This is a genomic window from Kutzneria buriramensis (assembly GCF_003387475.1).
In the GTDB taxonomy this organism is placed as follows: Bacteria; Actinomycetota; Actinomycetes; order Mycobacteriales; family Pseudonocardiaceae; genus Kutzneria; species Kutzneria buriramensis.
The window spans coordinates 281,602-339,272 of the sequence record NZ_QUNO01000013.1 but is presented as its reverse complement, the minus strand read 5'-3'; the positions used below and the strand labels follow the sequence as shown (position 1 = coordinate 339,272).

The window sequence follows — 57,671 nt, the reverse complement described above, 5'->3', positions numbered from 1 at the left end:
GTCTTCCAGATCGGGTCGATCACCAAGGTGTGGACCACCACCCTGGCGATGCAGCTCGTCGACGAGGGCCTGATCGAACTGGACGCGCCGATCGCCGATGTGCTGCCGGAGCTGCGGCTGTCCGACCCCGATGTCGCCAAGCACGTGACGCTGCGGCACCTGCTCACCCACACCAGCGGCATCGACGGCGACGTGCTCACCGACACCGGCCGCGGCGACGACTGCGTGGCGCGGTACGTCGAGCAGCTCGACCAGGCCGCGCAGAACCACCCGCTGGGCGTCACCTTTTCGTACTGCAACGCCGGATTCGTGCTGGTCGGGCGCGTGATCGAGAAGCTCACCGGCAAGACCTGGGACGACGCCCTCCGGGAGCGCCTGATCGAGCCGCTGGGGTTGACGCACACCGTCACCCTGCCCGAGGAGGCCCTGATGCTGCGCCCCGCCGTCGGCCACCAGACCGTCGAGGAGGAGACCCGGCCCGCACTGGCCTGGGGGCTGACGCGCTCGCTCGGCCCGGCCGGGTTGATCGTCTCCACCACCGCCGATGTGCTGGCTTTCGCGCGCATGCACCTGGCCGGCGGCGGTGGCCTGCTCAGCGAGGCGTCCGTCAAGGCGATGACCGAGCACGAGGTTGATGTGCCCAACAAGTACGGGCTGGCCGATTCGTGGGGTCTCGGCTGGATGCGCTTCGAGTGGGACGGCGGGCAGGTCATCGGCCACGACGGCAACACCATCGGGCAGTCCTCGTTCCTGCGGATCGTGCCCGAGCCGGGGCTGGCCGTCACGCTGTTGGCGAACGGTGGCAACGCCCGTGACCTGTACGTCGAGCTGTTCACCGAGATCTTCGCCGAACTCGCCGACATCGCCGTGCCGCAGCCCCTCGAACCGCCCGTTGCGCCGCCGGACGTGGACGCCACGCGCCACTTCGGCACGTATGAACGGGCCAGCGAGCGGTTGGAGGTCTTCCAGGGGGAGAGCGGTGTTCGGCTCCGCACCACCGTGACCGGGCCGCTCGCCGCGCTCTATCCCGAGCCGGTGACCGAGCTCGATCTGCTGCCCGTTCGCGAGAACGTGTTCGTGTGCCGGGAACCCGGGCACATCGGCTGGGCCTCCGTGGTGTTCTACACGCTGCCGAGCGGCGAGCCGTACCTGCACAGCCACGGGCGAGCGACGCCCAAGGTCGGGCCCTAGCCGGCGGTGCGACGGCGGCGGGCGCGTTGACGGCAGGTGGGACCGCAGTAGCGGGCGGGACGGCCGGTGGGGTGAACGTGGAGGCGGGTGCCGCACTCGACGCAGTGGGCGGTTTCGTGACGGCGGGTCGAGACGGAGTCACGAAAAACGGGGGATTCCGTGACGCGAAGGCTGTCGAGCAGGAGGCGGACGAGGCGGGTGGCGCGGGAGCGGTTCCGGTGGGCGGCGACGAGGGTGGCGGCGCCGACGGTCAGGGCGCAGAGGTCGTCGACCTGGACGTCGGAGCGGATGGCGCCGGCACGCTGGGCGTTGCCCAGCAGGCGGTCCAGGGCGTCGCGGAAGCGGACGACCGAGCCGGCGAGGTGGGTGCGGGGCCAGCCGCGGTCGGCGGTGAGCACGTCGCACAACGGCTGGCGGCCGGCGGACTTCTCGATCACCTCCAGCAACAGGCCGTAGACGGCGTCGCCGGGGGCGGCGTGAGCGGCCCAGCGATCGGCGGCGGCGGCCAGGCTCTCCACGTGCTCGGCGAGGACGGCCTCGACGAGGATCTCCTTGCTGGGAAAGTGCCGATGAACGGTGCCGGCGCCGACGCCGGCGCGCTGGGCGATGCGGCTCAGCGTCACGTCGGGACCGTCCTCGGCGAACAACCGGGCGGCGGTGCGCAGCACGATCTCCCGGTTGCGGCGGGAATCGGCGCGCTCGGCGGTGGCGGTCATGTCACGAAATCCTTGTCGGTGCCGGGGAAACGGGTCGAGCATTCCGTTTCAGTATCCACCGACACGGGAGCGGACACCATGACAACGCTGATCCTCGGCGCGACCGGCAGGCAGGGCGGGGCCACGGCACGACGGCTGCTGGCCGACCAGCGCCCGGTGCGAGCGGTGGTACGCGACACCACGACCGACCAGGCGCGAGCGCTCGCGGCGGCCGGCGTGGAGCTCAGGCAGGGAGACCTCGACGACCCGGGGAGCCTGACGGCGGCGTTCGACGGCGCGACGGCGGTGTTCGCGATTCCGCCGGTGGCCTTCGGACCGAACGGGCTCGACGGGGAACGGGAAGCGGCCCGCGGGCGGGCGGTGATCGACGCGGCGGTCGCGGCGGGCATCGAGCAGGTGGTGTTCAGCACGGTCGCCTCGACGTCGACGACGGCGCAGAGCGCGGTCGGGAAGGCGGAGATCGAGCGGTACCTGCACGAGCGCGTCGCCCGCCCCACCGTGCTGCGGCCGGTCCGGTTCATGACGAACTACCTGGTCGGGGGCATGGCCGGCTTCGAAGGCATCGTCGACGGCGTGCACCGGCACGTGTTCGCGCCGGACGAGCCGATGCAGATCATCGCCCTCGAGGACATCGCGGACTTCGCGGCGATGGCCCTCGCGGACCCGGACCGCTTCGCCGGGCGAACGCTGGAACTGGCCGGCGACCAGCCCACGCCGGTCGAGGCCGCGGCCATGATCACCGAGGCCACCGGCGTGCCTGTCCGCTACCGCCAGCTCAGCGACGACGAGGCGGCGGCGGCCAGCCCGGTTGTCCTGGAGTACAAGAAGCGCGCGCAGGACGGTCACCGCTGGCACGCCGACATCGAGGCGCTGCGCGTGATCCACCCAGGCCTGCGAACCCTCGGCGACTGGCTCGCCGAATCCGGCGCGGCGGCCATCCGCGCCGCCCAAAATGGCGAGCACTGACGGCGCGGACGATGCCAGGATGCTCGGCGTGACTGATCGTGCGCTGAGTTTCGGGGCAGTGGCTGAGGCATACGAACGGTTCCGGCCCGATTATCCCGCCGAACTCGTCGACACGGTGCTGACGTACGCGGGCCGGCCGATTCGAACGGCGCTCGAAATCGGTGCTGGAACGGGGAAAGCGACGCGGCTGTTCGCGGAACGGGGCATTGCGGTCACCGCGACCGAGCCCGACGGGGCCATGCTCGACGAACTGCGCAAGCACGTGCCGGCAGACGTCAAGACCGTGCGGGCCGCCTTTGAGGACCTGCGGCCGGACGAGCGCTACGGGCTGGTCTACGCGGCGGCGGCGCTGCACTGGACGAAGCCGGACGGCCGGTGGTCGCGCATGGCCGCGCTGCTGGAACCGGGTGGCGTGTTTGCCTCCTGCGGCGGACCCGTCCGGCTGGCGGACCCGGTGGTGGAGGAAGCTGCACGCGCGGCTCGGGCGCAGTTCCTGGCGAACGACGAGGTTCCGTCGCCGGACGGGACACCGGCGGGAAATCCGATGCAGTGGCCGGGCACGGAGCTCGAACGGTCGGAATGGTTCACCGACGTCCGGCAGACCGTGATCGAACGGCGCTTAACGCTGAGCGCCGACGACTATGTCGGCCATCTCTCCACCATCTCGGCCTACCTCGAATTGCCGGCGCCGCAGCGGGAACAGGTTTACGACCGAATCCTGCACGTCCTGCCCGAGGCGGTGAACATCGTCGCCGATCTCACGGTTCATCTGGCGCGTCGAACGGCAGCGGCCGATCCGCTGGCCTGACTGTGAGGGCGACTCACGGGGGCGCGTGTGGAGCTGTGTCTGTCGGGCCCGGTGACCGGCCGGTCCGGACACGTTCGAGCGCCTATTCGCCGAGGGACGAGCTCTCACTTGGGGCCAGGTCCTTGCGATGGCGCGGTGACCGCCACAACAGCACCAGCGCCGCGACCTTCACGAGGACGGCGACGGCCATCACCACCTGCTGCACGACGCCGCCGACGGGCGTGGTGGCGACGAAGGCGTCCACGATCGTCGTGACGACGAGCAGCACCGTGGCCAGGATTCGACGGCGCAGGGCGAAGGCGAGCCACAGGAACAGCACAGTGATCACGAGGTGCACGACGCTGACGGACACCGTGGCGTAGGTGACGGTGGCGTCGACACCGTCGTGGCGGGCCTGGGCGGCGAAGGCGGGCGAAGTCGTCACCCACTCGACGATGGTGGCGCGGCTGAACAGGTACACCGCCAGGAACGCGAGCAGGGCGAGGAAGTCGAGGGCCGCGGCGGCGATGAACAGCCGCCGGGTCCACACAATGGTTGCTGGCATGGCGAATCCCCCCTGGGAAGTGGTCAGCGGCGGCGGGCTTGCCGCCACCGGGGTCCGGCCTCGGACGGCGCGGCGTTGCGCTGGGCCCAGGCCTGATTGAGACGGGCGATCAACGTCCGGGCGGTGGCGATGTCCTCGTCCGACCAGTCGGCGGTGACGGCGGTGAACGCGGCGACGCCGGCCTGGACGGTGGCGTCGACCTCGGCCTCGCCGTCCGAGGTCGACCGGACGAGGAAGGTCCGGGCGTCGAACTGGTCGGGCTCGACGGCGACCCGGCCGGCCCGCTCCAGCGCGGCGAGGTGCCGGCTGGTGGCGGACGCCGTCAGGTCGAGCGCGGCGGCGATCTCGTTGGGGCGCAAGGGACCGTGCTCGGCGACCAGGCCCAGGACCCGGGCCCGGGTGAGGTCGACGCGCCGGGAGATGTTCCGGTGGCCCTGGTCGATGAGCTCCATGACCACCCTTGCCAGTTCGGCTCTCTCGTTTCGTTGCGCCATGAAACGAACCTAGCACGAAAAACGGGGAGGACGGCGTGACCACCGTCCTCCCCGCCGTGACTACTCGACTAGCTCAGCGTCACCGCGGTGTCGTCGATCACGAACGACGTCTGCAGCGAGCTGTCCTCGGTGCCGGTGAAGTTCAGCGCGAGGGTCGAGCCGGCGAACGACGACACGTCGATCGACTTCTGCACGTAGCCACTGGCCTTGTTGAGGTTGGAGTAGGTGGCCAGCGTGGTGCTGCCGCCGGTGACGGTCAGCTTGTCGAACTGCGTGGTGGTGGTCGTCTCGGCGGTGTCGATGTGCAGCCAGAACGTCAGCGTGGCGTGGCACCCGGCCGGGATGGCCACCGACTGCGCCAGCGAGTCGGTGTGGGTGGTGCCGTAGCCGTCCAGCCAGGCGTTCCAGGTGCCGCCGTGGGTGGGCTGCTGCGAGCCGTTCTGCCCGATCACGCCCGAGGTGGCGGTCCACACCGTGTTGCCGGACTCGAAGCCGGGGTTGCCGAGCTTCTGGCCGCTGCACCCGCCGGTGGTGCCGACGGTCCACGAGAACGACGCCGACCCGCTGTGGCTGGCGCTGTCGGTCGCGGTCACGGTGACGCTGCTGTTGCCGGCGGTCGTCGCGGTGCCGGAGATGACGCCGGTGGAGGCGTTGATCGACAGGCCGGCCGGCAGGCCGGTCGCGGACCAGGTGTACGGGGCGGTGCCACCGCTGGCGGTCAGCGGCAGGTTGACTGCCGCGCCGGTCGTGGTGGACTGGTTGCCCGGGTTGGACACGGTGACGGTGCCGGTGGCCGAGCAGGTCGGGTCGCCGGACTGCGCCGGCACGCTGACGGCGTCCCAGCCGGCCTTGATGGTGTTGAACGCGGTGCAGTCACCGGGGAACAGGTTCTTCGCCGCGGTCAGCGTCCAGGTCCGGTACTTCAGGTACGAGCTGCCGGACGTCTTGAGCAGCATGGCGTTGTAGAAGATCTTCAACGCGGTCTGCACGCCCAGGCCCGAGATGGTGGTGTTGTTGCAGGTCGGGCTGGTGGGCTGGCCGTTGGTCGGGTTGGTGCCCTCGGCGACCAGGTAGAACCAGTGGTTGCCGGGGCCGGCGGCGGCGTGCACCTCGGTGGTGGGGATGGAGCTGTCGTAGCAGTTCTTGTCGCCCAGCGCGGAGGGGTTGTACATGTTGCGGATCGGGCCCTGGCCGACCAGGTTGACCTGGTTGCCGACCAGGAAGTCCGGCTTCGCGTACGGCGCGGCCTCGTTGGTGAACCACTCGGTGGAAGCGCCGAAGACGTCGGCCACGAACTCCTGCGTGCCGTTGCCGGAGATGCCGCCCGGGGTGTGGTCGTCGATGCCGTGGCCGTGCTCGTGGGCGATCACGTCAATCGCGCCGATCCACTGGCCGGCCGTGTTCTCACCGATCTGGACCTGGCTGCCGTCGTAGAAGGCGTTCTGGTCCTGGAGGCCGACGCGGATCGGCCAGCCGCCGCCGTTGCCGTCGAAGCTGTTACGGCCCAGCCACTGCGAGAGCATCTTGTTCTCGGACTGGACGCTGTACAGGGAGTCGACGCAGCCGGTCTCCCGGTTCGTCTCGTCGCCGTTGCCCCACGAGTCCGTGGACTTGGTGAAGGTGGTGTTGTTCGCGGCGTCCTGGCAGCTGAGGTTGGAGATGTTCGGGTCCGTCATGGAGAAGGTGCTGCCCGAGTGGGTGGTGTCGATGTGCAGCGGCTCGGGGCCGTTCCACACGCCGGTGCCGTCGCCGAAGAGGACGTGCTCCTGGGTGTGCAGCACCTTGCCGGTCGTCGCGTCGACGATGACGTCGAGCTTGCTCGGGCCCTCGGCGTTCTTGCCGACGACCGTGCTCTTCCAGGCCAGCGTGGGCGTGCCGAGCGCGTAGGTGACCAACTGCGCGGCGCTGACGCTGTCCACCGTGGGCACCTGCGTGCGCGCGACGGCCTCGGCCTGCGCGGCGGAGAGCTTCGGGGTGGTGCTGGGGAGGTTGATGGTGGCGGTCTGCGCGACCGAGGTGCTCAGCACCTGGCCGGTCCCGTTGGTGGCCACCACGAAGTCGCCGCCGACGACCGGCAGGCCCTTGTAGGTCCGGTCGTACGGCACGTACTTCAGGCCGCTGGTGGAGGAGACCACGGCATGCTGCACGAACGCGTCGTCGGCGCTGGCGTGCAGGGCGGCGGGCCGGGAGGCGACGAGGCTCTGCGCGGCGTTGACGGCCATCGCCTCGGCGGTCAGCGGGTTCTGGGCGGTGTTCGGAGAGGGCTGTGCCTGGGCGGCCGCGGCCGTGGTGACGGCTGCGGCCAGCACACCGGCTGTGAGCAGCACCAGCGGGCGTCTCAAGATCATTAGCGGTGTTCTCCTCCGGGCAGGGCGAACTCGGCCCGGGTGGCGGGCCGTGTTCGGATGTGGAAGGTGCTCAACCGCGACCAGAATCGGGTTTGGGACGATCCGTGAACAACCGACGAAGGTAGTGTTCTTGACGGCATTCGAGCGTATGCCCTCAATACGACAGTCACGCCGGAAACGCCTGCTCGGCGGTTGCCGGCGGCCCCGTTGTCGGGTCCGGACAATGGGTTGGCGACGGCCTTTCGGCCGACGCCAACCCAAAGGTGGGATCCTCCCACCTTCTCGATTCAGCTGCCGGTGGCGATGTCGGCCGCCGGGCCGCCGACTCCCTGCCAGCCGGCGCCGGTCCACTGGAACACGCCGCCGGGGTTGAGCCCGTACACGGCGCCGTCGCCGACCGCGAACTTCGTGCCCGGCCCGCCGATACGGGTCCATGCCGCGCCGTCGTACCGAAAGACGTCGCCGCTCTGCGGATTGGTGGCGAGCAGGCCGTTGTTGCCGGCCGCGATCGCGCCGGCCGGGCCGCCGATCTGGCGCCAGCCGCTGTCGTCCCACTGGGACACACCGGCCGCGGTCAGCTCGTAGATGCCGCGGTCGCTCACCGCGAAAGTCGTTGCGGGGCCACCGATCCGCTCCCAGCTGTTCGGCGTGTTGGCGTACAGGTAGACATCACCGGACTGCGGGTTGGTGGCGAGCAGCTTGTGCGAGCCGGCGTACAGCGTGCCGGCGGGGCCGCCGACCTGGGTCCAGTTCGTGCCGCCCGTCCAGTGGTAGACACCCTGGCCGTCCGGGCTGAGGCCGTAGACGCCGTCGTCGTTGACGGCGAACGTCCGGCCGGGGCCGCCGATCCGCGACCAGTTCATCGGGGAACCGTTGTAGTGGTAGAGATCCCCGGTCTGCGGATTGGTCGCGAACAGTCCGGCGCCGCCGGCGTAGAACGAACCGGCCGGCCCGCCGATCTTGGTCCAGGTCTTGCCGTCGTACGCCATGACGGCGCTGCGGTCCGGCGTCATGGCGTACAGGGTCCGCTGCCACGGGCTCGGATGGTCCTGCCAGTTCAGCGGGGCCAGATAGACGCCGCCCTGCCCCCAGCCGGCGGTGCTGACCCACCACTGGCCGCCGTCCTGGACGACCTCCGCGGCGTGCGAGGCGATGTGCCCGGCCTGGTCGCCGATCTGGAAGTGGAACGGATCCTTGCTGCGGAAGACATCCGTGCCGGTGTAGGAGCCGCGCGGGCCGGTGAACAGGTACCACCAGCCGTCGCGCTGCACCACGAACGGCGACTCGGTCATCGCGCCGCCGCCGGCCAGCGCGACCGTCCGGGCGCTCCAGTGCACGAGGTCGGTCGACGTCCGGTAGGCCACCACGGGATCGCCGCCGGACGGGGAAGCGTTGGCGCAGTAGTACATCACCCACTGGTCGCCGATGCGGGTGACCATCGGGTCGCGGGCCTCCAGGCCGTCCCGGAACAGCGGGCCGCCCGGCGACCGGGTCCAGTGCACCAGGTCCGTGGACGTCGCCAGGTTCAGCTCGACGTCGGCCGGATTGGCGCCGCCGCCCGCGTAGAACATGTAGTACGTGGCGCCGACATGGATCACGTGCGGCGCCCACAGATGGGTCTCGCCGTAGCCGGGATCGACGGTGAGAGCCATCGGCTGCTTCGTCCACGGCCCGTGCGGCGACGGCGCGGTGGCGTGCGCGAACTGGATCTCGTGATCGGGATCGGCCGGCTCGGGATGGGTGATGCCGAACAGGTGCCAGGTGCCGTCGTCGGCCCGGACGAAGGTGTGGTCGTTGACGTACCACTGCTGCGACTCGCCGACGCTCGGGTCGTAGATCCGCTGGAACTGTCCGGCGGCGGTCCATGCCACGGGGTCGTCGGCGGCGCTGGCGGCGACCGGCGCGGCCGCCAGCAGCACGGCGACCAGCGGCAAGAGGGCGCGTTTCATCGAAGGCTCCTCGGGAAGTGCCGGCCCCGGTCGCGCCCGGGGCCGGCATCGGTGTCAGGACGCGGCCAGCACGGAGGCCGGTCCGCCGACGAAGTCCCAGGTCGAGCCGCTGCGGAACCGGTAGACGGCGTTCTTGCTCGGCGCCAGGCCGTAGACCGAGCCGGAGCTGCTGATCTCGAAGTCCGCGCCGGGGCCGCCGATGTGGTACCAGAGCTGCCCGGCGCCGCTGTAGGAGAAGACGTCGCCGCTCTTGGGGTCGGTGGCCAGCAGCGCGGAGCTGCCGCCGGAGTACAGCCAGCCGGCCGGTCCGCCGACCTGGGCCCAGGTCTGGCCGCCGGCCCACTTGTTGACGGCGTTGCCGCTGGGCGTCAGGCCGTACAGGCCGTCGTCGGTGACGGCGAAGTCCTTGCCCGGGCCGCCGACCATGTCCCAGTCGTTGCGGGTGTCCCAGCTGTACCGGTAGATGTTGCCGGTCTGCGGGTTGGTGGCGAACAGCCCGGCGCCGCCGCCGTAGAGCCAGGCCGCCGGGCCGCCGACCTTGTTCCAGGTGGTGCCGCCGGCCCAGGAGTAGACGCCGCTGCCGTCCGGCGCCAGGCCGTAGATCGCGACCCCGCCGAGCACGGGGTCCAGCGCGATGGCGAAGGTCCGTCCCGGGCCGCCGATCCGCTCCCAGTTCTGGCCGCTGCCGGTGTAGCGGTAGACGTCGCCGCTCTGCGGGTTGGTGGCCAGCACGATGCCGTAGCCGGCGTAGAGGTGCGACGCGGGGCCGCCGATCTTGTTCCAGCCGGCGCCGCTGCCGGTGTACTCGTAGACGCCGCTGAAGTCGGGTGACAGGGCATAGGCGGTCGAACTCACCTGCGCGACCGCCTCGGCCCTGGCCGGAGCCGCGGACGCCGCCGCCGGGAGCGCCGTCGTGGCCAGCGCGACGAGCGCGACCGACAGGCCGACCAGTGTTCTCCTCATGTTTCCCCCTTGCTCGATCTGACGGGAACCATGCTGTGCGGTCGACCATTCACGGACATTGCACGGACCTTGAACGACTGGTGGCCGGGCCGTCGCGACCGAAGGTAACGAAGCGGTAACGCATGGTGGGTGGGTCAACCCGGCAGGGGCGTGCACGTCTTTCGAGATGTGGGGATTCCGTTCCGGACAAATGCAGTGGGGGATTGCGTCATGAATTCCGTTCGCAAAAACGCCCGGGTGGCCGGCCTCGGTCTGGCCGCGTTTCTGGTCGCCGTCGCCGGAGCCGCGTGCGATTCGTCGCCGGCGACCGGCAGTTCCGCCCCGACGAGCACGACCAGCGCGCCCACGACCACCACGACGGCCGCGACGACGACCAGCACCACCGGCACGGCGGCCACGACGACCTCGGCTACCAGCCCGGCTGCGCAGCCGGTGCTCGGCCGCGTCGCGAGGCCCGGCGAGAAGGGCTACGGCGCCGCCCGTCCGGGGCAAATCGACAATGGCGGCGACGGGACGGGCGTCGTGGACAATGTGACGTGGCAGTCGTGGGGCGGCGCCACCGCCATGGGCACCGGCACAGCTTTCTACTCGCCGCCCGGTGGCGATCTGGCTCACGGCTTCGAGGCGCCGGCCACCGTCCAGGCATTCGACCTGGGAATGTGCGACGGCAAGCCGGCCTATCGGTCGCTGGAATGGTTCTTCCCGGGCCAGGGTGGGAAATTCGATCCGAAGAATGTTCTGAACGCCTGCCCGTAACGACGGGCGTGACTCCGGCGACGAACAGCGCATGACCGAACGCGGCGGGACCGGAACGTGACGGGTCCTCGGCGGGCCGAGGTGCTGGCGGCGCTGTCGCTGGCCATCGATCTCGGGCTGGGCCAGCCGATGGAGCACATGCTGCGCTCGGCCCTGATCGCCACGCGCCTCGCCGACCGGCTCGGCCTGGACGACACGCAGCGCGGCACGGCGTTCTACGCGAACCTGGTGGCCTGGATCGGCTGCCACGCGGACTCGCACGAGCTGTCCCGGTGGTTCGGCGACGACATCGCCTACCGCGCCGACTCGTACCAGGTGAACTGGCAGGGCCTGCCGTTCCTGCGGCTGCTCGCCACGCACGTCGGCCAGGACCAGGGGCCGGTCGGCCGGGGCCTGACGGCGGCGGCGTTCTTCGTCCACATCAAGGGCCGCCTGTCCGACCTGATCCACTCGCACTGCGCCTCCGCGGCCCGGCTGGCCGACCGGCTGGGCCTGGGCGATCCCGTCCGCGACGCGCTGGTGTTCTCGTTCGAGCGCTTCGACGGCACCGGACTGCCCAGCGGCCGCAGCGGCGACGAGATCCCGATCGAGATGCGGGTCGTGCACCTCGCCGAGGTCGCGGAGGTGTTCCTGCGCCAGGACGGCCCGGACGGCGCCGTGTCGATGGTGAAGGCCCGCAGCGGCAGCCAGTTCGACCCGGCGGTGGTGGAGGCGTTCGAGTCCACAGACCTCGAGGGCCTGCTCGACGACGACGTGTGGACGGCCGCGCTGGACCAGGCCCCGGACAACGGCGGCACGCTGAGCGAGCCGGAGCTGGACGAGCTGCTGCTGGCGATCGGGGATTTCGCCGACCTCAAGTGCCCGTTCACGATCGGGCACTCGCGGGGCGTCGCCGAGCTGACGGCGGAGGCGGCGCGCGGCTGCGGGCTGCCGGCAACCGACGTACGGCTGGTTCGGCGAGCGGCGCTCGTGCACGACCTGGGCCGCATGGGCGTGCCCAACACGTTGTGGGAGAAGCCGGGGCCGTTGACGGAGGCCGAGTGGGAGCGGGTGCGGCTGCACCCGTACCTCACCGGCCGGATCCTGCGCCGCGTCCCGGGCCTGGAGCAGGTCGCCACCATCGCCGCCGCCCATCACGAACGCCTGGACGGCTCGGGCTACCCGCTCGGCGCGGCCGGCGCCGCGCTGGCCCCGCTGTCCCGGCTGCTCGCCGCCGCCGACACGTATCACGCGCTCACCGAGGTACGGCCGCACCGGGGCCCGCACGACCCCGACGAGGCCGCCGTGATCCTGCGCTGCCAGGCCCGCGAGTCCAGATTGGACGCTCAGGCCGTGGAGGCGGTGTTGCGGGCGGCCGGGCACCCGGTCCGGCAGCGCAAGGCCTTCCCCGCCGGCCTGACCGGCCGCGAGGTCGAGGTGCTGCGGCTGGTCGCCGCCGGCCGGGCCAACCGGGAGATCGCCGGGCTGCTGTCCATCAGCGAGAAGACCGTGCGCAACCACGTGGAGCACATCTACGCCAAGATCGCCGTCTCGAACCGCACCGGGGCCGGCCTGTTCGCCCTGGAGCACGGCCTGACCGGGGCGTTCCCGGGCTGAAGTGATGCAGGGAAGGGGCTTCGGCCACCAGGCATCCAGCGACGTGGCTTGGACGCATGAGCCGAAAAGGGCAGGTCAGTGTCGCGCGTGGCAGGGCGAATTTTGCCCCCGATGCCAAGTCCGGGAGTGAATCGTGATGGTGGCCGAGCTGTGCCGGTCAGCTGTCCCTTTTTTCGGTTGCCGCCAGATCGTTGGTGACCGTTCTGGTGACTTTCAATTGCAGGTACAAACAATTGTGTGGCCACGTGGCGTCAAGGTCGACACTTTGCCACACTTTGCCTCTTGTCTCGACCGGGTGGCGCGAGTATCACCACGAATGTGGCCGGTGTGCGGCAATACGGGCGCACGGTGGATGGCAAGGCTCTTCCGGTTCTACCGTGAGAGATTGTCTGACAATGAGACTCGGTGTTCACTCTGCGCCACGCTGCCGTGAAGGCTGAGGCCACTCGTCCTACGACAGGTACACAAAAGAAGGCCAAAATGGGGAAGAGCTGGAGAGATTTCACCGCGGTCGTTGTGGCCGTGCTGGCAGTGTTGCTCTCGACAACCGCGACGTCGATCCCGGCGGCGGCCGACCGGGCCGTGCCGGGCAAGGCGCATGTCGTTGATGCGTGGGGGGCTATTGTCAGCAGGTGGAGCAGCAAGTGCATGGACATGTGGGGGGTCAACTCGCTGGCCCAGCAGTGGGACTGCAACAGCTCGCCGGCGCAACTGTTCACGAAACTTCAGGTGAGCGGCGACGACGATTTCCTCTTGCAGAATCAGGGTAACGGTGATTGCCTTCTGACCGGGTTGGAGAACGGTGCGCTGATTGAGCACTCGAGCTGCAACTATGGGGACTCCAGGCAGCATTGGAAGACTTTCGACCCGGGCGCCAACTCGACCGGGGCAAAATGGTTGATAAACCTCGACAGCAACAGGTGTGTGGAAGTTCCGGGATGGGCCACCCAGAAGGGTGTGCTGTTGGCGCAGTCGGACTGCGTTCTGGGCTGGAAGCAGTACTGGTTCGGTCTCTAGCGTCATGGTAAGGATTCGGCCCTCTGGCGGACTCGCCAGAGGGCCGAATCGTGGTCGTGACGAGGCCTACCGGTCGACATCCGTGCGGTCGACGCGGGGAAAGCCCCCTTCCCCGTGTCGAAGATGGGGCGAGCGCCCCATGCGACGGGACCCGCCGGCAGGCGACGCTTGCCGGTGTCGGAAACCTGCGAGAGGAGCTCATGATGCGAGCAGCGATCAACTCTCCCGGCCTTCCGGCGGGGCACCGTCTTTCAGCAGGACTCACGGTCCGGGAACACGGAGTGCTCACCCACTGGTCGGCTACCACCAGGAGTGTGCCTGATGGCCACTCCCAGAACTGATGAGGAACCGCCGCCATGACCACCACACAGGGCGAACTGTTCGCGCGGGCCATCGCCGCGCAGGACGCCACGGCGCTGCGCGCCGTGCTGGCCGACTCCGTCGAGTTCTCGGCGGTCACCCCGGGACGCCACTGGACGTCCACCGACGCCGACGAGGTCGTCGACAAGATCATCCTCGGCCCCTGGTTCGGGACCCACCAGGGCGAGATCGAGCTGACGTCGCTGAGCACCGGACAGGTCGGCGACTGCCAGGAGGTCGGATACCGGTTCCGCGTGCGTGGCGCCGGCACCGACCGCCTGGTCGAGCAGCAGGCCTACTACACCGAGCGGGACGGCCGGATCGACACCATCCGCATCGCCTGCTCGGGGTACCAGGGCTAGCGGGTGTCCCGTGAATCAGGACCGCGACAGCCGCGCCGACGCGCCCCCTGACGGCACCGCGAAAACGTCCGAATACGCCCGGTATGAGGCCGTTCTCGCAGCGCCGCCAGGAACCACCTCGATCCCGACTCTCATCGACCACGATCCACGGGACACCCCTAGAGCGGCAGTTCGGCCCGGGTGCGGCTGGTCCACTCCCGCACCCGCCGCCGAACCGGATGGTGCTGTCGGGCGGCGAGTTGCTGGCCTCGTTCCACCAGGAGCGGGGCCCGCACCGGCACGTCGACGCATTCGCTGTACGCCGCCAGCCCGGGATCCTTGGGCCGCTCGAAGGGGAACAGCGCGATCACCTGACCCACCGGGCGCGGCGCGTCCAGCAGCAGGTGGCAGGTCGGCGTGATGCGGGCGTTGAGCTCGACCAGCCAGGCCGTGTCGGCCTCGTCCAGCACGAAGTCGAGGCCGTAGAAGCCGCTCAGCCCGAACCGCCGCACGATCTGCCGCGCCGCGTCGGCCATGCCGGGATGGTCGACCACCCGCACGACGGCCGACGGCCCCCGCGCCTCGGACGCGAGCACGATCTCCAGGCAGGTCGAGGCGAGCACCTCTCCCTTGTGGCAGAACACGGTCGTGATGGCGTCCCGCCCGAGCCGGAACTCCTGCACGTTCACAGTGGGCCGCCGGCGCAACGCGAACGCCGCGAACGACTGGAGCTCCCGGTTCACCAGCGCCCGCTTGACCGCCACGAGCGGCGTCGGCGGGCTGGACAGGGCGCGCCAGATCGGTTCCAGCGCGGAACGCTCGCCCACCGGCGCGACGCCCCGGCCGCCCGAGCTGCCGTCGGTCTTGAGCATCGCCGGCAGCCCGTGCTTGTCCACCCACTCCCGCACCGCGTTCAGATCCTTGACGACCTGGGTCGCCGGCGCGGAAACCCCGGCGGCGTCGGCCATCATGGCGATGCCCGTGCGGGACGCCATGGTCGGCCAGTCCTCGACCCGTCCGAGCGACCGCGTGAGGATCTCGCCCAGCTCCGGGTCCCGCCCGTTCAGCCGGGAATGCAGGCGCTGCAACAGAACCAGCGACCGCTCGTCGTCGCACATGACCAGATCCGGCTTGCTGGCGCGGATCGCGGCCTCGATCGACCGCAGCGGCCGGGACTTGTGCAGCGGGTAGTCGCCGGCGAGCCCGTCGACCAGTTCGAGCGGATGCCCGGACAGCCGGCACACCGAGACGCTGAAGCCGGCCTCGACCATCGCGTCCGACAGCCGGGCGGCCGAGAACCACCGCATGGTCGAGACGATCAGCACGCGCTCGTAGCCGGGCTCGGGACGAAGTCCGCCCCGCAGGCCCCGACGCGTGCTCAGGTCGCGGGCGATGCCGTCGGCGACGGCGGCCGCCGCGTTCGGATCGCTCACGATCGTGAGGTGATCGCCGACCACCCGGCGAACGGTCTCCTGACGGGCCAGCCCGCGCCAGATCTGTGCGGTGTCGCAACCGAAATGCTTGGTGTCGGTCGCGGCGACGACCGTCACCGCGCCCTCGTAGTACTGCGGCTTGTACTGCGCGATCGCCCGATACGCGCGGCGGCCCGCATCGGTGTCGCCGGAGGAGACCGCCTGCGCCTCGCCCGACGCCTTGCGCCGGGCGAACCTCTTCAGCAGCCGCTCCGCCCGCCGGCTGAACTCCGCAATCGCTTGCCGCGGCGGCAACTTCGCGATTCTGGTGAGCTGGTTGGCCATCCGGTGGCGCAGCGCGCCCAGCCACACCCGGCGGTCCCAGAACCGCTCGTCGAAGATCGCCTCGACCAGGAACACGTGCCCCGGCGTGGTCCGCTGCCGCGCCATCTCCCACGCGAGCAGGCCGCCGAACGAGTAGCCGGCGAGATGGTAGTCCTCGTCGGCCACCACCTCGTCCAGCGCGGCGACCAGCAGCTCCGCCATGCGCTCGACGGTCTCGACCGGCTCACCGTCCCCGTCGAGCAGCATCGGCGCCGCCCAGTACAGGGTTTCCGTGCCGGCGTACGCGGCGACGACCCCGGCGAGCTCGTCGGGATCGCCGTCCAACCCGGGAACCAGGACGAGGGTGCCGTTCGAGCCGTCCCGGAGACGCTCGATGCGGACCCCACCGGAGACGTGGACGGTCAACGGACCAGCCACCGCCTACGGCGCGGCCGCGCCTGCCGCACCGACACCTGGGCGCCGCTCTGCTGCGCCAACCGGTAGGTGACCCGCGGGGCCACGTACTCCGCGCCGACCATGAAGCGCATCAGCGGGCCGAACGTGTTCACCGCGGCCGGGCCGACGAAGTACAGGCCGGGCACCGAGCTCTCGAACCACCGCGACAGCACGGGCATCCGCGCGTGGCTGCGCACGGACCGCCGCAGGTCGTCGCTGAGGAACTCCAGCCGCGCCAGGTCCGGGTAGTAGCCGGTGGCCGCCAGCACGTGATCGGTCGTCAGCGTCTGGGTCCGGCCGTCCGAGCCGCGCAGGCTCAGCTCGACCTTGCCGTCGACCTCGGCCGCGCCGGTGATCGTCTGCCCCAGCTCGGTGGTGACGCCGGCGTCGAAGCGGGCCTTCATGTGGAACGGCGACTTCGGCCCGAGGTGGGTGCGGATCAGGTTGAGCCGCGCGTTTCCGGGCAGGAACCGGAACAGCGACGGCATCGCCTCGCACAGCCAGTTCCGCAGGCCGGGGCCGACGCCCGAGGACGGGTGGCGCAGGCGGTCCCAGAGCAGGCGCGCCCCGGGCTTGCCGCCGAACTTGACCTCGGGGGCGCGCGCGACGACCGACACCGTGGCGCCGGCCTCGCTCAGCAGCACCGCCACGTCGACCGCGGACGCGCCGGCGCCGAGCACGGTGACGTGCTTGCCGGCGAACCGGCTCAGGCCGTGGTGGTCGTACGCGTGGCTGACTCGGCTCTTCGGGAGGTGCGCGAGCTCCTTGGGCGTCACCGAGAAGTGCGTGATGCCCACCGCGCAGACGACGCGGTCGGCCTGCACCTCCCGGCCGTCGGCGAGCTCCAGCCGAAAACCTTTGCCGGACCGTTCGAGGCGGGTGACGAGGACCTCCTCCAGCCCCGGCACGAACCGGCGCTGGAAGTCGTCCGCGTAGTCGCTGAACACCTTCAGTGGCACCGGGATGTCCGTGTCGTGGTAGGGAATGCCGCGCTCGTGGCAGTAGTCCGCGAGCGTGCCGACCGCCTTGGGCGCGTACACGTTCGACGCGAAGCCGTCGGACTTGAGCAGCATGCCCTCGGGCATGTGGTCACGCCATGTGTCCAACGGGACACCGAACACGCGCGTGTTCACACCGTAGTCGTGCAAGTACGCCGCGATCGACAGCCCGTACGGCCCGGCGCCGATGACAGCAACGGATGCCACCACCTAGCAACCCCCTGATCCTGCACGCGGGGGAGTCGCCATGATCCACTCGGGCGAACCCGGCAGCCTCATGGTCGACCTCCACAATGGATGAGATGTGCGCCGTACGTCGCGGCGCTAGGGGTGGTCGTTACGCGCCGTTTGGTTACAGCTTGGCCTGCCACCCCATCGGGTGCCCCAAAGGGAACTTGTTGCTATGTGGGAAGTTGACGACCGGTCAAGCTCGTGATCGGCGGAGCGTGGCCGCGCCGCCACGGCGGGTGGCGGCGCGGGCTCCGTCCTCCATAGTGGACGATTCGCTCCCAGTCACCGGCTCTTGATCGTGGTGACCTGGCTCGCGCCACGCGTTCCCGTCAAGTCCACCTTGGTCAGAACGCGCCCCTCGTAGCTGACGGTGACGGTGCCGCCGGCCTGGGTCGGATCGCTGACGGCGACGGTCAGGTAGACGCCGCGTCGGCGGATCAGGACGGAGCAAGGGGCGTCCACGGACAGCGGGCTGGCGCTGCGGCGGCGAAGAAGTTGGCGGCGAGGGTGTTGGTGATCGGGTCCTGGATCGCCTGCGCGGTCGCGGTGTTGGCGATGATCTTCGGCGGCAGGCGGAGTTGCGGCCGGTCGCTGCCCGGCATCAGCCCATAACTGTACGTGGCGTCAACCGGATCCACGCCGTGGTCGAACCACAACGTGAGGTAGTCGCGGGTGATCGGCGTGCTGCTGCTGGAGGTGTTGATGTCGTGCCACGCCCCGGTGCGGCCGATCCGCGTGGCGTTGACGGTCGCGCCGCCGGGGAAGAGGTAGCCTGCCGTGCCGTCGATGACCGCGGTGCGGGCGCGGCTGATCTGCCGCGTCCAGCCGTCGGTGCGCGACTGCCGCTGGCCGTCGACGAAGAGCGTCTCGGTGGTGATCCGCCGGTTGTCGATGATCGTTTCCACGGCCACGCCGTCGGCGCACGTGATGCCGGCCCCTAGGCAGACGACGATGTCGTCCAGGCAGAACCAGGACTTCTTGGCCACCAGCGTGCTGCCGAGGCCGCGGACGTCCTGGCCGACCGCCGCGAAGGTGCCGTCGGTGGCGCCGCCGGCGAACGTCGAGGCGGGCTTGGGCGCGCCCCACGCGCCGCCGAAACCGTCGGCGAGCCTCTTGGTCGACACGGTGGTGCCGGGCAGCCGGTACGGGTCGACGGTCGGCCAGAAGGCGTCGGAATACTGGTCGTTGCCGACTTCTTCGCCCCACCAGTAGAGCATGCCGGCTCCTGTGTGCCAGCCGCGCAGGTTCTCGCCGTTGCCGTTCTCGTAGTACGTGGTGCGCGCCGAGCACATGCTGATCGCCGCGGTCCACAGTGGACGCCGATGGACCGAGCGGTCCATCGCGAAGATCCGGTGGCCGACCGGCTCCGGCGCGCCGGCGACCGAGGCGTCCGCGAGCAGCGCCTGGGCGCGGGCCAGTTCCGGCACGCCCACGCCGGGATCCTGGAGGTACGGCAAGAACTTCTCCCGTTGCAGCCAGCCCTTCACCATCGACCGCCAGGTCGCCGTCTGCCGCGCCGAGCCGATGCCCGACTCGGCCAGCCGGAGGATGTCGGAGACCAGCAGGTGCCCGCGGGTGTGATCGCTCTGCGGTGTCGGGTTCGAGCCCTGGAGACCGCGGCTGATCGCGCGGCCGGACACGCCGTCCATGGCCAGGCCGTTGACGATGAACGGCGCGAACGCGTGCTGCACGGAGTCGAGCACCGTGCCGCGCTGCGGATCCGTCACCGCCCAGCTGGAGCCGGCGAACAGGGTGAACAGCCGGCTGAAGTCGCCGAGCATCACCTCGCCGTAGGAATTGGTGTATGGCACCCAGGTGTGCTGGATGAACGAGCCGTCGGCGTACAGGCCGTCGCCGGTCATGACGTACGGGAAGATCGGCGACAGCGCGCCGGACGCGGTGGCGATCTTCGCCGAGGACCGGCCGAGCACCCCGCGCAGCGCGATCACCCGGCACAGGTCCGCGCGGTTGGCGCCGGTGCTGGTGCCGGCATAGACGGCGACCGCCGAGTCCGGCACGAAGTGGTCGACGGCGGCGCAGTAGGTGGCCACCTGGGCGGCGGAGAGCAGCGGGAACGCCAGCACGCAGGCGTCGAGCAGGGACTGCGGCGAGCCGATCTGCCAGTCCCACCAGTTGTCGTACGTGGCGGTCGTCGCCGTGTACGCGGTGGCGGCGAGCTGGTCGAGACCGGCGGTGATCTTCGCGCCGAGCCGGGCGTCGCCGGTGACGCCGGTGGCGGGCTGGGCGTAGGCCAGGGCCATCGCCGCCAGCCGCTTGTAGCTCTGGGTGATGTTGTTGGAGGCCTTGCCCAGCGGTAGGTCGGGCCACAGGGCGGCGGTCATGGTGTTGGCGTAGCCGGTGGCCTGGTTGCCCAACGCCGCGAGCGCGCCGGCGTAGGGCTGGGCGGTGGCGTCGAAGCCGGTGCCGGTGAGCAGGTTCCGCCAGCGGATGCGCAGGGTGTCGAACTCGTCGTCGGCGGCGTGGGCCGGGCTCGGCGTCACGACGGCGGCCGCGGTCGCCGCGGCCGCGCCGAGGAGGAGTCGTCTGGACAGCAGTGGACCGGTGACTTCCATCGGTGTCTCCCGACTGTCAGGGGCCAATACGGTAAGCGGTTTCACTTGCGAGCGTCAACGGTCACCCTCTTGCTGTGTGGAAGCCGTTTCGGGGCTACGCGCTGCGGGCCAGGTCCTCGGCCCGCACGGCCCCGTCCAGCGGGAATCCGGCCAGCCAGCGGCCGATCTCGGCGACCGCGAACTCGCCGAGCCGCCGGGTCTCCGTGCCCAGCGCCCCGGCCACGTGCGGGGTGACGAACACGTTCGGCAGCCGCAGCAGCGGGTGCCCGGGCGGCAGCGGCTCCGGATCCGTCACGTCGAGGACGGCGTCGATCCGCCCGCAGTGGCGGACCAGCGCCTCGGTGTCGACGAGGCCGCCGCGGGCGGTGTTGACCAGGACGGCCCCGTCCCGCAGCAGCCCGAGGCGCCGGTCGTCGAGCAGCCGGCGGGTCTGCTCCAGCAGCGGCGCGTGCAGCGTGACGACGTCGCTGGCGGCCAGGAGCTCGTCCAGTTCCACCAGGTCGGCGCCCAGTTCTCGGGCGGCCGACGGCGTCAGGTAGGGGTCGCTGACCAGCAGTCGGAAGCCGTGGTCGCGCAGCTGAGCCAGCACCAGCCGGCCGATGCGCGACGCGCCGACCACGCCCACCGTCCGGCCGGCGTTGCCGGTGCCGAGCCCCGGCGGCGCGTGCCGGAACGCGCCGACGCGGAAGTCGGCGGCCAGCCGGAACGCGCGCTTGCCGGCGAGCAGGATCGCCGCGACGGTGTACTGCGCCACCGGCACGGCGTTGATCGCCGCCGCCGAGCTGACCGCCACCCCGCGCTCCCACACCTCCGGCGCGATCCGCGCCTCCTTCACGCTGCCACCGGTGTGCACGACCAGCCGCAGCCGCGGCGCGAGCGCCACCGCCGTGGCGTCCAGCGCCGGGCCGCCCCAGCCGGTGACGACCACCTCCGCGGCCGCCAGCGCCGCGCCCGGGCCGAAGTCGTCGACCGTCCGCGCGTCGACCAACCCCGCCAGCTTCGCCCGGACCTCGGGCGGAAAGACCTGGTCACGGACGTGTGGGCCGACGGCGAGCACCGCGGGAGGACGTCGTTCGGACAAGATCTCCACCCCTCGTCGAGAGCATGAAATCGGATTCATCGTAACTTTCGCAGCTCAAAGAGCAACCGTTGACGCAGATATGGAAACCGATTACCTTCTCGCCAACCTGTGGGATCCAGACGTCCTGTCCATCCCGGCGACTCAGATGTTCGCCAACGGCACCACCGTCACCGTCGCCGACGGCTGGGGCGGCTATGCCGGCTACAACTCGGTGTCGAGGGCACGCACTTCAGCCCCGGCCTGCCCGACGCCACCCGCGAGGCGTACCAGGCCGAGCAGGACACGGTGCCCATCGGCGTCGACACCCCCGCCGCGCCCTACCTGGCCGGCTCCGCCACGTACAGCACCAAGTGGGCCCAGCTCGACTCTCAGATCAACGACGCCATCAGCGGCATCGTCACCGGCCGTCAACCGCTTTCCTCCTGGGACGGGGCCGTCAAGCAGTTCGGCGCACAGGGCGGTGACCAGATCGCGAAGGAGCTCGCCGCCCAGCACGCGAGCCGGTGACATCCCGTGGGCTGCCAACGGAAGCCCACGGGATGTCGCGGTCAGCCGGCGGTGCGGACGGCGTACAGCGCGAACCCCTCGTCGCGGGTCATCGGAACCACGGCCATGGCCGTCAGACCGCGGGCGAGCTCCTCCATGCGTAGCCGGGACGCCTGGGCCATGGCGGCGCGCAGGCCGGCGTGCTCCTGGTCGAGCCAGTCGCGCGGGTCGAACAGCAGGGCGTCGACGTGCTTCTTGGCCAGTCGCCAGGCGGGGCGGGTGCGCGAGGTGTACGGAGTGCGGCCGCCGTCGCGCCAGTGCGCCTCGACGGCGAGCGTGAGCCAGCCGGACAGCGCCCGCTCGGTGGCGGAATCGCGCTGCTGCGGGCTTTCCTCGGCCAGCGCGTGCTCCCGCGCGTGCAGCCGGACGAGGTCGCGGAACCGGTAGCGCGTGCCGGCGACCTCGAGCAGCTTGGCCTCGACGAGCTGCTCGATGAGCTCGTCGGCCTCGTCGAGACCGACGTCGAGCAGCGCGGCCCCGACCCAAGCGGCGAAGTCCTGGCTGGTGACCAGCCCGAGCCGCCGGTAGAGCCGCTGTGCCTGCGGTGGCAGCGCCTGGTAGCTGGCCTCCATGCCGGCCCGCGGCCCCTGCCCGTCGCCGTCGAGCTCGTCGAGCCGACGTGAGCCGTCCTCCAGCCGCGTGACCAGCCGCCGCACGCTCCAGTGCGGCCGGGCGGCCAGCCGGGTGGCGGCGATCTGCAACGCCAGCGGCAGCCGGTCGCAGAGCTCGGCGAGCCGGGCGACGCCGGTCGGGTCGTCGGAGACCCGGTCGGTGCCCACGACGGTGTTCAGCATCGCGGCCGCCTCGTCCTTGTCGAACACTCCGAGCCGCACGGCCGCCGCGCCGTGACCGCCGACGAGTTCGCCGAGCGGGTTGCGGCTGGTGACGACCACCCGGCACCGGTCGCTGCCCGGCAGCAGCGGCTTGACCTGGGCGAAGCTGCGGGCGTTGTCCAGCACGATGAGGACCCGCCGGCCGTCGATCAGGCTCCGGTAGAGCGTGGCCCGCTCGGTCGGATCGGCCGGGATCTGCTCGTTCTGCACGCCCAGGGCCCGCAGCAGCGACCCCAGCACGGCGCCGCTGTCGGCCGGCCCGCTGTCGTCGTAACCGCGCAGGTCGACGTGCAGCTGGCCGTCGCAGAACTGGTCGGCGACGCGATGCGCCCAGTGCAGGGCGAGCCCCGTCTTGCCGACGCCGGCCGGTCCGGTCACCACGGCCGCCGTCGGGTGCTCGGTGAGCAACGCGTCCAGGGCGGACAGCTCGGCGGCGCGCCCGGTGAACGCGGGCGGGGCCGGCGGCAGCTGCGCGGGGGCCACCATGGCGGTAGTGGTCACCGCCGGCCGGATCGGGGACAGCGTGGGGTCGTCACGGAGGATCGCGGCGTGCAGGTCACGCAGCTCGGGACCCGGTTCGATGCCGATCTCCTCGATGGAGGACTGCCGGCCGCCACGGAAGGTCTCCAGCGCCTCGGCCCGCCGGCCGGCCCGGTACTGGGCCAACATGAGCTGTGCACGGGCCTGCTCCCGCAACGGGTGCTCACGTACGACGGCGGCCAGCTCGCTGATCAGGACCCGGTGCTGGCCCAGCTCCAGCCGCAGCGCGGTCTGCGCCTCGTAGGCGGCGAGCCGCTGCTCCTCGAGGCGGGCGGCTTCCGTCTCCACCAGGTAGCCGGCGACACCGGCCAGCGCGGGCCCGCGCCACAGTTCCAGCGCGGCGGCGTGGATGTCCGCGGCCTCGGCCAGGTTTCCCTGCTCGGCGGCGAGGTGCGCGGCGGCGACACGCTCGTCGAATTCGGTGTGGTCGATGCGATGTCCCTGCGACACCAGCATGTAGCCCGGGCTCATGGTCACGATCACGTCGTCCGCGCAGCCCGCCGCCTTGAACGTCTTGCGCAGCGCGGCGACGCAGATCGCCACCTGGGTCCGCCCGGTCGCCGGCGGCGAGCCGTTCCACACCGCCTCGACCAGGCCGTCGACCGACACGACCCGGTCCGGCGACAGCAGCAGCATGGCGAGCACGGTCCGCTGGCGCGGGCCGTTCACCGCCACCCGGCCGCCGTCGACATGCACTTCGAGCGTCCCGAGCAGACGAAAGTCCAGTTGAACGCTCATCGAACCCCCCAGTCCCCAGTTCTCACGGGTTTCTCGCAGCGCCTCTCTTGCTACCCGGTGAAATGTGCCGCCTCCCCTTGCCGAACCCACCCCGGTCGGCCCCCCTGAGGCTTGTCACTCCGACACTATCCAGGCCGTCCGCGCGTTGGCAACCGGAGGCCGAAATAGTCACGTAACGTGCGGCGGTCACGGCCTCGACCTGCTGATATACCCCCGATGCGACGTAGGTCGCACCGTGTGGCCGGTGCTCGGCGTGTCGAATAACGAGGCAATAAGCGGGGAATAATCGGATGAGATTTCGGTAACGCCGAGGCCAAGATGAATTCTTGTATTGTGAAGTGTGTGTACGGCGCCGACGACGCGACCGGCGCAAATGCGCCATCGCGAACGTAGTTCGGGTCAGCCGTGACGGAAGGCGTCGGCGAGCCACCAGGAGCCGCCGTCGTCGGCGATCTTGGCGTCGATCACCAGCGGCGCCTCCCGCGGCCCGGCCAGCCACGAGCGGACCGCGGCCAGGTCCTCGACGGACCGCACGGTGACGCCGGCGCAGCCGAAGCCGCGGCCGATGGCGGCGATGTCGCCGTCGGGGAAGCGCACGGTGGTCATGTCGGCGTCGCCGAAGTGGTGGACCTCGGCCCCGTAGGCGGCGTCGTTGTAGACGATCACCACCAGCGGCAGGCCGAGCCGCACGGCGGTGTCCAGTTCGGACAGTCCCATGTGGAATCCGCCGTCCCCGGTGCCGAGCACGGGCAGCCGGTCGGGGCGGGCCAGCGCGGCCCCGATGGCGGTGCCGAGGCCGAGCCCGACGCACTGGAACGCCTGCGTGAAGCAGAAGCCGTTCTCGTCGGGCACGGACAGGTAGGCGCTGGGGTAGCCCATGAAGTTGCCGGAGTCGATCGAGACGATCCGCTCCGTCGGCAGCAGGGCGTCGAGCTCCCGGCTCAGCGTGCGGGCGTCGATCCGGCCGTCGCCGGACCGGTCGTCGTGCTCGACGTCGCTCCACCGCACCTCGGCGAGCCGCTCCTGTACCGCCGACGTGCGGTAACCGCTGTTGCGAACCCCCGCGGCCAGCACGTCCACCGCCGTGCTGGCGACGTCGCCGACCACGCCGAGAGCGACGGGCCGGTGCGCGCCGAGGGCGGCCTGCTCGACGTCGACCTGCACGAGCGTGGCGTCCGAACCGAGCAGCCGGCCGTGCCGGGTGGTCCACATGTTCAGCGCGCAGCCCCAGCCGACCACCAGGTCGGCATCGGCGATCAGCTCGGCCGCCAGCGGCGACGCGAAGCCGCCGGAAATGCCCAGCGACCAGGGCTCGCCGGTGAACAGCCCGTGCGCGACGGCGGAGGTCGCCAACAGCGCGCCGCAGGCGTCGGCCAGCTCCACCAGGGCCGACCGGCAGCCGCGAGCGCCACGTCCGGCGATGAACACCGGCCGCGCCGCCGAGGCGAGCAGCCGGGCGAACTCCGCGACGTCGGCCGCCGACGGACGCACCGTCGCCGGCCCCGGGATCGACGGCACTGGCGTCGGCGACGCGGCCTGGGCCTGCACGTCCAGCGGCAGGTTGAGCAGCACCGGCCGACGCTCCTGGACCGCCTTCCGGTACGCGCGGACGGTGTCGGTGACGGCGCTCGCCGCGGTGTGCGTCCGCTCCGACAGCGCGCCGACGGCCACCCCCAGCGCGTCCTGGTCGATCCGGAAGTTAGACAGCACCGCCGACCCCGGCGTATCCGCCGTCACCACGATCATCGGCGTCCGGCTCTTGGCCGCCTCGGTGATGCCGGTGATCGCGTTGGTCAGGCCGCACCCCTGGTGCAGGCTCAGGACCGCGACCTGCCCGCTCATCCGCGCGTACGCGTCGGCCATGGTCGCCGCGCCGCCCTCGTGCCGCGCCGCCACGAACCGCACGCCGCCGGCCCGCAGCGCGTTGGTGACCTCGAAGTTGCCGCTGCCGACCACGCCGAAGGCCGCGCCCACGCCCAGTTCGGCGAGGGTGCGGCCGACCGCCTCGGCGACGTTCACCGCTCGACCAGCGCCAGCACCCGCGCCGGGCTGCCGGAGCCGCCGACGATCGGCAGCGGGCACACCACCAACAGCGTGCCCGTCGGCGGCAGCGACGCGAGGTTCTGGAGCTGCGTCAGGCCGTGCTTGCCGGCGCCCAGCAGCAACTCGTGGCACGGGAACATCGGCTCCAGGCCGGGCGCCTGCCCGGCGTCGGTGCCGACGGTCTCCACGCCCAGCCCGGTGATCGGCGTCTCCTCGGCCAGCCAGCGCGCGCAGTCCGGCGACACGCCCGGCGTGTGCGAGCCGGCGTCGTCGGCGTTGAGGAACTCGGCCTGGTCGCCGCTGTGCACGTCCCAGCCCGTCCGGTACAGCAGCCAGCCGCCCTCGGGCAGCGGTCCGTTCGACGCCTCCCACGCGCGCACGTCGTCGATCCCCAGCAGGAAGTCCGGGTTCTCGGCGACGCGGTCGCTGGCGTCCAGCACGACCGCCGGCGCGATCAGGGTCCGCAGCGGGACCTGCGACACGTCGTGCCCGTCCTTGCCGGAGACCCAGTGCACGGGCACGTCCAGGTGGGTGCCGGTGTGCTCGCCGGTGTGGATGTCGTTCCAGTACCAGCGCGGGCCGCGCTCGTCGTAGCGGCTGATCTCCTCCAGCCGGAACGGGATCGTGTTCCCGAACGGCTCGGGGAGCTGGAGGATCGGCGTCCGGGAACTCAACGGCGCGGTGAGGTCCACGACCTCGATGCCGCCGGTGCCGATCGCCGCGCTGAGCTGTGCCAACAAGGACATGCCCGCCTCCTGTGGGATCAAGGACCGTGACCGACCCTAGTCCCTTCGCGGATGTTCACGCCCCGTCTCTGGACGGCGGTGATCCCGCTCCGGTCGACTGTTTCGACCGGACGACCAATCTGGAGGCGACGAATGGGCGAGATCACCCGGCGGACGTTCCTGGCGACCACAGGAGCGGCCGCGGCCCTGACGGGAATCGGCGCGACGGCCGGACGCGCGGCCGCCGCGACCGGCACGATCGCCGACGTCAAACACATCGTGATCCTGATGCAGGAGAACCGGAGCTTCGACCACTACTTCGGCACGCTTCGCGGCGTCCGGGGATTCGCCGACCGGGCCACCATCCAGCTGAGCGGCGGCAACTCCGTCTTCAACCAGCCCAACGGAAGCGGCCGACAGTACCCCTTCGCGCTCAGGGGCTCGTCCGGCAACGCCGAGACGCTCGCCCAGTGCCAGGGCGACATCTCGCACTCCTGGTCCGACCAGCACGCGGCCTGGAACCAGGGCAGGATGGACAGCTGGATGGCGGCCAAGAACAAGATCGGCTGCCTGGGCTACCTGGACCGCACCGACCTGCCGTTCCACTACGCGCTGGCCGACGCGTACACGATCTGCGACGCCTACCACTGCTCCGGGCTGACCGCCACCGGTCCGAACCGCACGTTCTTCTTCAGCGGCATGATCGACGCGGCCGGCCAGTACGGCTCGCCCGCCAACGACGGCGGCGACGAGTCCAACCTGACCTGGCAGACCTACGCGGAAACCCTCCAGAACGCCGGCATCAGCTGGCGGGTCTACCAGAACGCGAAGGACAACTACGGCGACAATGCGCTGGCCTACTTCAAGCAGTTCGCCAACGCCCCCGCGGGCTCCCCGCTGCACGACCGGGGCATGGCGAGTGTGCCGGCCAAGACCGGTAGCACCCCGGACGACATCATCGCCGCGATCAAGGGCGACGTCGTCGCCGGCACGCTGCCGCAGGTGTCATGGGTGGTGACCGACCAGATCACCTCCGAGCACCCGATCGGCCCGCCCGTCAACGGTGAACGCTTCGTCAGCGGCCTGCTCCAGGCGCTGGCCGCCGACCCGGCCACGCTCGACAGCACGGTGGTGTTCCTCAACTACGACGAGAACGACGGCTTCTTCGACCACGTGCCGCCGCCCTCGCCGGCCGCCGGCACCGCCGGCGAGTTCGTCAGCGGCACGCCCGTCGGGCTCGGCTTCCGGGTGCCGATGATCGTGGTGTCGCCGTGGACGCGGGGCGGCTGGGTCGATTCCGAGGTCTTCGACCACACGTCCGTGATCCGGTTCATGGAGACCTGGTCGAACGCCATCGGCACGCCGGCGAACTGCCAGTACATCAGCGCCTGGCGGCGGTCGGTGTGCGGCGACCTCACCTCGGCGTTCGACTTCGCCAACCCGGTGCACGGCCTGCCGACGCTGCCCACGCCCGGCGCGGTGATCTCCGGCGGCACCTGTGCGCTGCTGCCCAATCCGTCGCCGAAGACGAATGCCCTGCCGCCGCAGGAAACCGGCACCAGGCCGGCGCGGGCGCTGCCGTACCAGACCGACGCCTCCATCTCGTCCTGGTACTACAGCGGCGGCACCATCCAGCTCAACATCACCATGACCAACACCGGGTCGAAGGCCGCTCACTTCGCCGCCTACGCCAACGCCTTCCGCAGCGGCGGCCCTTGGCAGTACACCGTCACCAGTTCCACCACCGACTTCTTCAACTGCGGGACCGGTTACGGGTCCGGCAAGTACGACTTCACCGTCGTCGGACCCAACCGGTTCCTGCGGCGGTTCCAGGGCGACGCCACCAACGCCGCCAAGAACGTCGAGGCCCGCTCGCGGATCGCGGTCACGTCCAGCACCGGCAAACTGGCGCTGTGGCTGGACTTCGTCAACGGCTCGACGTCCTCGGTCACCTACACCGTGACGTCCACCAACTACCGCACCGACGGCCCGTGGACGTACACCGTCGCCGCCGGGCAGACCGTCAGCGACTACTTCAACGCCGTCGCCTACAACAACGGCTGGTACGACTTCACCGTCACGGTGTCCGCCGACCCCGGCTGGTCGCGCCGGTTCACCGGACACCTCGAAACCGGTTCCGCCAGTATTTCCGGCTGATCCCCGAATGCAGGGAAGGACGCCTTACCCGCGTTGAACGAGGGTAAGGCGTCCTTCCCTGCATGAAGGGGGTGTCAGCCCACGACCTTCCAGTGGTTGTACTGCGTGACCATCTGGTAGCTGCGGCTCGAGCAGTCGTAGGAGGCGTTGCCCGAGTCGAAGCGGGTGTCGGAGTTGCCCGGCGCGGCCGCCTGCCAGGTGCCGCCCAGGTCGACCTGGATGCCGTTGGCCTCGAAGGTCTTGCCGGCCATGTCCGCGCACGCGTAGCTCTGGCCGTTGCTCTGGAGGTCGGAATACAGCTCGTTCACGTCCCAGCCGGTGGTGCCGGCCTGCGAGGTGCCCGAGGACGTGTAGAGGGTGTCGTAGGCCTTGGTGGAGTAGTTGTACAGGTACGCCACCCAGGTGTTGCCGCCGGTCTTGAGGATCTCGGTGGTGTAGGAGCCGGCCCCGTTCTCGTAGCGGCTCACGAAGGACGAGTTGATCGCCACCGACGCCTCGAAGTTGATGTGGTTGCACCAGTCCCACGCCTCGACGGCCTGCGTCGTGTTGGTGTAGACGGTGGTCACCTCGATGCAGGACCCGCCGGCCGAGTACAGCGTCGGCGTGTAGATGGTGGTGCCGCCGTTGGTCGGGTGCACGTCCGTGTGGGCGCTCTGGGTGGCGAACGCGCCCTGGTCGTTGCCCTTGTCGATGAACGCGGTGCCCGCCGCCGGGTGAATGGTGGTCGCGGCGACGTGTCCGGCCAGCGGACGCCCGAGCAGGGCGGCGTGCGCGTCGAGGAAAGATGCGGTCTGTCCGGCGGTGTGTTGCCTCACGGCCGCACCGCGTTCGACGCCGACCACGTCGGTGTGGTGGCCATTTGAGGCCGTCATCGGCGTGGCGACGGCGGCGTCCGCGGGGGAGGCCATCAGGACAACTGCGGCGCAGGCACAGAAAGCGGCGCCGGCGCGCCGAAGAATGCTTGGCATGGTTGATATCCGTTCGTGCAGGGTTACGAACAGGAGGATTCCGGCAGGTCCTCGACGCTACCGGCCGCGAGCCGTTGTCCACCGGCCAGAAAATCAACAGTGAACGAGTCACACCGGTCCGCACGGGGTAGCCCCAGGACTGGAGGTGGCTCCGGTGGGACTCAACGTCGCGCGGCAACTCGTCGCCGCGCACCTGGTCGAGGGCGAGATGAGGCCTGGCGCGGAGATCGCGCTGAGGATCGATCAGACCCTCACCCAGGACGCGACGGGCACGCTGGTGATGCAGGAGTTGGAGGCCCTGGGCGTACGCCGGACGCAGGCAGAGGTGAGCGTCCAGTACGTCGACCACAACCTGTTGCAGGCCGACGAGCGCAACGCCGAGGACCACGAGTTCCTGCGCAGCGCCTGCCGGCGTTACGGGATCTGGTTCTCCAAGCCCGGCAACGGTGTGTCGCACCCGACGCACATGCAGCGGTTCGGCGTGCCCGGCCAGACGCTCGTCGGCTCCGATTCACATACGTGCGCGGCGGGTTCGTTGGGGATGCTCGCGATCGGCGTCGGCGGGCTCGAGGTCGCGCTGGCGATCGCGGGGGAGCCGCTGCGGCTGCGCATGCCGGAGATCTGGGGCGTGCGCCTGACCGGTTCACCGCGGCCGGGAGTGTCGGCCAAGGACGTGATCCTGGAGATGCTGCGCCGCCACGGCGTGAAGGGCGGTCTGCACCGGATCATCGAGTACCACGGGCCCGGGCTGGCCTCGCTGACGGCGATGGACCGGCACGTGATCGCGAACATGGGGGCCGAACTCGGGGCCACGACGACCGTGTTTCCCGCCGACGATGCCGTGCGCGAGTTCCTCGCGGCCGAGGACCGCTCGGCGGACTTCCACGAGCTGACCGCCGACGGCCCGTATGACGTGACCGACGAGATCGACCTGGACGCCGTCGAGCCGTTGATCGCGAAGCCGTCCTCGCCGGGCAATGTGGTGCCGGTGCGGGAGGTTGCCGGCGAGCCGGTGAGCCAGGTGGTCATCGGATCCTCGGCCAACCCCGGCTTTCGCGACTACGCCGTGGCCGCCGCGATCGTTCGGGGCCGTCAGACCAGCGACGCCGTGAGCTTCGACGTCAATCCGAGCTCCCGCCAGATCTTCGCCGACCTGACCAGGGCCGGCGTCACGTTCGACCTGATCGCCGCGGGCGCGCGCGTGCACCAGGCGGGATGCCTGGGGTGCATCGGCATGGGGCAGGCGCCCGCGACCGGCCGGAACTCGTTGCGCACCATGCCGCGGAACTTCCCCGGCCGGTCGGGGACCCGGGAGGACTCCGTCTGGCTGTGCTCGCCCGAGACCGCCGCCGCCTCGGCGCTGACCGGCAAGATCACCGATCCCATGTCGGTTGCTGACGGGCTGGACGTCGTTGCCGCGCCGGCGACGTCGTCGGTCAACACCGACATGCTCGTCCCGCCGCTGCCGGAAGAGCTGGCCCGTCAGGAGAAACTCGTCAAGGGCGGCAACATCGCCTCGCTGCCCGACTTCGATCCGTTGCCGGACAAAGTGTCCGGGCCGGTGCTGCTCAAGGTCGGCGACGACATCTCCACCGACGAGATCTCGCCGGCCGGGGCGCGGGCGCTGCCGTACCGGTCGAACATCCCCAAGCTGGCCGAATTCACCTTCACCCAGGTGGATCCGCAGTATCCGGAGCGTGCGGACAAGTCGCACTTCGTTGTCGCCGGCGGGAACTACGGGCAGGGCTCGTCGCGTGAACACGCCGCCATCACGCCCCGCTTCCTCGGCCTGCGAGCGGTGCTGGCCAAGTCGTTCGCCCGGATCCATTGGCAGAACCTGGCCAACTTCGGCATCGTCGCACTGGAATTCGCCGACGAGGGCGACCACGACCGTATCGAACAGGGCGACGAGCTCGCCGTGACCGACTTCCGCGGCCAGCTTGCCGGTGGCGCCGAGATCATCGTGCGCAACGTCACGCGGGACCAGGACTACCGCTGCACGCACCGGCTTTCCGAGCGTCAGGTCGAGGCCGTGCTGGCCGGCGGCGTGATTCCCCAGCTCGCGAACAGGACAGGAGACGGATCATGAGTGTGCCAACCGTGCCCGAGAGGCCGATCCCGGCCGATCCGGAGAGCCCCGGCGTGCCCGACCCGAGCGTGCCCGATCCGAACATGCCCGACCCGCACGTGCCGGGGCCGATCGAGCCGCGGCCCGTGGTGCCGCCGATGCCCAGTCCGGAGCCCGATTCCGAGCCGGGTCCGGACCGCCGCTGAGCGAAGGGAGTGGTGAGATGTCGACGACCCTGGAGAAGCTCTGTGCCCATGGCCAGAGTCCGTGGGTCGACTACCTGTCGCGCCGGTTCGTTCGCGACGGTGACCTACAGGCCTTGGTGGACAAGGGAGTCCGTGGCCTGACGTCGAACCCGACCATCTTCCGGAACGCCATCGCGGAGGGCGACGCATACGACGCCCAGCTGCGGGATCTGGTGCGGGACGACCCCGATCCCAAGAACGTGTTCCTTACCCTGGCCGGCGAGGACGTGCGGGCCGCGTGCGACATTCTGCGCCCGGTGTTCGACGGTGGCCTGCACGGCTGGGTGTCGCTGGAGGTCGATCCGCGGCTGGCCCACGACACCGAGGCCACCATCGCCGAGGCCGTGCGGCTGCATGCCCTGGTCGACCGGCCCAATCTGATGGTCAAGATCCCCGGCACCACCGAGGGCATGCCGGCGATCGAGGAGACCATCGCCGCGGGCATTCCCGTCAACGTGACCCTGCTGTTCTCGCTGGCCCGACACCGCGAGGCCGCCACCGCCTACCTTCGCGGCCTGAGCCGCTTGGTCGCCGCCGGCGGCGATCCGCACACCGTTGGCTCCGTCGCCTCGTTCTTCGTGTCCCGGGTGGACACCGAGGCCGACCGCCGGCTGTCCGACAGCGTCAATTCCTCTGGGGACGATCTCCTCGGCACAGTCGGCGTCGCCAACGCGCGTCTGGCGTACCAGACGTATCTAGAGATGTTCAGCGGTCCCGAGTGGGACGAGCTCGCCGCCGCCGGCGCCACCCCCCAGTGGTGCCTGTGGGCGTCGACGTCGATGAAGGATCCCGATCGCCGCGATGTGTTCTATGTCGAGCAGCTCATCGGCCCCGAGACCGTCGACACCATGCCCCGCGAGACCGCCGAGGCGTTCCTGGACCACGGTTCCGTCGCCGACACCCTCGCCGGCGCCTTGCACGCCCGTGAGACCCTGGAGCGTTTCGCCGCCGCCAGCGTCGACTACGACGACGTCACCGCCACCCTGGAGCGCGAGGGCGTCGAGAAGTTCCGCGCCTCGTTCCAGGAGCTGCTGGACGTCATCGTCCACAAACGCGACGAGCTGCTCCCGGCCTGAGCCTGGTTGATCTTCCGCCGTGCGGGGTAACCGGGTTCGCATGACCACCAGCGAGCAGCCCGTCCAGCACTTCGAGGGCTTCCTCGAGCGTCGCCGGGACCCGACGCCTCCCACCACGCCGATTCCGGCCGTCAGCGAGCCCGAGCCCCCGCCGGAGACCGAGTCCGTGCTCGGCGACATGCCCAACACCCGCCCCGGCCCGTCAGCCGATGCCTAGCCGCCGATCTGTGATCGCTCCGTCATCCCGGTCTGAGCTCGGCGGGCGGCGTGAACACCGGCTGCCGGTCGACGATCTCCACGGTCCACCGGCTGTGGTGGATTCGTTTTGCGGCCTGGCGGAAGTGGTGGAGCGGAAGGTGGGTGTTGTCGAGCAGTTCCGCTCCGACCTTGTCGCGGTCCAAGATCGATGCCTGGGCGAGGGTTTGGTCCAGGACGGTGAGTCGGTCGGCGTCGAGTTCGCCGGCGCGGGCCGCGTCACGAACCGCTTCTGTGCTGAAGAGTTGCGCGTGAGCCACGATCTGCAACGCGTCCTTCTCGGTGGCCCGCACCTGGGTTTGCACCTGCGCTACAAGGGAGGCCCGGTCCTCTTTCGACCGCCCGGTACGACTCCAGAGTTCGGCGACCATTTCCACCAGTCGGACATAGGCGGAGTGGCGGGTCTTCTGGGCCTCGTCACAGGCCTGCCACAGCGACATGTCGTCCATCCGCCATGCGGCGGTGGCATCCCAGGTCGCTTTCATGGCTCCATTCTGTCGCTCTGACCAGCCACTTTTCGCTCCTGGGGCAAGGAATACGCGATGGAGTGACCGATTACCGGGCGGGCGTGGCAAGTACCGGGCGGGCGTGGCAAGCGCTTTCTGGCTAAGCCGGGAGTGGGGCCGGGTAGGTGGGGGCGGAGCCTTCGCGACTGCGGCAACCCCCACCTCCGCTCGCTACCCGACCGGCGCGTGCCGTTCCGCCAGCAACTCCCGCGCCTCCGCGGCGATCGCCTTGGCGTCGATCCCCGCAGCCTCCAACAACTCCTCGGGCGTCCCCGATCCCGGCATCTCCCGCACAGCCAATTTCCTTACGGTCACGGGACTGAACGCGGCCAGTGCCTCCAGCACCGCATCCCCCAAGCCACCCTCAGGCCAGTGGTCCTCCACCGTCACCACGGAGTGCGTCTCGGCGGCAGCCGTCAACAACGTCATCGCGTCGACCGGCTTGATCGAATAGCAATCGATCACCCGAGCCCGAATCCCCACCGCGGCAAGCAACTCCGCCGCCTTGTACGCCTCGTCCACGGTCACCCCACACGCGACCAGCGTGACGTGATCGTCCTCGCTGGACCGCAGCACGCGGCTACCGCCGACGAACACCTTCTCGTCGGGCCGGGTCCGCACCTGCGTCTTGCCCCGCAGGGTGCGCAGATACGAGATGCCCGGACGATCGGCCATCTCCGCGACCAGCTGCGCGGTCTGGTTGGCGTCGGACGGATGCAGCACGGTGCTCCCGTGCACGGCCCGGAAGGCGGCGAGATCCTCGAGGGCCATCTGCGACGGCCCGTCGGGCCCGATGGACACGCCGGCGTGCGAGCCGGACAACCGCAGGTCGGCGCGGGAAATGGCCGCCATGCGAATGAAGTCGTACGCACGCGAGAAAAACGCGGCGAAGGTTGAGGCATACGCGACCCAGCCGCGCGCCTGCATGCCCACCGCCGCGGCGATCATCTGCTGCTCGGCGATGTACATCTCGACGTATCGCTCGGGATGGGCCTGGGCGAACAGCTCGCTGTGGGTGGAGTTGGACACCTCTCCGTCCAGCGCCACCACATCGCCACGAATCGACCCCAGCGCGGCTAGGGCCTGCCCATAAGCCAATCGGGTCGCGACGTTCTCGCCGACCTCCCACGTCGGCAGCTCGCCGCCGTCGACCGCGAAGACATGCGCCTCATCGGCCACATCCGGCTTCGCCACCTGCACGGCAAGATCCCGCTGTCCGCCGAGTTCGGCGATGGCGGCCTCCGGGTCGTCCAACGGCTTCCCGTGCTTGCCGGGCAGGTCCTCGACGGCCTTGACGCCCTTGCCCTTCTTGGTCTTCGCGAACAGCACGGTCGGTCGGTCGGCGGTGGACTCGGCCGCCGCGTACGCCGCGTCGATGGCGTCGACGTCGTGGCCGTCCACCACAACGGCATGCCAGCCGAAGGCCCGCGCCCGCTCGGCATACGTCTCGACGTCCCAGCCGAGCATGGTCTCGGTGGTCTGCCCCAGCCGGTTCACGTCGACGATGACGGTGAGATTGTCCAGACGGTAGTGGGCGGCGTGCTCGAACGCCTCCCAGATGGAGCCCTCGGCCATCTCCGAGTCGCCGCACAACACCCATACCCGGTAGGGCAGCCGGTCCAGGTTCCGGCCCGCCCAGGCGATTCCCACGCCGACGGGCAGGCCCTGGCCGAGCGAGCCGGTGGCCACGTCGGTCGGCGGGATCCGGGGCGTCGGATGCCCCTCCAGCCGGCTGCCGAACTGCCGGTACGTCGCGAACTCGGCCTCGTCGATGGCCCCGGCCGCCTTGAGCATGCTGTAGTACAGCGGCGACGCGTGTCCCTTGGAGAAGATCAGGTGGTCGTTGTGCGGGTCGTGCGGATGCTCGTAGTCCAGGCGCAGGTGCCCGTCGAGCAGCACCGCCATCAGATCCGCCGCCGACATCGACGACGTCGGGTGCCCCGATCCGGCGGTCGCGGCGGCCCGCACCGAGTCGACCCGCAGCTGCTGGCCCAGCTCGCGCCGGAACTTGCTGTCAGCCATGGAAAAGTCCTCACTTCGTCTTGACGCGGCGGTGGGCCCCGCGCGCGGCGGCCACCGTGTACGCGATGACCAGCGACACGATCGCGACCCCCAGGTGCAGCCACGAGTCGGGCTGGTTGAACCGCCACATGTCATCGGCGGGCCGTCCCTGGGTGCTCGCCCCGTACAGGAAAGCGGCGCCGTAGGCCAGGAACTGGAGCACGGCGAACACGAGCACCAGTCGCCGTCGCACCGCGACGAGCAGGGCGAGGCCCCCGGTGACGACCAGCGCGATCGCGTGCGGCCGGTTCAAAGCGAAGCCGAGCACGAGGTCGTTCGCCCCCAGCAGGCCCGCGACGCCGAGCAGCACCAGCAGGATGCCCTCCACGACGAGGATCACCCGGCCCACGTCGACCCGACGGCGGACGGTCGTGTCGCTCATACTGTTGGGCTACCCGCTCACGGCCGCGCTCAACGTCCGAGTTTGAGCTGCTTCCACCGGGTACCCGACTGGTGTGACGAACCCGACCCGAGAGAGGCAGTGATGTCCGAGCAGCTGCGCGGCCGCCGGATCGCGATCCTGGCCACCGACGGCGTCGAGCAGGTCGAACTCCAGGAGCCCAAGGCCGCGGTGGAGGCCGCCGGCGGCCGGACCCGGCTGATCTCGCTGGAGGAGGGCGAGATCCAGGCGATGAACGCCGACGTGAACAAGGCCGACACGTTCCCGGTCGACCTGACCGTGGACTGGGCCTCGGCCGAGGACTTCGACGCGTTGATCCTGCCCGGCGGCACGACGAATCCGGACCGGCTGCGGCAGAACACCCGCGCGGTCTCGCTGGTCAACGACTTCTTCGCGGCGGGCAAGCCGGTCGCGGCGATCTGCCACGGGCCGTGGCTGCTGGTCGAGGCCGATGTGGTGCGTGGCCGCACGCTGACCTCGTACCCGAGCGTGCGGACCGACATCCGCAACGCCGGCGGCACGGTGGTGGACAAGGAGGTCGTGATCGACGGCGGCCTCGTGACCAGCCGAAATCCGGACGACCTGCCGGCGTTCTGCGAGGCGCTGGTGCAGGAGTTCGCCCGGGCCCAGGTGTGATCATGCGAAACGCCGACGACGTGCGCACCGACGGTCCGGAACTGGTCTGGCACGGTCCGCCGGACGCGCCCACGCTGCTGGTGCTCGACCCCGGCGGTGAGGCCAAACACGGCCTGCCGGCCACCTGGCGGCCGCTCGCCGAGCACCTGCGCATCGGCTGGTACCGCGTGCCCGATGTGGACGCCGTCGAGCGCTCGCTGGACGGCCTCGGCGCGGTGCACCTCGTGACCAGCGGACCGGCCAGCGCCGCCGCGCTCGCGCTGGCGACCCGGCACCCGGGCCAGGTCCTGTCGATCACGGCGGTCGATCCGTCCGACGACGTCGAGGAACTGCGTCGCCAGCTGGCCGAACAGCGGGTGGTGGCGCGGACGTTCGTCAGCAACGGGGACGACCCGGCCGCACGTGTCGGGCCGCCGCTGCCGCTCGGTCATCCGGACGTGGTGGGGCGCCTGGTGGAGACCCTGCTGTCGGTGGAGCCGCAGCACGGTGAGATCGCCGACGACTGGCGGCGGATCCGGGAGAGCGTGGCCGGCCCGATGCGGCGGGCCCGGGGCGACGGAGGCGTGTGATGCCGCGGTCCATCTGGAGCGGGTCCATCAGCTTCGGCCTGGTGACGATCCCGGTCGCCCTGTTCAGCGCGACCGAGGACCACACCGTGCACTTCAACCAGTTCGAGCGCGGCACCTCGGACCGGATCCGGTACCAGCGCGTGAACGAGCGGACCGGCAAGGAGGTCGAGTACGCCGACATCGTGCGCGGCCACGAGGTCGACGACGGCGAGTACGTGCTGGTCGAGCCGGACGAGCTGGCGGCCATCGCGCCGGGCCGGTCGAAGTCGATCGAGATCACCGGCTTCGTCGACCTGGACGACATCGACCCGATCCACTTCCAGAAGACCTACTGGCTCGCGCCGGCCAAGGACGAGTACGCGCGGCCGTACACGCTGCTGACCCAGGCGCTGGACCAGAGCAACCGGGTCGGCATCGCCTCGTTCGTCATGCGGGGCAAGCAGTATCTCACCGACATCCGCGCCGACGACGGCGTGCTCGCGCTGGACACGCTGTACTACGCCGACGAGATCCGCGACCCGCACGACATCGACACCATGCCGTCCGGCGGTCGGCCGCACGCCAACGAGCTGAAGATGGCGACGCAGCTGATCGAGTCCATGGCCATGCCGTGGCGGCCGCGCGACTTCCGTGACACGTACACGCGCAAGGTGCACAAGCTGATCGAGGACAAGCGCAAGGGCAGGGAGATCGTCGTCGAGGCCGAGCCGCCGGAGCCGACGCAGACCACCGACCTGCTGGACGCGTTGCGGCGCAGCGTGGAGAACAGCGGCCGCGGCGGGAAGCGGCGTTCCTCGGTGGTGGACGCGAGCAAGTCCGAACTGGAGGAGGCAGCGCGGGAGCTGGGCATCAGAGGCCGGTCGAAGATGAACCGCGACGAGCTCGCGTCGGCCGTGAAACGCGCCAGCCGCAAGGCATCCTGAGACCGGTGTTTGTGCCCGGGGGTCACCCGGGTAGGCGATCTTCATGACCGCAACGGTGGAGAAAGCTGTCCGCCTGCGCCGGCCGCTGCTGTGGGTGGTGGTCGCGATCGCGGGGTTGATCGTGGTGAACGCCCAGGACTCCGGGCTCGTCCCGACCCAGGACAAGGTGCTGCTGAAGGCCGTCTCGCTGGCCGGCACCCTGTTGTTCCTGATCGGCGGCGTGCTCTCGGTGCGCCGCATCGCCGGCTACGTCGACGCCCGGTTTCGCCGCCGCGGCCTCGGTTCGGCCGGCTCGGTGCTGGCCGTGGTCATCTCGGCCGCCGGCTACTGCGTGGTCGTGCTGAGCGCCTTGAGCCTGCTGGCGATCCCCTTGCAGCAGCTGATCGTCGGCGGGGCGCTGACCGGCGTCGTGGTCGGCATCGCCGCCCAGCAGACCCTGGGCAACGTGTTCGCCGGCCTGATGATCCTGCTGGTGCGGCCGTTTCGCGTCGGCGACACCATCGAGGTGCGGTCCGGCGCGCTGAACGGGCCGTTCACCGGCCGGGTGCGGGCGCTGGGCCTGACCTACGTGACGCTCGCCGCCGACAACGGCACGCTGCTGCTGCCCAACGCCGGCGTGCTGGCCGCCGGCGTCACCGTGGGCCTGCACCAGCCGGAGTGACGCGTTTCGCGGGTCGCTGGCCGGGCAGCCGTAGTGGCGGGAAAGGAGCACTGGTAGTCATGAGCAAAGGCCTGTCCATCCGGCAGCGACGGCGCCTGGCCCGGCTGGACCACTCACTGGCCGGCGATGTCGCGCTGACCCAACTCGTCCGCCTGTTCGCCGTGCCGACCGGCGACCACCGGCCGCAGCGTCCGCCGCGGCCTTTCCTCTGGTCGGGCCTCGTCGCACTGGCCGGCATCGCCGCGATCGTCGTCGGCGCCGCCTTCGCGTCCGCCCTGGGGGTCGCCGCCGCCGTCGCGGTGGTCATCGGCGGCACGGCCGTCACCGGAGGTCTCGCCGTCATGTTGACCACCGCCAGCAGCGCACGGCCGGTACGGGCCGGACAGGCCCATGGGGCAGACTGACCCCTAGGGTGTGACTGGGGGTGGCCACCGATGAACACACAGTTGGTGGGACGGCGGACGGAGCTGGCGGCGCTCACGGGCGCGGTCGAGGCCGCGGCGGACGGCCGCGGTGGCGTCCTGGTGATCTCCGGGCAGGCCGGCATCGGCAAGACGCGGCTGGGGGAGCACGCGGTCGACGAGGCGCGACGACGTGGCTTCACGACCCTGATCGGCCAGGCCGATCCATTGCAGACGGGACTGGCGTACGGGCCGATCGTGGCGGCGCTGCGCCGTCACCTCGACACGCTGCCGGAAACCGAGCTGGCCACCGAGCTGGACGGGCTGCCGGATCTCGGCCGGCTGATACCGCATCCGCTGCTGCCGACGCCGTCGCCGGCGTCGGATCCGGAGCTGGAGCGGACCCGGATGTTCGAGGCGGTGCGTCGGCTGATGGAGCGGCTGACGGCCAAGGCGCCGACGATGCTGCTGGTCGACGACCTGCACTGGGCGGATCGTGGCACCGTCGAGCTGCTGCACTACCTGGGCCGCGACACAGTGGACCGACGGCTGCTCGTCATCGGCGCGCACCGCACGGCGGCGCCGGGCAGCGCACTGGCGGATCTGGCGGTCAGCGTGCGCAGGCAGCCGACGGGTCGGGAGCTTGCGCTGGACGTGCTCAGCGACGACGAAGTGGCTGAGATGCTGGGGAATCTACTCGACGCGCCGCCGTCGCCGGAGCTGCTGAGCGACGTCACCGCGAGAAGTCATGGCGTGCCGCTGTTCATCAGCGCGCTGGCGCCGCGCGGCTCTCGGACGCAGTGGCACATCGTGCGGGACGTGGTGCTGGACCGGCTGCACGAGCTCGACGAACCAGCGCGCACGCTGCTGGAGCTGATCGCCGTCGCCGGCGACGACGGGTCGCTGAGCATGCTGCACAAGGCGTGGCAGCACGAGGCCTCGCTCGACACGACGTTGCGGCGCCTGCGCGACCACATGCTGATCGCGGAGCACGTGACCGGGTCGGCCGTGCGGTACCGCGTGGCGCACCCGCTGTACGCCGAGGTCGCGTACGCGGAGCTGAGCGCCAACGAGCGTGCCCGCCTGCACGCGGCGGTGGCCGGCGCGATGCCTGATGACGTGCTCACGGTCGCGCCGCACTACCTGCGTGCGGGCGACCATGTCCCCACGCGGCAGGCCGTCGAGGTGCTCGCCGCGGCCGGGCGGCGCGCGCTGCACGCGTTCGCGACCACAGAGGCGGTCGAATACCTGACGGTTGCACTGGACCGCGCCGCCCCTGATCAGCGGCTGGAGCTCCTGCACGACCTCGGGTTGGCGCAGCAGCAGGCCGGTCGTCCCACGCAAGCCGCCACGGCGTGGTCGGAGGGCCTGGTGGCGGCCGGTCGCGCCGACGATCAGCAGTGGCGGCCGCGGTTCCTGATGCTGCTGGCGGCATTGGAGGCCGAGCGCGGCGACTTCTCGCTGGCGGACACCCACGCCGAGCACGGGATGCTGCTCGCGGCGGACCAGAGCGACTACGTCGGCCTGCTGCGCTGGGCGCTGGCACAGCGCCACCGCGACCTCGCCCACATCCGTTCGCTCAGCGAGCAGTTGGCGGCCGTCTGCGGCCGCGATCCCGCGGATGCACCGCAGTCGGTCGCACGGCAGTCGCGCGGTTACCTGGCCGTACTCCACGGCGACTTCGCGCTGGCTCGGCGCGAACTGGAGGCCGCGCACGAGCACGCCATGCGCTGCGGGGCCGACGCGCCGGAGCTCGACTACGGCGCGCGGCGGATCCTCTCCGGTGTCTGCGTGCTCACGGGCGACGTGCCGGCGGCGCTCCACCACGCGGCCGCCGCGACGGAGTCGCAGTTCCCGGCGGCGCGTGGCTCGATGCGGTTCGCGCTGGCGATGGTCCGGTACTTCGCCGGCGATCCGCTCGGGGCGTTGACCGAGATCGAGGGCGGCATCGCCGACGCGCGGGCCGAGGAGCTGCACCGGCTGATCGCCCGACAGCTCACCTTCGCCGCGTTCCTGCTGGCCGAACTCGGCCGCCTCGACGAGGCCGAGCAGCGTCTGGGCGAGTCGCTGCGCGAACTCGACGAGCCGGAGTTCGCGTTCGACGAGGCCAGCGAGCTCGCCGCGACGGCGATCGCCCTGCACCGCGGCCGGCCGCAGGACGCGCCGCCGCTGCGGGACATCGCCGCCTTCGAGGACCCGCTGTTGGGCTGTGCGCGCGTGCTCTTCGCCGCCCAGGCCGCGCAAGCCGTGGGCGACGGCGACACCGCCGCCCAGCTCACCGGGCTCATGCGTCTCATCGGCCACTCCGCGCCGTTGGTCGACGCCTGCGCCGATCGGCTGGCCGGTTTCGCCGGCGCCGCCGACAAATTCGCCGCGATGGGCGCGCCTCTGCTGGCCGCGCAAGCACGTCTGGAAGACGCCGAGCGCAATCCCACTGCCGACGCGATCGCCGACTGCCTCGTGGTCTTCGAGCGCGCCGGCACGAAGCCGTGGCTGGAGCGCGCCCGTCGCCTCGCGCGGACGCACGGCCTCGGCGCGCTCACCAGGCGCGAGGCCGAGATCGTGCGGCTGGTCGGGGAGGGGCTGACCAACGCCGCCATCGCCGCCCGGCTGTTCCTGAGCGAGCGAACCGTCGAAACCCATCTGCGCAACGGTTACAAGCGACTCGGCATCACGTCCCGGGCCGCGCTCGTCGAATGGGTGCGGAACCAGGTCACGTGACCTGCAGCGCGACCACGCCCGAGACGTAGCGGCCGCCCTTGACGTCGCCGTCGGCGACCAGCCGGGGCTGCGTCAGCGCGGTGCCGTCCTCGACCGTCGACAGCAGCAGCGACCTGCACCGACCCCGGCGCGGTTGTCCGTGCGGCGGCGTCCGACACGGCGACGCGGATGCCCGTGACGTCGTGGAGCTCGCGGGCCCGGCTGCGGTCGCCCGGCACGACGAAGTCGACTCCGCGGTCGAGGGTCAGCACCGCCAGGTGGTTGCCGAAGCTGGGGTCCAGCTCGCCCAACGCCACAGTCACCGTGCGGTGGTCGCGTGCCGTCACCGTGAGCAGGACCCGCAGCTGCGCGACGGTGTGGGCCGCCGGCGTCGCCACCGCGCCGGTGACGCCCACCTCGCACGCCGCGGCGGCCGCCGGAACGGCCAGGCCGACGGGTACCAACGCCGTTGCCGCAAGTGCGGCCAGAACGGTCCGTACGCGCGCCATTTGCCTCCATTGCCGGGGACGTGGACACGCTACTGCGGAGTGGCGTCGATCTGCTTGTGGATCCAGCCGTTGACCACGTCGACCCGGGCGATGACCTCCAGACCCGCCTGCGGACAGGCCGGTCCGTTGTCGACGATGGCGACGACGGTGCCGGTCATGTTGTCGGGGGAGACGAAGAATGGGCCGCCGGAGTCGTCGGGGCAGGGGCTGTTCTCGACGGTGCGCGGCACCACGGACTCGGCGTCGACGGTGGTGGCGTGGATGGCGGCGACGGTGAACTGACCGCGCTTGAGGTGGTCCGACGGTGCGACGACGGTGGGGGAGATCGAGCCCCAGCCGGCGAACTGGAGCGCCTCGCCCACGGTGGGCGGCGTGGCGGCCAGCGCCAGCGGGGCGATGTCGGTGATCGGCTTGTCCAGGCGCACCACGGCGAGGTCGTTGACCGGCGACTGGCGGACGTCGACGACCTGCGCGGATTCGCCGCCGGGATCGCTGTCCTTGAGTTTTCCGACGGTCGCGGTCATGTGATATTGCGGCGCGCCGCCGATTCGGACGTCATTGATGTCGTGAAAGCAGTGGCCGGCGGTGAGCACCCAATTCGGGGCGATGAGGGAACCGCTGCACGCGCCGCTGCGCACGCCGCCGGCCGGCGTCGGAATGTCCGGCGTCGTCAATTTCACGTTGAACGGAAGAATGGGTTTCGGGGGCGGCGGTGTGGTGGTCGTGGTGGCGCTGACCACGTGTGGGCGTTCGCTGTCGGTGGCGCTGGGCGCAGTGTGCTCGGACGGCTCCGGACGGTGAGGCGCGGGCAGGGCATGGGTCACGGTGAAGGCGCAGGCGGCCCCGGCGCCCAGGACCGCGGCGGCTGCCACGGTGCCCAGCCGTACCCCGGGGCGTCTGCGCGAAGACGTGCTCATGCCTCTTGGTACGAGCCGCACGCCCGATTGGTTGCCATGATCGCGTGACTGGCGCGCGATCATCCGACGAACGTTCCCGAACGGACATGTCACTCGATCGGGCGTACGGCGATACCGGTCACCGCGGACCTCGCCACCTGGTCGGGCGAACGGTGCGATCATCTGCGGATGACACGGTGGCAGGACGTGGACGCGGCCGAGCCGGAGTTCGCCCGGCGGGTGCGGGCGCTGTTCGACGCGCACCGGCACAAGACGATCGCCACGCTGCGGGCCGACGGCTCGCCGCGGATCTCCGGCATCGAGACCGTCTTCGAGGACGGCGACCTGTTCTTCGGCTCGATGCCGAACGCGCGCAAGGGCGTCGACCTGAAACGCGATCCGCGGTTCGCGCTGCACAGCGCGACCGTCGACCCGGTGGACGGCGAGGAGGCGAAATGGCCCGGCGAGGCGAAGATCGCCGGCCGGGCTGTGCACGTCGGCGGCGAGGATTCCGACCGTTTCCGGGTGGAGGTGTCGGAAGTCGTGCACACGCACCTCAACGCCGGGGCGACGCTGCTCGTCATCGAATGGTGGACGCCGGAGAACGGGCTCCGCAAGGTCGAGCGGGAATGACGGTCAGGTGACGCCGAACGAGAAGCGGCTAACGATCGACAGCCAAGGCTTGGCTGCCGTGGCCGTGGCCGTCCAAGAAAATCGCCTTCTTGACAGTGCCGACTGCAACTCGGACGCGTCGTTCAGTCTGGGGATGATCTCGTTCCATTCGTCGTCCGCGTCGGCGGTCCGGATCACTTCGAACAGTTGAGTTGCCTCGTGGGGATAGCCAACCATTGCCGCGAGCAGGGTGAGGACGGCCTCGTAGTCGTTCGACCCGATGAAGTCGACCAGCTCTGTCGCGGAGAGCCGGGCCCGAAGCAGGCGATAGAGGTTCACCAGTCGTTTCGCGCCACGGGGTGAGCGGACCAGTGGCGCCAGCGAGGTCAAGAATTCCCGCTCCGCTCGGGACACGGTCAGCCGCGCCGGCCTCAATTCCAAGGTGGGCGGGATCGGTGTGGGCGTTGGCGCAGGCAATGGACCTTCTGAGATTTCCCCCGCTGCGACGATCGGTCCCGTGGTCGGAGACTCGAACTGTTGCTCGGCCACCGCCGGCATGAGGCTGTCGATCTCGGTCTCCAGGCCGTCCGGCTCGGTCAGACCGTTGATCAGCGCGGCGAATCCGGCGTCGCCCATGGGGGACAGCAGGAACGGGATCTGGAAGATCTTCTCCAGGTACTGCGTGGCGAACGCGGTGTCGGTGGTCTTGTCGTCCATCAGAGTGCCGTAGTGCCGGCGGATCGCCCGGACCAGCCAGCGCGCGTCCACGCCTACGACCACCACGAACACCGGTAGCGCCAGCATGAGGTGAACGGCCTCGAGCACCTTGATCACCATCCCCGGCGGGCAGCGGTCCAGGTCGTCGATGTACAGCACGATCCGTTCTACGCCGGTCGCACCGTCCGCCCGCTCCTGGGTCAGCAGCGCGGCGAAGGTGTCCAGGTCGCGGCGTAGCGTCGACATCAGGCCGAGGTGTCGCCGATAGTCGTCCTGATAGGTCTCGCCGGTGGTGCGGGCTGCGGCGAACGCGGCGACGTCGTGATATGGCGCGAGCTCGGCGATGGTCCCTTCGAGGCGCTCGGCCTCTTTGTCCAGCTCGGCCAGGCGGTCCCGGATCTTCGCAGACGGCTGCGTTTCCTTGGCGGCCTTGCGGATCCGGCCGATCGCCGCGGTCGCCCGCACCACCGCCGTGCCGGCGGCCGCCAGCACGGCGCCGACGCCGGCCAGCCAGGACCAGTCGACCCGGCCGACCGCGACCGCCAGCACGCCGACCGCCGCGAGACCGACCAGCAGCACGATCGCGATCATCGGATCCCGGAGCGCCCAACGGACAACATTGCGGGCATCGACCCGCGCCGCCTTGGCGTCCTTGGCAAACCGTTGCAGGTCCTCGATTGTCGGCTCGTCCACACCGAGCTGCGTCGCCACCCACGCGCGGTCGATCCCGGACAGCTCCGCCAGCGCTGCCGCCCCGACCCGCAGGGCCTCACCGCGCCCGGCCCGGCGTTCCTGTTGCGCCGACAACAACATGCGTTCGAGGCGGACCGTGCTGAGCTGCTTGAGCAGCGACTGTTCCTTGTCGCGCAACGCCGCGAGTTCGTCGACCCGGCGTTGCAGGTCGTCGTCGGAACTGCCGGCCGCGAGGCTGTCGAAGATGTGCGTGGCAAGGCTGGCCCACAGGTTGGACTCGGAGTAGTGCCAGGCGTTGAAGGTGATTTGTCGGACCGAGGAGCAGTACGACGACGCCTCCCGACCGCTCTCCTGCTCAGCCTCCCGTGCCGACCGCGCCAGCAGTGCGATCCGGTGCCGCATCTCCCGCATGAAGAAGCTCTTGCCCGCGCCCCAGTTGCCGAACAGGCCGATGGACAGCGGCGGCTCCACCAGCCGGGACGTGACGAGATCGGCGAGCATGTTGACGTCGGCGGTGATGTTGAGCCGGTCGACACCGCGATCGGTGTCGGGCCGGTAGTCGGCGACGTGCCCCAGCATCGGGCGAGGTGGTTCCGGCTCGGCTGATTCGGCGTCGGCCGGCGCTGGAGGGTCGGCTTTGCTGCGAACCTGCGCCGAGTGCGTGACGACGCGGGGGTGCATCGCGTCCAGGATGGCGTCCCACTGATTGCTCGTGACACGCGCGTCACCCACCAGCGCGACGATCCAGCGCCGGGCCGCCGTCTGCACCCATCTCACCAGGTCGGTGAACAGTGGCCGGCCGCCGTCGAACCAGGTGCCGTCCAGCCACAGGACCACGTCGCCGTCGGCGTCGGGAGGCGGATCCACGATCGAGAGGTAGGCGTTCGGCAGGTTGCGCAGCAGCGCCTCGTAGGCCGTGCGGCGCGCCCCCGACGAGTGACCGTGCCTGATCACGACGATGCCGGGTTTGGCCAGCCGTTGGTCCAGTAGTCGGTCGGTGTCCCTCGGCTCATAGGGCGCCAGCTGCTCGCCCCTGCGGGTGTTCATCAGCAGCCGGCTCGGATCGATGTCCCGAACTCGCTCCAGATACTCCGGCGTTGCCGCCATTCGCACCCCCAGGTTCCGGCGATCGGGTCACCCTACCCAGCGTTTGTACGCCTCCGGGTCGACGTTGGAACCGCAGATGATCGTGGCCACCCGTTTGCCGGCGAACCGCTGCCGGTTCTCCAGGATCGCGGCGATGCCGAGCGCCGCCGACGGTTCGACGACCAGGCCGGCGTGCCGGAGCAGCAGGCCCATCCCGGCGATGATCGACTCCTCGGACACCAGCAGCGCGTCGTCGGCGACGACCAGCAGATCGGCCAAGACCTCCGGGATGGGCCGCCGGCCGGCGACGCCGTCGGCGATGGTGTTCATCGACTCGGTGGTGACGACGCGGCGCGAGTGCCAGGAGCGGGTCATCGCCGGCGCGCCGAGCGGTTGCACGCAGACGACCTCGACGTCCGGCCGCCGCGACTTCAGCACGTGACCGATGCCTGTGGCCATCGCACCGCCGCCGAGGGCGATCAGCACGACGTCCACGGGCGCGTCCACCAACTCCAGGCCGATGGTGGCCGCGCCCTCGCACGTCTCGAGGTCCAGGCTGTCCTCGACCAGCCGGATGCCGCGCTCCCGCGAGATGTCCACGGCCCGGTCGCGAGCCAGCTCGAAGTCGCCGTCGACCAGCACCAACTCGGCGTCCAGGGCGCGAATCCGATCGAGCTTGACGGCCGGCGCGAAGCGGGAGGCGACCACCGTGACGTCGAGGCCCCGCCTGCGACCGGACCACGCCAGCGCCTGACCGAGGTTGCCGGCGCTCGCGCACACCACACCGGAACCGGCGAGCAGGTGAGTGACGAGCTCCGTGCCGCGGCCCTTGAAGCTGCGCACGGGGTTCGCGGTCTCCAGCTTGATGCTGAGCGCGCAGCCGAGGTCCAGCGCGTCGCACGGGAACAGGGGAGTGTCGAGGAACACCGGGTCGATCACCGACCGGGCCGCCGTGATCCTGGTGTCGTCGAGGCGCGTCTCCAGCACGGGAAACAGCCTAGTTGCGCCGGACAGCCGAGTATCGTGCAGCGAGTGGACCTGCGGCTGCTGGGCACGGTGGAGGCGCGCGTCCGGGACGCGCCGATCCCGCTGGGCTCGCGGCAGCAGCGCCTGGTGTTGGCGATCCTGGCCTGGCAGGTCAACAAGCTGGTCACGGTGGACCGGCTGGTCGACCTGGTGTGGTCGGACGAGCCCCCGAGGCGGTCGTCCCATGCGGTCCGGGTGCACGTGTCGCAGCTGCGGCGGGCCTTCGACGAGGCCGGCGCCGGCCGGGACGTGATCGTCACCCAGGGCCCCGGATACGTCCTGCGGCTGGAGCCGGGGCAGGTGGACGTGCACCGGTTCCAGGACTTGCTCCGACAGGCCCGCGGCGCGGACGCCGACTCGGTCAAGATCGCGACGCTCGATGAGGCGCTCGCGTTGTGGCGCGGGCCGGCGCTTGCCGACGTCGCCCCGGACGACCTGTGGAAACGGCTCGACGCGGGGCTGGAGGAGTCCCGGCTCGCCGCGGTGGAGGACCGCTTCGACGCCATGCTCCGGTTGGCCCGCCACCGCGAGGTCGTGGACGAGCTGACCATGCTCGTGCGGACGCACCCGGACCGGGAGAGGCTTGTGGGGCAGCTGATGCGGGCGCTCCACCTCGACGGGCGGACCGGCGACGCGCTGGAGTTGTTCCGCCGTACGAAGGAACACCTCGCCGACGAGCTCGGGGTGGACCCCGGCCACCAGTTGCAGGGGCTTCACCTGGCGATCCTGCGGGCCGATCCCGCCCTCGACCCGCCGACCCGAGCGGCGACGGTTTTCGCCGGTAGACGGGAGGAGCTGGCGGCGCTGCACCTCGCTGCCCGGTCGATGGAGCCGGGGCTGGTCGCGGGCGACGCGGGCAGTGGCAAGTCGGCGCTGCTGGAGCGTTTCCGGGACGATCTCGTCGCCCAGGGCTGGCTGGTGCTGGTCGGCCGCTGCCCGGAATCGGAGGGCAGCCTGCCGAGCGCGGCCTGGCGGCAGCCGTTGGCCGAGCTGGCGAAGGTGCACGACCCGGGGCCACAGGCCGCGGAACTCGCACCGCTGTTGGATGACGGCGACGTGGCGGGGACGAGGTCCCGGCTGCACCGCGCGCTGGTCGACTGGCTGGCGCGAACGGATGGCCGGACAGCGATCGCCTTCGACGACCTGCACCGCGCCGACGTCGAGACCCTCGCGTTGATACGCAGCGTCGTGCAGGCTCGTGTTCGGGTGCTGCTCGTCGCCACGTACAGACCGCACGAGGTCGGCGCCGCCCTCGCGCACACCCTCGCCGTGCTGGCCGCCCGGTCACCGCACCGGGTCCAGCTCGGTGGCGTGGACGCCGACGCGGCGCGGATGATCGTCGACGCCGCCAGCGGACAGCGGCAGGACGACACCGTCGTGGCCGCGTTGCTGACCCGGACCGAGGGAAATCCCTTCTACCTCAAGGAATGTGCCCGCCTGCTGAGCGGCGGCGAAGCGATGAACCGGATACCCGACGGCGTGCAGGACATCCTCCGCCACCGATTCGCCCTGTTGTCGGCGGAAGTCGTGGGGACGCTCCGGTTCGCCTCGATCCTCGGCCGGGCCGTCGACATCGACCTGCTGCTGCGCGCGGCGGTCCAGGACGAGGAAACGGTTCTGCACGGGCTGGAGTCGGGTGTCGGCGCGGGTTTGTTGACCGAGCCGAGGCCGGGCTGGCTCCGCTTCTCGCACGTTCTCGTCCGGGAGGCGCTGTACGCGCAGGTGCCGGCGTTTCGGCGTCGGCAATGGCATTCGCGGGTCGCCGACGCCGTCGCCGAACTGCATCCCGACGACGTGGCGGCCGTTGCGCACCACCAGGTTCAGGCCGCGGTGCCGCGAACGGCCGGCCTCGCGGCGCGACACGCCGCCGCGGCGGCCGAGCACGCCGCACGCCACTTCGCGCACGACACCGCCGCCGACTGGTACCGCCAAGCGCTGAGCTGCCTCGACCTGTCGCCCGACACCACCGACGCCGACCGGGTGGACCTGTTGGGTCGGCTCACCCGCGAGTACCACGCCGCCGGCGAGAACGCCGCCGCCCTCGACGCCCGCGCGCAGGCCTTCGCCATCGCGGAACGCAGCGGCCGCGACGACCTGCTCACCAGCGCGATCGGCTACTGGGACCACCCGACGTCCTGGGTGGTCCGCCCGTACGCGCGACCGGATGTGCGGCTGATGGGGGCCATCGAGCGGCTCCTCGGCCAGAGCGATCTCTCCGTGGACGCGCGGTGCCGTCTGCTGACGACGGTGGCGCGCGATCACACCAGCGGCGACATCGACCGCGCGATCGCCGCCGCCGACGAGGCGTTGACGCTGGCCCGGGTCGCCGACGACCCCGAGCTGCTGTGTGTCGCGCTGGCGATGGTCGCCGAGACCCGCGCCGCCGACCTCTACCCGGACGACCGGCCCGCGATCGACACCGAGCTGATGAGCCTGGCCCGCCGCCACGAGTTGGTGACGTATGAGGCGCACGCGCACATCCTGGCGGCGCAGACCGCCACGACGCGGTTGGAGATCGAGCGGGCGGCGGAGCACGTGTCGGCGGCCCGGAGTCTGGCCGAGCGCTATCACCTCCGGCCGCAGATGATCTACGTGCACCTCGCCGAGGGCATGCTCGCGCACATCGCCGGCCGGCTCGACGACGCCGAGCGCCACTACGCCGAGGCCGGCGACGTCATCCGGGACTGCAACGGCATCATGCCGGAGGTGTACCGGCTGCTCGGCGTCACCGACGTGTGGCTCACTCGCGGGCGGGCCGCCGACGCCGTCGGCGAGCTGCGGGTGCAACACGGTCTGGGCCACGTGGTGGGCGAGCGACTGGCGATCGCGCTGGCCGCGGCGGGTCGGTGGGCGCAGGCGCGCGAGGTCCGGCGCCCGCCTGCGGAGATGGTCCGCAACTTCCTGTGGAGCAGGCGGATCGGCCACCGCATGCTCGCCGCGGTGGCCCTGGGCGAACGTGACGAGGTCGCGGCGCTCTACGACGAGCTCCTGCCGTACGGCGGAGGTCTGGCCGGCGGTGCGTGCGGCGCGTGGGTGCTCGGGCCCATGGCACAGATCCTGGGCGAGGCAGCGCGGCTGCTCGGCCGGCGCACCGCCGCCGGCGCGCACTTCCAGCAGGCAGAGGACGTCGCGGCCCGGTGCGAAGCGCCGCTGTGGGCCGCCCGTGCACGTCGCGCTCGGGCGGGCAATCGTACTTTCGGCTGATTCGAGTGCTACTCGGGGCGGAGGAAATCCCGGGTGGTAACCGACGGATGGCTGGTGTGCCAAGGGTTGCGCGCGCACGAGCATGGCAGGCGCGAACGTTGCAATCTGAGGGGAGTGCTCGTGCACGCAAGAAAATTGGCGCTCGCGGTGACGTGTGCGTCGGTGGCGCTGGTCGGCGCGCCGGCCGTCGCGTCCGCCGCCGGCGATCCGTTCGCCGGCTACGAGAACCAGCAGCTCACCTGGGGCGCCTGCCCGTTCCCGACGGAACCGGGCGCGAAGGACGCCCAGTGCGCGATGGTGACGGTGCCGAGGGACTGGGCGGCGCCGACCGGGGGCGTCGACATGCAGGTGTCGATCAGCCGCGTCAAGGCCTCCGGCGCCTCGCTGGGCCCGATCCTGATCAACCCGGGCGGCCCCGGCGGCCAGGGCACGGGACTGGCCGGCATCCTGGCGGCGCTGGAGCCGACCGTCGGCGCGCGCTACGACTTCATCGGCATGGACCCGCGCGGCACCGGCCACGAGGGCGACACCACCGCGGCCGGCGCGCCGATCGCCTGCCAGGTGCCGACGGGCCGCCTGCCGCAGGACCCGCTCGACGCCCGTGACCGCTCGGCTAAGAGCATCGCCGAGCACCAGCAGATCCCGCGCGCGGTCGCGGAGGCGTGCCAGAGCGTGGCCGAGTCGCCGTTCCTGACGACCTGGCAGACCGCGCACGACATGGAGCTGATCCGGCAGCTGCTGGGCGCGCCGAAGCTGAACTACCTCGGCTACTCCTACGGCAGCTGGCTCGGCGCCAAGTACGCCTCGCTGTTCCCGGGCAGCGCCGGCAAGATCGTGCTGGACTCCAGCGTGAACTGGCAGGGCCGGTTAGAGGCCGACTTCGAGGACTTCCCGGTCATCGACCAGCGCCAGTTCGACCAGGTCTACGTGCCGTGGCTGACCCGCACCCAGCCGGACGTGTTCGGCGCGACGCCGGACGCGGTGCGCCAGAAGTGGGAGCAGGTCCGCGCCTACTACAAGTCGCAGGGCGTCAGCGGGGACCGCTACGACGACGTCTGGGTCGGCATGGGCAGCAAGTTCGCCTGGCTCCAGGCCACCCAGATCTTCCAGGCCGGCATCAAGGCGCTGGGCGGGGCGACGCCCGCGTCGAGCGAGCTCCAGCGCCAGCTCGACGCCCAGGCGCAGACCACCTTCGGCAAGCCGGCGGCCGCGGTGACCGCACAGGACGTCAAGGCCGTGATCCCGCCGGACTACGTGGCGGTGGAGGACGTCCGCTACGCCGTCGCCTGCGGTGACCAGCCGACGAGGTCCGCCGCCTGGTACAAGGGGCTGAGCGACCGGCAAGGCCCGAAGTACCCGCTGTTCGGCTGGCAGTACGGCATTTCCGAGACCTGCGGCTTCTGGTCGGACGCCCCGCGCCAGACGCTGCCGACCCTGCCGGCCTCGGTCGCGAAGAACGTCCTTGTCGTGCAGGGGGAGTTCGACCCGCAGACGGGCTACGAGCAGGCGCACGCCGCGGTGAAGGCCGCGCCGGGCGTCAGCCTGATCTCCGTCGACGACTCGCCGTACCACGGGCAGTACGCCCTCACGGCCAACCCCTGCGTCGACGGCATGGTGAACGTCTTCCTGCTCGACAACTCCCGGCCCGGCAGCAACACCTGCCCGGGCGTGCCGCTGATCGGGGAGACCGAGGTGTTCCCGGTGCCCGGCCCGGTGAAGAGCCCGGCGGCCCAGTCGTTCGGCTCGTTCGCTCAGGTGAGCGGCCCGGCCGCGCTGCGGGAGCACGCGCAGGAGTTCATCCGCAGGACGAACGCGCTGCGCTGACGTGACGGCGGCCGGGGCACCGCCCCGGCCGCCGTCGGGCGACTCAACCCGGTGCGGAGTGGGTAGCCGTGGGCATGGCGACCACGGACGTACCGGCGAGAATGGATCGGCTGCCCTGGTCACGGTGGCACTGGACGGTGCTGATCGGCCTGGGCACGGTGTGGATCCTGGACGGCCTCGAGGTCACGATCGTCGGCGCGCTCGGGCAGCGGCTGACGGACCCGGCCAGCGGCCTGCAACTGTCCGACGCAGGAGTGGGTTTCGCGGCCGCCTGCTACGTCGTGGGGGCCGTGCTGGGCTCGCTCGGCTTCGGGTACCTGACCGACCGCCTGGGCCGGAAGAAGCTGTTCCTGGTGACGCTGGGCCTCTACCTGGTGGCGACAGTCCTGACGGCGTTCTCCTTCACCCCGATCTGGTTCCTCGCGATGCGGTTCTTCACCGGCGCGGGCGTGGGCGGCGAGTACGCGGCGATCAACTCCGCCATCGACGAGCTGGTGCCGGCCCGGCTCCGCGGCCGCATCGACCTGATCGTCAACGGCTCGTACTGGCTGGGCGCGGCGGCCGGCGCGGCCCTGACGTTGGCGCTGCTCAACCCGGCGCTGTTCGCCGAGAACCTGGGGTGGCGGCTGGCTTTCGGGCTCGGCGCGATCCTCGGCGTCGGGATTCTGCTGGTGCGCCGCAACGTTCCCGAGAGCCCACGGTGGCTGTTCACGCACGGGAGGGCGCGTGAGGCCGACGAACTGGTGGCGGACATCGAGCACCAGGTCGCCGAGCAGACCGGCACGGAGCTGGACGACGTCCACGACACGATCGAGGTGCACGAGCGCGGCAGCACCGGCTTCGGCGCGGTGGCGAAGACCTTGCTGCAAACGTATCCCCGCCGGACGCTGCTCGGGCTCGGCCTGTTCGTCGGACAGGCTTTCCTCTACAACGCCGTGTACTTCACCCAGGCGTTGGTGCTGGGCACGTTCTTCCACGTCCCGGGCGCGACCGCCGGCACGTACCTGATTCCGCTGGCCATCGGCAGCCTCGCCGGGCCGCTGGTGCTCGGCCGGCTGTTCGACACCGTCGGCCGCCGCACGATGATCGCCATCTGCTACCTCGGCTCCGGCGTGCTGCTCGTCGTGACGGCCGTGCTGTTCCAACAGAACGTGTTGTCCGCCTGGACGTTGACGATCGCCTGGAGCACGGTGTTCTTCCTCGCCTCGGCCGGGTCGAGCGCCGCCTATCTGACGGTGTCCGAGGTGTTCCCGCTGGAGATCAGGGCGATGGCGATCGCGCTGTTCTACTCCGTGGGCACCGGCCTCGGCGGCATCGTCGGCCCCATCCTGTTCGGCAACCTCGTCGGCACCGGCGACCCGTCGATGGTCGCCATCGGCTACTACCTGGGCGCGGCGATGATGATGGGCGGCGGCGTGATCGAGCTGGTGTTCGGAGTGGAGGCCGCGCAGAAGTCCCTGGAGGACGTCGCGCAGCCCCTCTCCGCCGCCGCGTGACTCAGCTGTGGGCGCTGGCCCCGGCCCACACCAGGTCGCCGACGCTGCCGCCCGAGTAGCCCAGTGCGGCGGCCAGGCCCTCGGCCGTGCCGCCGCACGCCGCGACTCCGTTGGCGTCGGTGACGGCCTGGCACAGGACCTTGCCGTTGGCGCTGAAGGCAACGGTCCGGCCGGGCACCGGGTGGTTGTAGACGGTGTCGGTGAGCGTGGCGCTCAGGGCGGGGCTGACCAGCCGGGCCGGCGCCACCTTCAGCGACGTGGCGTCCGGGGCGATGCTGAACACCGACGCCGACACCGCCGACTGGCCGGGCGCGAACAGGTAGGCGACGGCGGAGTCGTTGCCGGACGGCCCGGTACAGGTGGACGCCGACGTGCTGACGTCGATCGTCGGATCCGTCTGGTAGTAGCCGATCGGCGAGCCGACGGCCTGCGGCCAGCACACGTACTTCGCCGCCAGCGGCACGGTCGGCACCGGCGTGATCCGGCTCGGGCCGGAGCCGGTGAGCCCGACCGCCATGGTCGGCGACGTCGCACTGCCGTCGTTGTCCGACGCGAAAAGGCTGTCGAAGGCCGTGAAGGTGGTCTCGTTGGTGGCCGACTGCGCGAACGGGCGGAACGTGCCGCCGGCCTGCTCGCTCTGCACCACCGGCCCGTCGTCCCTGCCCACGGCCAGATCCCACAGGTACTGCACCTGGATCTGGTCGCTGCCGGTGAACGTAGTGGTGACCTCGACGCTGGAGTCGGCGGCGGTGCTGCCGTGCACGACGACGTCCTCGACGAGCGTGCCGGCGGGCAGGAACCACGTCACCTTCAACTCGGTCGGGCTGACCGTCGACACGAACGAGATGGAGTCGTCCATGGAGACCTCGTTGGCCTGCGTGAGGTACTCGCCCTGCACGTAGTCCACCGGGTTCTTGGGGTCGGCCAGGTCGCGGACGATCATGAAGCTGGTGCCGGGACCGCCGCCGCTGTAGAGCACGTCCTGACCGCCCCTGGTGACGGTGAAGGTGCCCAGCCCCAGGCCACGCCGGTCCTGCATGCGGACCTGGAACACGCCGTTGCCGGCCGTCGGCAGCGCGGCAGCGGCCTGGGCGGTCGCCGCCGGTTTGACCGGCTTGTGCGGTGCCGCGGCGGCCGCCGGCGCGGCGGCGACCAGCGCTGCGGCGACCGCAATGAGGGTCAAGCGGTGCATGAGGGCTCCCCGTCAGAGTTGGACCGCGTCGACGTAGACGACCCGGCTGCCGCCGTCCTTGAACTGCTCGTTCTCCTGGATCACCAGCCGGAACGGCCGACTGCCGCGCGCCGCCGGCAGCGTCAGCCGGCCCAGCCACTGGGCGCGGCCGGGCGCGCCGCTGTTCGTCAGCTCGACCGCCGGCGCGGCGTCGGACCAGGCCACGTCGCCGGGCAGCGCCGGATCCGCCACCTGGACGGTCGCGAACACCCGGTTGCCGGTGGAGTTCTTCGGCGAGATGCCCGTGACGGCGACGTCGATCCGGGTGGCGTCCACGTACGCGACGCTGAGCGCCCGGTCCGGGTTGAGCTGGGCGAACTGCGCCTGCGTCACCTGCGACAGCTCGACGTCGGCCACCGAGTTGGGCTGGTAGCGGGCGAGCGCCAGCCGGATGAACGGGCTGTACGGGCTCGGATCCGGCGGCGCGAGGGTGATGTCGCAGTACCAGAGCCGGCGCGTGTTGTCGTAGAACACGTCGTGCGGCGCGACCGAGACGGTGTCGGTGACGTTCGGGTCTTTCTCGCTCTCGGCGAGCTTGAGCCCGGTCTTCGTGTGCGCCGCCAACGGAAAGTCGGTGACCAGCGGCGGCCGGGTGAAGGCCGTCGACTCCCATGCCGGGTCCTGCGCCCAGTTCGTCACGTACCGCTGGAGGTCGCCCGGCACCGGGCCGGCCTGGTTCATCGTCAGCACGCCGAGCTGCTCACCGTCGCCGGAGGAGTACCACGGCCGGTTCAGGAACACCCGCAAACCGTTGCCCCGCCGGGTGCTCGTGATGCCGGTGGCCGAGTTCTCCTGCTCCCAGCCGAAGGTCGGCACCACGTACGCCACCAGCGGTGCGGCCGGCCGGGCGGAGCTGGGCACGTTGACCGTGACCGCGGTGCCGTTGCGGGTGATCGGCGGCACGACGTACGCGACCTCGACGGAAGTGTTGGCGGGTATGGTGATCGCTGTGACCGTCCCGTGTAGATAGTCGACCGAGTAGTCCGTGTCACGGACGTAGGTCGCGTTGGTGGTGGTGTCGCGGACGACATCCGTTCCGGGCACGATACCGGCGGTTGAAATCGTTGCCGTGCCACCGAGTTCGACGGTCGTGCGCTGCACGAAGTACTCGGCGAACCGGGTGGTGGCGACCGGGGTGTAGGTGACCATGCGGTGCTTGGTGTCGTGGAACTCGTGCTGATTGTTCAGCGGCTGCACATCGCCGCTGGTGTCGTCCTCGACGGTGACGACCTCGAACGCCTGCGTGGCGCCGGGAACGTGCTGCGGCGCGGGATCGGCCGGCACGTCGAGCGCCTCCTGCCAGGACGCCAGCACGTCGATCTTGCTGGTGCTCGCCCGGTCGAAGGCGACCCGGTCGACGATGTTCGCGGTGGTCTGCCCCTGCTTGCGCACGGCGATCGGCTTGCCGAACTCCGCCGTCGTCAGCGGCTGGCGGATCGCGTGCACCAGCGTCAGTGTGCGGAACGGCGTGAGCAGCCAGAGCTGGCCCTTCACGGCCAGGTCCTGCATCGACGCCATCGTGGCACCCGGCGGCAGCACGACGCTCCCGTCCGCGACGGCGTTGGCCAGCCAGTTCCACTGCCCCAACTGGGCCAGGTCGGAGGCGTTGACGCGGCTGCTGTACCGGACCTCGTACCGACGGCCCTTGGGCACCTGGACCGTCAGCACGCCCAATCCGGGCTGCGGCGCGCCGGTGCCCTCCTCGATCCGCAGCCGGAACGGCAGGATGTCCGGCCAGCCGAGCAGCCCGCGCCCGAAGTCGTTCGTCACCACCTGGCCGTCGGCGGTGCCGGGCAGCCCGACGAACGCCGCGCCCCGGCTGAGCACGTCCGGCAGATACGGCACGGTCAGCTGCGGCGTGTCGTAGTACGGGATGTCGTACGCGCCGGGCGCGCCGCCGGTGGCGAACGAGCCGGTGTCGCGCTGCTTGATCTGTCCGTAGGCGAGCTTGTCCATGCCGCTGGGGTTGAGGATGTTCGCCGGCACGTCGAACATGCCGTGCTGCTCCGCCATGAGCTCGGCGATCCGCACCGGCGCCAGGTGCCGCTCGCAGCCGTCGGTCGAGGGCGCGTTGTAGTTGCTGCGGATCACCAGGCGCTCGGTCGACTCGCCCTCGGTGCGGGCCTTGCGCAGCAACAACGTCGGCGCCTGCACCGGCTCGAACCGGTAGTAGACAACGGGATCCGTCGCTCCCGTGAAGTC

The 57,671-nt window shown here is 70.8% G+C and carries 47 protein-coding genes (2 of these 47 only partly in view); 23 read left to right on the top strand and 24 right to left on the bottom strand.

The annotated features are described in order from the left end of the window. On the top strand, positions 1–1,191 hold the final stretch of the coding sequence (locus tag BCF44_RS35285) for a serine hydrolase (RefSeq protein WP_116178847.1). 1,983 nt of this gene lie to the left of the window's left edge; the window shows 1,191 of its 3,174 coding nt (coding positions 1,984–3,174); the start codon falls outside the window, past its left edge; its stop codon occupies positions 1,189–1,191. Here the strand turns inward: BCF44_RS35285 and BCF44_RS35280 are convergent. Further along, complete coding sequence (locus BCF44_RS35280) at positions 1,188–1,907, bottom strand: TetR/AcrR family transcriptional regulator (RefSeq protein ID WP_116178763.1); 720 nt, start codon at positions 1,905–1,907, stop codon at positions 1,188–1,190. The genes BCF44_RS35285 and BCF44_RS35280 overlap by 4 nt on opposite strands. 78 nt (positions 1,908–1,985) lie before the next feature. Between BCF44_RS35280 and BCF44_RS35275 the strand changes: the two genes are divergently transcribed. Both BCF44_RS35275 and BCF44_RS35270 read left to right on the top strand, forming a co-directional pair. Next, positions 1,986–2,873, top strand: coding sequence for an NmrA/HSCARG family protein (locus BCF44_RS35275; protein WP_116178762.1), 888 nt, complete (start codon positions 1,986–1,988; stop codon positions 2,871–2,873). A gap of 19 nt (positions 2,874–2,892) precedes the next feature. Then, positions 2,893–3,681, top strand: a complete 789-nt coding sequence (locus BCF44_RS35270; RefSeq protein ID WP_211353350.1) for a class I SAM-dependent methyltransferase — start codon at positions 2,893–2,895, stop codon at positions 3,679–3,681. An 82-nt stretch (positions 3,682–3,763) separates the two neighbouring features. Here the strand turns inward: BCF44_RS35270 and BCF44_RS35265 are convergent, their stop codons facing one another. From BCF44_RS35265 to BCF44_RS35245, 5 genes are all read right to left on the bottom strand, one after another. Further along, positions 3,764–4,225, bottom strand: a complete 462-nt coding sequence (locus tag BCF44_RS35265; protein ID WP_147328749.1) for a hypothetical protein — start codon at positions 4,223–4,225, stop codon at positions 3,764–3,766. Between the two features lie 23 nt (positions 4,226–4,248). Next, complete coding sequence (locus BCF44_RS35260) at positions 4,249–4,719, bottom strand: MarR family winged helix-turn-helix transcriptional regulator (RefSeq protein ID WP_116178760.1); 471 nt, start codon at positions 4,717–4,719, stop codon at positions 4,249–4,251. A gap of 68 nt (positions 4,720–4,787) precedes the next feature. Continuing rightward, positions 4,788–7,067, bottom strand: coding sequence for a M4 family metallopeptidase (locus tag BCF44_RS35255; RefSeq protein WP_246015932.1), 2,280 nt, complete (start codon positions 7,065–7,067; stop codon positions 4,788–4,790). Positions 7,068–7,354: 287 nt separating this feature from the next. Beyond that, positions 7,355–9,016, bottom strand: coding sequence for a glycosyl hydrolase family 32 (locus BCF44_RS35250; protein WP_116178759.1), 1,662 nt, complete (start codon positions 9,014–9,016; stop codon positions 7,355–7,357). A 54-nt stretch (positions 9,017–9,070) separates the two neighbouring features. Then, positions 9,071–9,979: a hypothetical protein gene (locus tag BCF44_RS35245; protein WP_116178758.1), complete on the bottom strand. Its 909-nt coding sequence runs from the start codon at positions 9,977–9,979 to the stop codon at positions 9,071–9,073. A 168-nt stretch (positions 9,980–10,147) separates the two neighbouring features. Here BCF44_RS35245 and BCF44_RS55895 point away from each other — a divergent pair, with 168 nt between their 5' ends. The 4 genes from BCF44_RS55895 (at position 10,148) to BCF44_RS35225 (ending at position 14,070) form a co-directional block, all read left to right on the top strand. Next, entirely contained in the window at positions 10,148–10,735 is a 588-nt protein-coding gene (locus BCF44_RS55895; protein WP_170217910.1) for a hypothetical protein, read from the top strand. Between the two features lie 57 nt (positions 10,736–10,792). After that, positions 10,793–12,331 carry an HD domain-containing phosphohydrolase gene (locus BCF44_RS35235; protein ID WP_281283174.1) on the top strand — a complete coding sequence of 513 codons (1,539 nt, stop codon included), beginning with the start codon at positions 10,793–10,795 and terminating at the stop codon, positions 12,329–12,331. A 405-nt stretch (positions 12,332–12,736) separates the two neighbouring features. Further along, positions 12,737–13,348 carry an RICIN domain-containing protein gene (locus BCF44_RS35230; protein WP_147328748.1) on the top strand — a complete coding sequence of 204 codons (612 nt, stop codon included), beginning with the start codon at positions 12,737–12,739 and terminating at the stop codon, positions 13,346–13,348. A gap of 356 nt (positions 13,349–13,704) precedes the next feature. Next, entirely contained in the window at positions 13,705–14,070 is a 366-nt protein-coding gene (locus BCF44_RS35225; protein WP_116178756.1) for a hypothetical protein, read from the top strand. A 158-nt stretch (positions 14,071–14,228) separates the two neighbouring features. Here the strand turns inward: BCF44_RS35225 and BCF44_RS35220 are convergent, their stop codons facing one another. The 5 genes from BCF44_RS35220 to BCF44_RS35200 all read right to left on the bottom strand — a co-directional run bounded on the left by BCF44_RS35220 (position 14,229) and on the right by BCF44_RS35200 (position 21,124). Next, a complete protein-coding gene (locus tag BCF44_RS35220) occupies positions 14,229–16,211 on the bottom strand; it encodes a thioesterase domain-containing protein (protein WP_147328747.1) in 1,983 nt (660 codons plus the stop codon). After that, complete coding sequence (locus BCF44_RS35215) at positions 16,208–17,446, bottom strand: FAD-dependent oxidoreductase (RefSeq protein ID WP_170217909.1); 1,239 nt, start codon at positions 17,444–17,446, stop codon at positions 16,208–16,210. Before BCF44_RS35215 ends, BCF44_RS35220 begins: the two co-directional genes overlap by 4 nt. A 306-nt stretch (positions 17,447–17,752) precedes the next feature. Next, positions 17,753–17,932, bottom strand: coding sequence for a polysaccharide lyase beta-sandwich domain-containing protein (locus tag BCF44_RS58695; RefSeq protein ID WP_170217908.1), 180 nt, complete (start codon positions 17,930–17,932; stop codon positions 17,753–17,755). Beyond that, entirely contained in the window at positions 17,908–20,043 is a 2,136-nt protein-coding gene (locus BCF44_RS35205) for a polysaccharide lyase 8 family protein (RefSeq protein WP_116178752.1), read from the bottom strand. The genes BCF44_RS58695 and BCF44_RS35205 overlap by 25 nt, the downstream gene beginning before the upstream one ends. A gap of 94 nt (positions 20,044–20,137) precedes the next feature. Continuing rightward, entirely contained in the window at positions 20,138–21,124 is a 987-nt protein-coding gene (locus tag BCF44_RS35200; protein ID WP_211353349.1) for a hydroxyacid dehydrogenase, read from the bottom strand. A gap of 108 nt (positions 21,125–21,232) precedes the next feature. Here BCF44_RS35200 and BCF44_RS54855 point away from each other — a divergent pair, with 108 nt between their 5' ends. Next, entirely contained in the window at positions 21,233–21,631 is a 399-nt protein-coding gene (locus tag BCF44_RS54855) for a hypothetical protein (RefSeq protein WP_147328746.1), read from the top strand. Positions 21,632–21,672: 41 nt separating this feature from the next. Here BCF44_RS54855 and BCF44_RS35190 read toward each other — a convergent pair whose 3' ends face one another. The 3 genes from BCF44_RS35190 to BCF44_RS35180 form a co-directional block, all read right to left on the bottom strand. After that, complete coding sequence (locus BCF44_RS35190; protein ID WP_116178749.1) at positions 21,673–23,781, bottom strand: AfsR/SARP family transcriptional regulator; 2,109 nt, start codon at positions 23,779–23,781, stop codon at positions 21,673–21,675. 399 nt (positions 23,782–24,180) lie between these two features. Beyond that, positions 24,181–25,800 carry a thiamine pyrophosphate-binding protein gene (locus tag BCF44_RS35185; protein WP_116178748.1) on the bottom strand — a complete coding sequence of 540 codons (1,620 nt, stop codon included), beginning with the start codon at positions 25,798–25,800 and terminating at the stop codon, positions 24,181–24,183. Further along, complete coding sequence (locus BCF44_RS35180) at positions 25,797–26,570, bottom strand: cyclase family protein (protein WP_116178747.1); 774 nt, start codon at positions 26,568–26,570, stop codon at positions 25,797–25,799. Before BCF44_RS35180 ends, BCF44_RS35185 begins: the two co-directional genes overlap by 4 nt. A 132-nt stretch (positions 26,571–26,702) precedes the next feature. Here BCF44_RS35180 and BCF44_RS35175 point away from each other — a divergent pair, with 132 nt between their 5' ends. Then, positions 26,703–28,706 (top strand): phosphocholine-specific phospholipase C, encoded by a 2,004-nt coding sequence (locus tag BCF44_RS35175; RefSeq protein ID WP_116178746.1) that lies wholly within the window; start codon positions 26,703–26,705, stop codon positions 28,704–28,706. A 74-nt stretch (positions 28,707–28,780) separates the two neighbouring features. Here the strand turns inward: BCF44_RS35175 and BCF44_RS35170 are convergent, their stop codons facing one another. After that, on the bottom strand, positions 28,781–29,614 hold the full coding sequence (locus tag BCF44_RS35170; protein WP_116178745.1) for a hypothetical protein: 834 nt from the start codon (positions 29,612–29,614) through the stop codon (positions 28,781–28,783). 214 nt (positions 29,615–29,828) lie between these two features. Here BCF44_RS35170 and BCF44_RS35165 point away from each other — a divergent pair, with 214 nt between their 5' ends. From BCF44_RS35165 to BCF44_RS55890, 4 genes are read left to right on the top strand one after another with little or no spacing between them, the layout of a single operon-like run. Beyond that, positions 29,829–31,763: an aconitate hydratase gene (locus BCF44_RS35165; RefSeq protein ID WP_116178744.1), complete on the top strand. Its 1,935-nt coding sequence runs from the start codon at positions 29,829–29,831 to the stop codon at positions 31,761–31,763. Beyond that, positions 31,760–31,948 (top strand): hypothetical protein, encoded by a 189-nt coding sequence (locus BCF44_RS35160; protein ID WP_147328745.1) that lies wholly within the window; start codon positions 31,760–31,762, stop codon positions 31,946–31,948. Before BCF44_RS35165 ends, BCF44_RS35160 begins: the two co-directional genes overlap by 4 nt. A gap of 17 nt (positions 31,949–31,965) precedes the next feature. Next, positions 31,966–33,063, top strand: a complete 1,098-nt coding sequence (tal, locus tag BCF44_RS35155) for a transaldolase (RefSeq protein WP_116178742.1) — start codon at positions 31,966–31,968, stop codon at positions 33,061–33,063. A 40-nt stretch (positions 33,064–33,103) separates the two neighbouring features. Continuing rightward, complete coding sequence (locus tag BCF44_RS55890; RefSeq protein ID WP_170217907.1) at positions 33,104–33,280, top strand: hypothetical protein; 177 nt, start codon at positions 33,104–33,106, stop codon at positions 33,278–33,280. 22 nt (positions 33,281–33,302) lie between these two features. Here the strand turns inward: BCF44_RS55890 and BCF44_RS35150 are convergent, their stop codons facing one another. The 3 genes from BCF44_RS35150 to BCF44_RS35140 all read right to left on the bottom strand — a co-directional run bounded on the left by BCF44_RS35150 (position 33,303) and on the right by BCF44_RS35140 (position 36,267). Then, positions 33,303–33,803, bottom strand: coding sequence for a hypothetical protein (locus BCF44_RS35150; protein ID WP_116178741.1), 501 nt, complete (start codon positions 33,801–33,803; stop codon positions 33,303–33,305). 192 nt (positions 33,804–33,995) lie between these two features. Then, positions 33,996–35,846 carry a transketolase gene (locus BCF44_RS35145; protein ID WP_116178740.1) on the bottom strand — a complete coding sequence of 617 codons (1,851 nt, stop codon included), beginning with the start codon at positions 35,844–35,846 and terminating at the stop codon, positions 33,996–33,998. A gap of 10 nt (positions 35,847–35,856) precedes the next feature. Then, the gene (locus BCF44_RS35140; protein ID WP_116178739.1) at positions 35,857–36,267 is read right to left on the bottom strand and encodes a DUF4383 domain-containing protein; all 411 of its coding nucleotides are present in this window, start codon (positions 36,265–36,267) and stop codon (positions 35,857–35,859) included. Between the two features lie 102 nt (positions 36,268–36,369). On the opposite strand from BCF44_RS35140, the gene BCF44_RS35135 reads away from it, so the two are divergent. From BCF44_RS35135 to BCF44_RS35110, 6 genes are read left to right on the top strand one after another with little or no spacing between them, the layout of a single operon-like run. Beyond that, a complete protein-coding gene (locus BCF44_RS35135) occupies positions 36,370–36,921 on the top strand; it encodes a type 1 glutamine amidotransferase domain-containing protein (RefSeq protein ID WP_116178738.1) in 552 nt (183 codons plus the stop codon). A gap of 2 nt (positions 36,922–36,923) precedes the next feature. Further along, a complete protein-coding gene (locus tag BCF44_RS35130) occupies positions 36,924–37,490 on the top strand; it encodes a hypothetical protein (protein WP_116178843.1) in 567 nt (188 codons plus the stop codon). Further along, the gene (ku, locus tag BCF44_RS35125) at positions 37,490–38,413 is read left to right on the top strand and encodes a non-homologous end joining protein Ku (RefSeq protein WP_116178842.1); all 924 of its coding nucleotides are present in this window, start codon (positions 37,490–37,492) and stop codon (positions 38,411–38,413) included. The genes BCF44_RS35130 and ku overlap by 1 nt, the downstream gene beginning before the upstream one ends. 43 nt (positions 38,414–38,456) lie before the next feature. Then, complete coding sequence (locus BCF44_RS35120; RefSeq protein WP_116178737.1) at positions 38,457–39,074, top strand: mechanosensitive ion channel domain-containing protein; 618 nt, start codon at positions 38,457–38,459, stop codon at positions 39,072–39,074. 59 nt (positions 39,075–39,133) lie between these two features. Further along, positions 39,134–39,478 carry a DUF3040 domain-containing protein gene (locus BCF44_RS35115; protein WP_116178736.1) on the top strand — a complete coding sequence of 115 codons (345 nt, stop codon included), beginning with the start codon at positions 39,134–39,136 and terminating at the stop codon, positions 39,476–39,478. A gap of 30 nt (positions 39,479–39,508) precedes the next feature. After that, on the top strand, positions 39,509–42,196 hold the full coding sequence (locus tag BCF44_RS35110) for an ATP-binding protein (RefSeq protein WP_116178735.1): 2,688 nt from the start codon (positions 39,509–39,511) through the stop codon (positions 42,194–42,196). Here the strand turns inward: BCF44_RS35110 and BCF44_RS35105 are convergent. After that, positions 42,130–42,684, bottom strand: coding sequence for a hypothetical protein (locus tag BCF44_RS35105; protein WP_116178734.1), 555 nt, complete (start codon positions 42,682–42,684; stop codon positions 42,130–42,132). The two genes, BCF44_RS35110 and BCF44_RS35105, sit on opposite strands and share 67 nt — an antisense overlap. A 29-nt stretch (positions 42,685–42,713) precedes the next feature. Then, positions 42,714–43,601, bottom strand: coding sequence for a S1 family peptidase (locus BCF44_RS35100; protein WP_116178733.1), 888 nt, complete (start codon positions 43,599–43,601; stop codon positions 42,714–42,716). A 168-nt stretch (positions 43,602–43,769) separates the two neighbouring features. Between BCF44_RS35100 and BCF44_RS35095 the strand changes: the two genes are divergently transcribed. Then, a complete protein-coding gene (locus tag BCF44_RS35095) occupies positions 43,770–44,213 on the top strand; it encodes a pyridoxamine 5'-phosphate oxidase family protein (protein ID WP_116178732.1) in 444 nt (147 codons plus the stop codon). A 3-nt stretch (positions 44,214–44,216) separates the two neighbouring features. Here the strand turns inward: BCF44_RS35095 and BCF44_RS35090 are convergent, their stop codons facing one another. Further along, on the bottom strand, positions 44,217–46,709 hold the full coding sequence (locus BCF44_RS35090; RefSeq protein ID WP_116178731.1) for a P-loop NTPase fold protein: 2,493 nt from the start codon (positions 46,707–46,709) through the stop codon (positions 44,217–44,219). Positions 46,710–46,736: 27 nt separating this feature from the next. After that, positions 46,737–47,675 (bottom strand): threonine ammonia-lyase, encoded by a 939-nt coding sequence (locus tag BCF44_RS35085; protein ID WP_116178841.1) that lies wholly within the window; start codon positions 47,673–47,675, stop codon positions 46,737–46,739. A 45-nt stretch (positions 47,676–47,720) separates the two neighbouring features. Here BCF44_RS35085 and BCF44_RS35080 point away from each other — a divergent pair, with 45 nt between their 5' ends. The 3 genes from BCF44_RS35080 to BCF44_RS35070 all read left to right on the top strand — a co-directional run bounded on the left by BCF44_RS35080 (position 47,721) and on the right by BCF44_RS35070 (position 54,238). Continuing rightward, the gene (locus tag BCF44_RS35080) at positions 47,721–50,918 is read left to right on the top strand and encodes an ATP-binding protein (RefSeq protein ID WP_170217906.1); all 3,198 of its coding nucleotides are present in this window, start codon (positions 47,721–47,723) and stop codon (positions 50,916–50,918) included. A gap of 120 nt (positions 50,919–51,038) precedes the next feature. Beyond that, positions 51,039–52,742 carry an alpha/beta fold hydrolase gene (locus tag BCF44_RS35075; RefSeq protein WP_246015930.1) on the top strand — a complete coding sequence of 568 codons (1,704 nt, stop codon included), beginning with the start codon at positions 51,039–51,041 and terminating at the stop codon, positions 52,740–52,742. 74 nt (positions 52,743–52,816) lie between these two features. Then, positions 52,817–54,238, top strand: a complete 1,422-nt coding sequence (locus BCF44_RS35070) for an MFS transporter (RefSeq protein ID WP_211353348.1) — start codon at positions 52,817–52,819, stop codon at positions 54,236–54,238. Position 54,239: 1 nt separating this feature from the next. Here BCF44_RS35070 and BCF44_RS35065 read toward each other — a convergent pair whose 3' ends face one another. Both BCF44_RS35065 and BCF44_RS35060 read right to left on the bottom strand, forming a co-directional pair. Then, entirely contained in the window at positions 54,240–55,430 is a 1,191-nt protein-coding gene (locus BCF44_RS35065; protein WP_116178727.1) for a hypothetical protein, read from the bottom strand. 12 nt (positions 55,431–55,442) lie between these two features. Further along, positions 55,443–57,671, bottom strand: the 3' portion of a protein-coding gene (locus tag BCF44_RS35060; RefSeq protein ID WP_116178726.1) for a hypothetical protein. 1,638 nt of this gene lie beyond the right edge of the window; 2,229 of the gene's 3,867 nt are visible here — the last part of the coding sequence; the start codon falls outside the window, past its right edge — the gene reads right to left on this strand; it ends in the stop codon at positions 55,443–55,445.

Bases quoted from the DNA above. Each gene is read 5' to 3' on its own strand.
- BCF44_RS35280 (WP_116178763.1), bottom strand. From the start codon at position 1,907: ATGACCGCCACCGCCGAGCGCGCCGATTCCCGCCGCAACCGGGAGATC.
- BCF44_RS35275 (WP_116178762.1), top strand. From the start codon at position 1,986: ATGACAACGCTGATCCTCGGCGCGACCGGCAGGCAGGGCGGGGCCACG.
- BCF44_RS35270 (WP_211353350.1), top strand. From the start codon at position 2,893: ATGCTCGGCGTGACTGATCGTGCGCTGAGTTTCGGGGCAGTGGCTGAG.
- BCF44_RS35265 (WP_147328749.1), bottom strand. From the start codon at position 4,225: ATGCCAGCAACCATTGTGTGGACCCGGCGGCTGTTCATCGCCGCCGCG.
- BCF44_RS35260 (WP_116178760.1), bottom strand. From the start codon at position 4,719: ATGGCGCAACGAAACGAGAGAGCCGAACTGGCAAGGGTGGTCATGGAG.
- BCF44_RS35255 (WP_246015932.1), bottom strand. From the start codon at position 7,067: ATGATCTTGAGACGCCCGCTGGTGCTGCTCACAGCCGGTGTGCTGGCC.
- BCF44_RS35250 (WP_116178759.1), bottom strand. From the start codon at position 9,016: ATGAAACGCGCCCTCTTGCCGCTGGTCGCCGTGCTGCTGGCGGCCGCG.
- BCF44_RS35245 (WP_116178758.1), bottom strand. From the start codon at position 9,979: ATGAGGAGAACACTGGTCGGCCTGTCGGTCGCGCTCGTCGCGCTGGCC.
- BCF44_RS35225 (WP_116178756.1), top strand. From the start codon at position 13,705: ATGACCACCACACAGGGCGAACTGTTCGCGCGGGCCATCGCCGCGCAG.
- BCF44_RS35205 (WP_116178752.1), bottom strand. From the start codon at position 20,043: ATGGAAGTCACCGGTCCACTGCTGTCCAGACGACTCCTCCTCGGCGCG.
- BCF44_RS35190 (WP_116178749.1), bottom strand. From the start codon at position 23,781: ATGAGCGTTCAACTGGACTTTCGTCTGCTCGGGACGCTCGAAGTGCAT.
- BCF44_RS35180 (WP_116178747.1), bottom strand. From the start codon at position 26,570: ATGTCCTTGTTGGCACAGCTCAGCGCGGCGATCGGCACCGGCGGCATC.
- BCF44_RS35175 (WP_116178746.1), top strand. From the start codon at position 26,703: ATGGGCGAGATCACCCGGCGGACGTTCCTGGCGACCACAGGAGCGGCC.
- BCF44_RS35170 (WP_116178745.1), bottom strand. From the start codon at position 29,614: ATGGCCTCCCCCGCGGACGCCGCCGTCGCCACGCCGATGACGGCCTCA.
- BCF44_RS35160 (WP_147328745.1), top strand. From the start codon at position 31,760: ATGAGTGTGCCAACCGTGCCCGAGAGGCCGATCCCGGCCGATCCGGAG.
- tal (WP_116178742.1), top strand. From the start codon at position 31,966: ATGTCGACGACCCTGGAGAAGCTCTGTGCCCATGGCCAGAGTCCGTGG.
- BCF44_RS55890 (WP_170217907.1), top strand. From the start codon at position 33,104: ATGACCACCAGCGAGCAGCCCGTCCAGCACTTCGAGGGCTTCCTCGAG.
- BCF44_RS35150 (WP_116178741.1), bottom strand. From the start codon at position 33,803: ATGAAAGCGACCTGGGATGCCACCGCCGCATGGCGGATGGACGACATG.
- BCF44_RS35145 (WP_116178740.1), bottom strand. From the start codon at position 35,846: ATGGCTGACAGCAAGTTCCGGCGCGAGCTGGGCCAGCAGCTGCGGGTC.
- BCF44_RS35140 (WP_116178739.1), bottom strand. From the start codon at position 36,267: ATGAGCGACACGACCGTCCGCCGTCGGGTCGACGTGGGCCGGGTGATC.
- BCF44_RS35135 (WP_116178738.1), top strand. From the start codon at position 36,370: ATGTCCGAGCAGCTGCGCGGCCGCCGGATCGCGATCCTGGCCACCGAC.
- BCF44_RS35130 (WP_116178843.1), top strand. From the start codon at position 36,924: ATGCGAAACGCCGACGACGTGCGCACCGACGGTCCGGAACTGGTCTGG.
- ku (WP_116178842.1), top strand. From the start codon at position 37,490: ATGCCGCGGTCCATCTGGAGCGGGTCCATCAGCTTCGGCCTGGTGACG.
- BCF44_RS35120 (WP_116178737.1), top strand. From the start codon at position 38,457: ATGACCGCAACGGTGGAGAAAGCTGTCCGCCTGCGCCGGCCGCTGCTG.
- BCF44_RS35115 (WP_116178736.1), top strand. From the start codon at position 39,134: ATGAGCAAAGGCCTGTCCATCCGGCAGCGACGGCGCCTGGCCCGGCTG.
- BCF44_RS35110 (WP_116178735.1), top strand. From the start codon at position 39,509: ATGAACACACAGTTGGTGGGACGGCGGACGGAGCTGGCGGCGCTCACG.
- BCF44_RS35105 (WP_116178734.1), bottom strand. From the start codon at position 42,684: ATGGCGCGCGTACGGACCGTTCTGGCCGCACTTGCGGCAACGGCGTTG.
- BCF44_RS35100 (WP_116178733.1), bottom strand. From the start codon at position 43,601: ATGAGCACGTCTTCGCGCAGACGCCCCGGGGTACGGCTGGGCACCGTG.
- BCF44_RS35095 (WP_116178732.1), top strand. From the start codon at position 43,770: ATGACACGGTGGCAGGACGTGGACGCGGCCGAGCCGGAGTTCGCCCGG.
- BCF44_RS35090 (WP_116178731.1), bottom strand. From the start codon at position 46,709: ATGGCGGCAACGCCGGAGTATCTGGAGCGAGTTCGGGACATCGATCCG.
- BCF44_RS35070 (WP_211353348.1), top strand. From the start codon at position 52,817: ATGGCGACCACGGACGTACCGGCGAGAATGGATCGGCTGCCCTGGTCA.
- BCF44_RS35065 (WP_116178727.1), bottom strand. From the start codon at position 55,430: ATGCACCGCTTGACCCTCATTGCGGTCGCCGCAGCGCTGGTCGCCGCC.